At 63.1% G+C, this 55,217-nt stretch carries 55 protein-coding genes, 1 tRNA gene and 2 pseudogenes (2 of these 58 only partly in view); 20 read left to right on the top strand and 38 right to left on the bottom strand.

Translation table 11 applies throughout. From position 1 onward, the window contains the following. The 9 genes from KG698_RS08670 to KG698_RS08630 form a co-directional block, all read right to left on the bottom strand. On the bottom strand, positions 1–739 hold the 5' portion of the coding sequence (locus tag KG698_RS08670; protein ID WP_213685172.1) for an adenosine deaminase. 248 nt of this gene lie to the left of the window's left edge; 739 of the gene's 987 nt are visible here — the first part of the coding sequence; the start codon lies at positions 737–739; its stop codon lies beyond the left edge, outside the window. A gap of 1 nt (position 740) precedes the next feature. Further along, positions 741–899: a hypothetical protein gene (locus KG698_RS08665; protein WP_213685171.1), complete on the bottom strand. Its 159-nt coding sequence runs from the start codon at positions 897–899 to the stop codon at positions 741–743. Further along, positions 889–2,115: a phosphopentomutase gene (locus KG698_RS08660; RefSeq protein WP_213685170.1), complete on the bottom strand. Its 1,227-nt coding sequence runs from the start codon at positions 2,113–2,115 to the stop codon at positions 889–891. The genes KG698_RS08665 and KG698_RS08660 overlap by 11 nt, the downstream gene beginning before the upstream one ends. Further along, positions 2,115–3,422, bottom strand: coding sequence for a thymidine phosphorylase (locus KG698_RS08655; protein ID WP_213685328.1), 1,308 nt, complete (start codon positions 3,420–3,422; stop codon positions 2,115–2,117). Before KG698_RS08655 ends, KG698_RS08660 begins: the two co-directional genes overlap by 1 nt. Then, positions 3,422–3,946, bottom strand: a complete 525-nt coding sequence (locus KG698_RS08650) for a cytidine deaminase (protein WP_213685169.1) — start codon at positions 3,944–3,946, stop codon at positions 3,422–3,424. Before KG698_RS08650 ends, KG698_RS08655 begins: the two co-directional genes overlap by 1 nt. Then, the gene (locus tag KG698_RS08645; protein WP_213685168.1) at positions 3,909–5,471 is read right to left on the bottom strand and encodes a response regulator; all 1,563 of its coding nucleotides are present in this window, start codon (positions 5,469–5,471) and stop codon (positions 3,909–3,911) included. The genes KG698_RS08650 and KG698_RS08645 overlap by 38 nt, the downstream gene beginning before the upstream one ends. Positions 5,472–5,563: 92 nt before the next feature. Then, positions 5,564–7,459 (bottom strand): propionyl-CoA synthetase, encoded by a 1,896-nt coding sequence (locus tag KG698_RS08640; RefSeq protein WP_213685167.1) that lies wholly within the window; start codon positions 7,457–7,459, stop codon positions 5,564–5,566. Between the two features lie 100 nt (positions 7,460–7,559). After that, positions 7,560–9,839 (bottom strand): NADP-dependent malic enzyme, encoded by a 2,280-nt coding sequence (locus tag KG698_RS08635; protein WP_213685166.1) that lies wholly within the window; start codon positions 9,837–9,839, stop codon positions 7,560–7,562. An 80-nt stretch (positions 9,840–9,919) separates the two neighbouring features. Next, positions 9,920–10,687, bottom strand: coding sequence for an NAD kinase (locus KG698_RS08630; RefSeq protein ID WP_213685165.1), 768 nt, complete (start codon positions 10,685–10,687; stop codon positions 9,920–9,922). A gap of 188 nt (positions 10,688–10,875) precedes the next feature. Between KG698_RS08630 and glyA the strand changes: the two genes are divergently transcribed. Continuing rightward, on the top strand, positions 10,876–12,171 hold the full coding sequence (gene glyA, locus KG698_RS08625) for a serine hydroxymethyltransferase (protein WP_213685164.1): 1,296 nt from the start codon (positions 10,876–10,878) through the stop codon (positions 12,169–12,171). 138 nt (positions 12,172–12,309) lie between these two features. Then, entirely contained in the window at positions 12,310–13,353 is a 1,044-nt protein-coding gene (locus KG698_RS08620) for a fatty acid desaturase (protein WP_213685163.1), read from the top strand. A 105-nt stretch (positions 13,354–13,458) separates the two neighbouring features. Here KG698_RS08620 and KG698_RS08615 read toward each other — a convergent pair whose 3' ends face one another. Beyond that, a complete protein-coding gene (locus tag KG698_RS08615) occupies positions 13,459–14,103 on the bottom strand; it encodes a TetR/AcrR family transcriptional regulator (protein WP_213685162.1) in 645 nt (214 codons plus the stop codon). A 36-nt stretch (positions 14,104–14,139) separates the two neighbouring features. On the opposite strand from KG698_RS08615, the gene KG698_RS08610 reads away from it, so the two are divergent. The 7 genes from KG698_RS08610 (at position 14,140) to KG698_RS08580 (ending at position 20,347) form a co-directional block, all read left to right on the top strand. Further along, positions 14,140–14,418 (top strand): hypothetical protein, encoded by a 279-nt coding sequence (locus KG698_RS08610; RefSeq protein WP_213685161.1) that lies wholly within the window; start codon positions 14,140–14,142, stop codon positions 14,416–14,418. Positions 14,419–14,499: 81 nt separating this feature from the next. Beyond that, entirely contained in the window at positions 14,500–15,786 is a 1,287-nt protein-coding gene (locus KG698_RS08605) for a homoserine dehydrogenase (protein WP_213685160.1), read from the top strand. Positions 15,787–15,868: 82 nt separating this feature from the next. Beyond that, positions 15,869–16,834: a class II fructose-bisphosphatase gene (glpX, locus tag KG698_RS08600; RefSeq protein WP_213685159.1), complete on the top strand. Its 966-nt coding sequence runs from the start codon at positions 15,869–15,871 to the stop codon at positions 16,832–16,834. Positions 16,835–16,883: 49 nt separating this feature from the next. Further along, on the top strand, positions 16,884–18,626 hold the full coding sequence (gene recJ, locus KG698_RS08595; protein ID WP_213685158.1) for a single-stranded-DNA-specific exonuclease RecJ: 1,743 nt from the start codon (positions 16,884–16,886) through the stop codon (positions 18,624–18,626). An 86-nt stretch (positions 18,627–18,712) separates the two neighbouring features. After that, a tRNA-Glu gene (locus KG698_RS08590) sits at positions 18,713–18,787 on the top strand. A 204-nt stretch (positions 18,788–18,991) separates the two neighbouring features. After that, on the top strand, positions 18,992–19,411 hold the full coding sequence (locus KG698_RS08585) for a heme-binding protein (RefSeq protein WP_213685157.1): 420 nt from the start codon (positions 18,992–18,994) through the stop codon (positions 19,409–19,411). A gap of 156 nt (positions 19,412–19,567) precedes the next feature. Beyond that, positions 19,568–20,347: a gamma-glutamyl-gamma-aminobutyrate hydrolase family protein gene (locus KG698_RS08580; RefSeq protein WP_213685156.1), complete on the top strand. Its 780-nt coding sequence runs from the start codon at positions 19,568–19,570 to the stop codon at positions 20,345–20,347. A 12-nt stretch (positions 20,348–20,359) separates the two neighbouring features. On the opposite strand, the gene KG698_RS08575 is transcribed toward KG698_RS08580, so the two are convergent. From KG698_RS08575 to KG698_RS08560, 4 genes are all read right to left on the bottom strand, one after another. Further along, on the bottom strand, positions 20,360–20,542 hold the full coding sequence (locus KG698_RS08575) for a hypothetical protein (RefSeq protein ID WP_213685155.1): 183 nt from the start codon (positions 20,540–20,542) through the stop codon (positions 20,360–20,362). Between the two features lie 142 nt (positions 20,543–20,684). Continuing rightward, positions 20,685–22,283, bottom strand: a complete 1,599-nt coding sequence (locus KG698_RS08570; protein ID WP_213685154.1) for an ATP-dependent DNA ligase — start codon at positions 22,281–22,283, stop codon at positions 20,685–20,687. Next, on the bottom strand, positions 22,280–23,167 hold the full coding sequence (locus KG698_RS08565) for an alpha/beta hydrolase fold domain-containing protein (protein ID WP_213685153.1): 888 nt from the start codon (positions 23,165–23,167) through the stop codon (positions 22,280–22,282). Before KG698_RS08565 ends, KG698_RS08570 begins: the two co-directional genes overlap by 4 nt. Continuing rightward, complete coding sequence (locus KG698_RS08560; RefSeq protein WP_213685152.1) at positions 23,164–24,177, bottom strand: ligase-associated DNA damage response exonuclease; 1,014 nt, start codon at positions 24,175–24,177, stop codon at positions 23,164–23,166. Before KG698_RS08560 ends, KG698_RS08565 begins: the two co-directional genes overlap by 4 nt. 98 nt (positions 24,178–24,275) lie before the next feature. On the opposite strand from KG698_RS08560, the gene KG698_RS08555 reads away from it, so the two are divergent. Continuing rightward, positions 24,276–24,620: a hypothetical protein gene (locus KG698_RS08555; protein WP_213685151.1), complete on the top strand. Its 345-nt coding sequence runs from the start codon at positions 24,276–24,278 to the stop codon at positions 24,618–24,620. A gap of 36 nt (positions 24,621–24,656) precedes the next feature. On the opposite strand, the gene KG698_RS08550 is transcribed toward KG698_RS08555, so the two are convergent. Then, entirely contained in the window at positions 24,657–24,914 is a 258-nt protein-coding gene (locus tag KG698_RS08550) for a BolA/IbaG family iron-sulfur metabolism protein (RefSeq protein WP_213685150.1), read from the bottom strand. A gap of 76 nt (positions 24,915–24,990) precedes the next feature. On the opposite strand from KG698_RS08550, the gene KG698_RS08545 reads away from it, so the two are divergent. Both KG698_RS08545 and KG698_RS08540 read left to right on the top strand, forming a co-directional pair. Next, complete coding sequence (locus tag KG698_RS08545) at positions 24,991–25,620, top strand: DnaJ domain-containing protein (protein ID WP_213685149.1); 630 nt, start codon at positions 24,991–24,993, stop codon at positions 25,618–25,620. Between the two features lie 194 nt (positions 25,621–25,814). Beyond that, entirely contained in the window at positions 25,815–27,008 is a 1,194-nt protein-coding gene (locus KG698_RS08540) for an NAD(P)/FAD-dependent oxidoreductase (RefSeq protein WP_213685148.1), read from the top strand. A gap of 4 nt (positions 27,009–27,012) precedes the next feature. Here KG698_RS08540 and KG698_RS08535 read toward each other — a convergent pair whose 3' ends face one another. Then, positions 27,013–28,461 (bottom strand): TrkH family potassium uptake protein, encoded by a 1,449-nt coding sequence (locus tag KG698_RS08535; RefSeq protein ID WP_213685147.1) that lies wholly within the window; start codon positions 28,459–28,461, stop codon positions 27,013–27,015. 58 nt (positions 28,462–28,519) lie between these two features. Further along, a complete protein-coding gene (folE2, locus tag KG698_RS08530; RefSeq protein WP_213685146.1) occupies positions 28,520–29,611 on the bottom strand; it encodes a GTP cyclohydrolase FolE2 in 1,092 nt (363 codons plus the stop codon). A 334-nt stretch (positions 29,612–29,945) separates the two neighbouring features. On the opposite strand from folE2, the gene KG698_RS08525 reads away from it, so the two are divergent. Further along, positions 29,946–30,545 (top strand): peroxidase-related enzyme, encoded by a 600-nt coding sequence (locus tag KG698_RS08525; protein WP_213685145.1) that lies wholly within the window; start codon positions 29,946–29,948, stop codon positions 30,543–30,545. A 133-nt stretch (positions 30,546–30,678) separates the two neighbouring features. Continuing rightward, positions 30,679–31,167: a tetratricopeptide repeat protein gene (locus KG698_RS08520; protein WP_213685144.1), complete on the top strand. Its 489-nt coding sequence runs from the start codon at positions 30,679–30,681 to the stop codon at positions 31,165–31,167. 15 nt (positions 31,168–31,182) lie between these two features. Here KG698_RS08520 and KG698_RS08515 read toward each other — a convergent pair whose 3' ends face one another. The 6 genes from KG698_RS08515 to KG698_RS08490 form a co-directional block, all read right to left on the bottom strand. Then, complete coding sequence (locus KG698_RS08515) at positions 31,183–31,800, bottom strand: chloramphenicol acetyltransferase (protein WP_213685143.1); 618 nt, start codon at positions 31,798–31,800, stop codon at positions 31,183–31,185. An 83-nt stretch (positions 31,801–31,883) separates the two neighbouring features. After that, positions 31,884–33,239, bottom strand: coding sequence for a phosphonate ABC transporter, permease protein PhnE (gene phnE, locus KG698_RS08510; RefSeq protein ID WP_300983331.1), 1,356 nt, complete (start codon positions 33,237–33,239; stop codon positions 31,884–31,886). After that, a complete protein-coding gene (phnE, locus tag KG698_RS08505; protein WP_300983429.1) occupies positions 33,226–34,092 on the bottom strand; it encodes a phosphonate ABC transporter, permease protein PhnE in 867 nt (288 codons plus the stop codon). Before phnE (KG698_RS08505) ends, phnE (KG698_RS08510) begins: the two co-directional genes overlap by 14 nt. Positions 34,093–34,172: 80 nt before the next feature. Beyond that, positions 34,173–35,075 carry a phosphonate ABC transporter substrate-binding protein gene (phnD, locus tag KG698_RS08500; RefSeq protein WP_213685141.1) on the bottom strand — a complete coding sequence of 301 codons (903 nt, stop codon included), beginning with the start codon at positions 35,073–35,075 and terminating at the stop codon, positions 34,173–34,175. A 53-nt stretch (positions 35,076–35,128) separates the two neighbouring features. Further along, positions 35,129–35,956, bottom strand: a complete 828-nt coding sequence (gene phnC, locus KG698_RS08495) for a phosphonate ABC transporter ATP-binding protein (protein ID WP_213685140.1) — start codon at positions 35,954–35,956, stop codon at positions 35,129–35,131. Positions 35,957–36,155: 199 nt separating this feature from the next. Beyond that, positions 36,156–36,941, bottom strand: coding sequence for an ATP-binding cassette domain-containing protein (locus KG698_RS08490; RefSeq protein WP_213685139.1), 786 nt, complete (start codon positions 36,939–36,941; stop codon positions 36,156–36,158). 361 nt (positions 36,942–37,302) lie between these two features. On the opposite strand from KG698_RS08490, the gene KG698_RS08485 reads away from it, so the two are divergent. Next, on the top strand, positions 37,303–38,454 hold the full coding sequence (locus KG698_RS08485; protein ID WP_213685138.1) for an alpha-D-ribose 1-methylphosphonate 5-triphosphate diphosphatase: 1,152 nt from the start codon (positions 37,303–37,305) through the stop codon (positions 38,452–38,454). Beyond that, positions 38,454–39,287: a TIM barrel protein gene (locus KG698_RS08480; protein ID WP_213685137.1), complete on the top strand. Its 834-nt coding sequence runs from the start codon at positions 38,454–38,456 to the stop codon at positions 39,285–39,287. The genes KG698_RS08485 and KG698_RS08480 overlap by 1 nt, the downstream gene beginning before the upstream one ends. Positions 39,288–39,378: 91 nt before the next feature. Here the strand turns inward: KG698_RS08480 and KG698_RS08475 are convergent. Next, positions 39,379–40,523 (bottom strand): annotated as a pseudogene (locus KG698_RS08475) (alpha-D-ribose 1-methylphosphonate 5-triphosphate diphosphatase). 47 nt (positions 40,524–40,570) lie between these two features. Between KG698_RS08475 and KG698_RS08470 the strand changes: the two are divergent. Next, positions 40,571–41,257: a DUF1045 domain-containing protein gene (locus tag KG698_RS08470; protein ID WP_213685136.1), complete on the top strand. Its 687-nt coding sequence runs from the start codon at positions 40,571–40,573 to the stop codon at positions 41,255–41,257. Here the strand turns inward: KG698_RS08470 and phnN are convergent. The 7 genes and pseudogenes from phnN to phnG form a co-directional block, all read right to left on the bottom strand. Then, positions 41,239–41,784, bottom strand: coding sequence for a phosphonate metabolism protein/1,5-bisphosphokinase (PRPP-forming) PhnN (gene phnN, locus KG698_RS08465; RefSeq protein WP_213685135.1), 546 nt, complete (start codon positions 41,782–41,784; stop codon positions 41,239–41,241). The genes KG698_RS08470 and phnN overlap by 19 nt on opposite strands. Then, positions 41,781–42,462, bottom strand: a pseudogene (phnL, locus tag KG698_RS08455) (phosphonate C-P lyase system protein PhnL). The gene phnN and the pseudogene phnL overlap by 4 nt, the downstream one beginning before the upstream one ends. Positions 42,463–42,475: 13 nt before the next feature. Then, positions 42,476–43,246 (bottom strand): phosphonate C-P lyase system protein PhnK, encoded by a 771-nt coding sequence (gene phnK / locus KG698_RS08450; RefSeq protein ID WP_213685133.1) that lies wholly within the window; start codon positions 43,244–43,246, stop codon positions 42,476–42,478. Continuing rightward, positions 43,243–44,076, bottom strand: coding sequence for an alpha-D-ribose 1-methylphosphonate 5-phosphate C-P-lyase PhnJ (locus tag KG698_RS08445; RefSeq protein WP_213685132.1), 834 nt, complete (start codon positions 44,074–44,076; stop codon positions 43,243–43,245). Before KG698_RS08445 ends, phnK begins: the two co-directional genes overlap by 4 nt. Continuing rightward, positions 44,073–45,164 carry a carbon-phosphorus lyase complex subunit PhnI gene (locus KG698_RS08440; protein WP_213685131.1) on the bottom strand — a complete coding sequence of 364 codons (1,092 nt, stop codon included), beginning with the start codon at positions 45,162–45,164 and terminating at the stop codon, positions 44,073–44,075. Before KG698_RS08440 ends, KG698_RS08445 begins: the two co-directional genes overlap by 4 nt. A gap of 3 nt (positions 45,165–45,167) precedes the next feature. Continuing rightward, complete coding sequence (phnH, locus tag KG698_RS08435) at positions 45,168–45,734, bottom strand: phosphonate C-P lyase system protein PhnH (protein WP_213685130.1); 567 nt, start codon at positions 45,732–45,734, stop codon at positions 45,168–45,170. Further along, positions 45,731–46,192: a phosphonate C-P lyase system protein PhnG gene (gene phnG, locus KG698_RS08430; protein WP_213685129.1), complete on the bottom strand. Its 462-nt coding sequence runs from the start codon at positions 46,190–46,192 to the stop codon at positions 45,731–45,733. The genes phnH and phnG overlap by 4 nt, the downstream gene beginning before the upstream one ends. 98 nt (positions 46,193–46,290) lie before the next feature. Between phnG and phnF the strand changes: the two genes are divergently transcribed. Next, positions 46,291–47,007 carry a phosphonate metabolism transcriptional regulator PhnF gene (phnF, locus tag KG698_RS08425; RefSeq protein WP_213685128.1) on the top strand — a complete coding sequence of 239 codons (717 nt, stop codon included), beginning with the start codon at positions 46,291–46,293 and terminating at the stop codon, positions 47,005–47,007. Between the two features lie 74 nt (positions 47,008–47,081). Here phnF and pcaG read toward each other — a convergent pair whose 3' ends face one another. From pcaG to pobA, 4 genes are read right to left on the bottom strand one after another with little or no spacing between them, the layout of a single operon-like run. Then, positions 47,082–47,681 carry a protocatechuate 3,4-dioxygenase subunit alpha gene (pcaG, locus tag KG698_RS08420; protein WP_213685127.1) on the bottom strand — a complete coding sequence of 200 codons (600 nt, stop codon included), beginning with the start codon at positions 47,679–47,681 and terminating at the stop codon, positions 47,082–47,084. A 3-nt stretch (positions 47,682–47,684) separates the two neighbouring features. Beyond that, positions 47,685–48,413 carry a protocatechuate 3,4-dioxygenase subunit beta gene (pcaH, locus tag KG698_RS08415; RefSeq protein WP_213685126.1) on the bottom strand — a complete coding sequence of 243 codons (729 nt, stop codon included), beginning with the start codon at positions 48,411–48,413 and terminating at the stop codon, positions 47,685–47,687. After that, positions 48,410–48,790 carry a 4-carboxymuconolactone decarboxylase gene (gene pcaC, locus KG698_RS08410; protein WP_213685125.1) on the bottom strand — a complete coding sequence of 127 codons (381 nt, stop codon included), beginning with the start codon at positions 48,788–48,790 and terminating at the stop codon, positions 48,410–48,412. Before pcaC ends, pcaH begins: the two co-directional genes overlap by 4 nt. Positions 48,791–48,815: 25 nt before the next feature. Beyond that, positions 48,816–49,985: a 4-hydroxybenzoate 3-monooxygenase gene (gene pobA / locus KG698_RS08405; protein WP_213685124.1), complete on the bottom strand. Its 1,170-nt coding sequence runs from the start codon at positions 49,983–49,985 to the stop codon at positions 48,816–48,818. 90 nt (positions 49,986–50,075) lie between these two features. Between pobA and KG698_RS08400 the strand changes: the two genes are divergently transcribed. Next, positions 50,076–50,942, top strand: a complete 867-nt coding sequence (locus KG698_RS08400; RefSeq protein WP_213685123.1) for a helix-turn-helix domain-containing protein — start codon at positions 50,076–50,078, stop codon at positions 50,940–50,942. A 78-nt stretch (positions 50,943–51,020) separates the two neighbouring features. Further along, positions 51,021–52,403: an MmgE/PrpD family protein gene (locus KG698_RS08395; RefSeq protein ID WP_213685122.1), complete on the top strand. Its 1,383-nt coding sequence runs from the start codon at positions 51,021–51,023 to the stop codon at positions 52,401–52,403. 7 nt (positions 52,404–52,410) lie between these two features. Here the strand turns inward: KG698_RS08395 and KG698_RS08390 are convergent, their stop codons facing one another. The 3 genes from KG698_RS08390 to tcuB form a co-directional block, all read right to left on the bottom strand. Next, entirely contained in the window at positions 52,411–53,451 is a 1,041-nt protein-coding gene (locus tag KG698_RS08390) for an AbrB family transcriptional regulator (protein WP_300983320.1), read from the bottom strand. Positions 53,452–53,655: 204 nt separating this feature from the next. Continuing rightward, positions 53,656–54,615, bottom strand: coding sequence for a D-2-hydroxyacid dehydrogenase family protein (locus KG698_RS08385; RefSeq protein WP_213685121.1), 960 nt, complete (start codon positions 54,613–54,615; stop codon positions 53,656–53,658). Beyond that, positions 54,612–55,217, bottom strand: partial view of a tricarballylate utilization 4Fe-4S protein TcuB gene (gene tcuB, locus KG698_RS08380; RefSeq protein WP_213685120.1) — the 3' portion only. Its footprint extends 516 nt past the window's final position; the window shows 606 of its 1,122 coding nt (coding positions 517–1,122); the start codon falls outside the window, past its right edge; it ends in the stop codon at positions 54,612–54,614. Before tcuB ends, KG698_RS08385 begins: the two co-directional genes overlap by 4 nt.

Below are 55,217 nucleotides of genomic sequence, written 5' to 3'. Positions count from 1 at the left end.
CGCCCAAAACCACATTCGATCCGGGGCAGCATTCGAGCACGATCCCGTCCTCGGCCAAGCGGTCGACAAGCGCCAAATCTTCGATGGCCTGCACGCCATGGCCGATCCTTTCGGGGGCAAGCTGGTCAAGCGCGTCCCGCACCGAGGCCGCACCGCCCCATTCGCCCGCATGCACGGTAATGCGCAGCCCCGCCTCACGCGCGCAGTCAAAGGCCCATGTGTAATCGCTGGGCTTGCCGATCAACTCGTCGCCCGCCATGCCAAAGCCCACCAACCAATCGCCCGCCGTATCGGCGGCGCATTGCGCGATAGGGCGCGCGCGCTCTGGGCCGAAATGGCGGATGCAGGTGATGATGCCGCGCAACGTGATGCCATGCGCGCGGTCAACCGCCTCGGCGGCTTCGCGGATCGCCAATAGATACTCGCGCCATGCGCCAATATCGCCACCACCGCAGAAATCGGGGGAAAGAAAGGTCTCGCCATAGACCACGCCATTGGCTGCACTTTCCTCCAGCACGGCAGTGGTGAGCCGGGCGTAATCCTCGGGTGTCTGCAAGACGCTGGTCGCGGCCTCGTAGACCGACAGGAAATGCCAGAAATCGCGGTAGGCATAGCCGCCATCCGCACGGAAGATGCCCGAAAGATCGACGTTCTTTTCCCTTGCGATCCCCCGGATAAAGGCAGGCGGCGCACCCCCTTCGAGATGCAGGTGAAGCTCGACCTTGGGGATCTGTTTCATCTCACGCTCCGATCAGCCAGCCGATGGCGGCGATGACAAACCCAAAGAGGGCCGCGCCACGCCATGGCGTGCGCGGTCGCCCGATGAGGGGGCCGATGAAGCGCACGGCCAGCGTGACCACGACCAGCGTCATGACGAAATAGATCAGTTCAGAGGCCATTTTCCCTCGTCAAAAAGCTCTTGCCCGGCCCGTCCATAGCAATGCCCAGATGGTCGGCCAGCGATGCGCCCACATCGGCAAAGGCGCGGATACCGATCTGCCCGGTATAGGGGCCCTTGGCAAGCACCGGCACCCGCTCGCGGGTATGATCGGTGCCGGGCCATGTGGGATCATTGCCGTGATCGGCGGTCAGGATCATCAGGTCGTCGGGCCTGAGCGCGGCCAAGATCGGCCCCAGTTTTGCATCGAACCATTCCAGATGACGCGCATAGCCCGCGACATCGCGCCTATGGCCATAAAGGCTGTCAAACTCCACGAAATTGGCAAATGTCAGCGATCCATCCGCCGCCTTGGCCACATGGGCCGCCAGATGATCCATCAGCGCTGCATCGGGGCCGGTGACCGTATGATCCACGCTGCGCCCGGCAAAGATATCGCGGATCTTGCCGATGCTATAGGTTGCGCGCCCGGCCCCCTTCACCCTGTCCAAAAGCGTCGGCCCCGGCGGCGCGATGGCATAGTCATGGCGGTTGGCGGTGCGCGTATAGCGGCCCGGCGACCCGGTAAAGGGGCGTGCGATCACCCGGCCAATGCGGCGGGCATGCAGCATGGGGGCGAGTGTTTCACACAGGCCCAAAAGCCGGTCGAGGCCGAATGTCTCTTCATGGGCGGCGATCTGAAACACGCTATCGACCGAGGTGTAACAGATGGGCCAGCCCGTTTCTTGATGGGCGGCACCGAGCCGGTCGATGATTTCGGTCCCGCTGGCATGCTCATTGCCCAAGATACCATCGGTGCCCGCAAGACGCGTCACCTCGGCCACGATATCGGCGGGAAAACAGGGGGTGGTTTTCGGGAAATAGGCCCAGTCCCATGGCACGGGCAGCCCCGCCAATTCCCAATGGCCCGAGGGGGTATCCTTGCCCTTCGATATCTCCTCGGCCACGCCCCACAGGCCCAAGGGCGCGCTATCCAGCCCCGCGCCCCGCGCCCCCGAGGCGAGATGCAGCGCCGCGCCAAGGCCCAGCGCGTTCAAATGGGGCAAGTGCAACGGACCAGACCGGCCAATATCGGCGCTTCCCGCAGCACAGGCCGCCGCGATATGGCCCAGCGTATTGGCACCCGTATCGGGCAAATCGCCGTTGAAATACCCACCCGCATCGGGTGCGCCCCCGATCCCAAGGCTATCCATCACCACCAGAAAGGCGCGCGCCATCAGCCGATCCTTTCATGGATCAGCGGTGGCAGAACGGGCGCGCTCTCGGTGAGCAAAAAGGCGCGGCGCACATCGCCCGCAACGGCGCGCGCGGCGGCCTCGCTTGCGGCATGGATGCGCGCCAATGGTCGGGCGCTATCCACCCGCTCGCCCAGCCGCGCGATATCGCTCAGCCCGACGGCCAGATCCAGCTTATCATCATGCTTGAGCCGCCCGCCGCCCAAGCGCACCACCACCTCGCCCAAGGCGCGTGTATCGATCTGACCGATAAAGCCCGCCTCGCCGGGATGGACATCGACCATGACCCGCGCGGCAGGTAGCCGGTCGCGCCAACGGTCGGTGAAATCATGCGGGCCGCCCAAGGCTGCGACCATCTCGCCAAAGGTATCGGCTGCCTCGCCCGAGCTGAGCGCCGCAGCAATGCGCCCTTCGCCATCGGCGGCGTCAGCGGCCAGCCCACCGAGCGCCAGCACCTCGCCGCCCAAAGCCTGCGCGAGCTTGGCCAAGGGCGAGGATAAATCACCCGAGGTCAGCACCTCCATCACCGCAATCACCTCAAGCGCATTGCCCGCCGCGGGCACGGTGGGCTGGCTCATATCTGTGATCAGCGCCGTGGTCATGCAGCCCGCCCCTTGGGCTGTGTCAACCAGCGCTTGGGCCAGTGCCAATGCCTCCTCATAGGTGCCCATGAAAGCACCCGAGCCGAGTTTGACATCAAGCACCAATGCCTCGAGCCCAGCGGCGAGTTTCTTAGACAAGATCGAGGCGGTGATCAGGTCGATACTTTCCACCGTGCCCGTCACATCGCGCACCGCGTAAAGCCGCTTGTCGGCCGGTGCGAGATCGCTTGAAGCCCCCACGATGGCACAGCCGATATCGGCCACAAGTTCTTGGAGATCATCGACCGAGATTTGGGTGCGATACCCCGGTATCGCCTCGAGCTTATCAAGCGTGCCGCCCGTATGGCCAAGGCCGCGCCCCGAGATCATCGGCACAAACGCCCCGCAGGCAGCCAACGCCGGTGCCAAGATCAGCGAGACACAATCGCCCACGCCCCCCGTGGAATGTTTGTCGAGCACCGGCCCATCAAGGCGCCATGTCAACACGCGCCCCGATTCCCGCATCGCGGCTGTCAGTTGCACCCGCCCCTTTGGCCCCAGACCGCGCGCGCAGACCGCCATGGCAAAAGCGCCCGCCTGTGCATCGGTGACTTCACCCGTCGCCAAACCTTCGGCAAACCAGAAAATCTCGGCCTCGCGCAGCGTTTCGCCGTCGCGCAACCGGGCAAGGATCGTGCGCGCATCGATCACGGCGCGCCCTTGTCTGCATTGACCATGAAGCCCGGATCAAAGGCACCGGGCAAAAGCGCGGCAACCGTCATCTGCAAGCGCGCCCCCGCCGTGGTGGCCATCGTGACGACAACATCGCCCGCCGCGAACTCGGCCAGCTTTTGGCGACAGCCACCACAGGGCGGCACGGGGGCGGGGCAATCAGCGATCACCGCCACCTCGGCGATGCGCTTGTCACCGGCGGCGATCATCGCGGCAATCGCACCAGCCTCGGCGCAGGTGCCTTCGGGATAGGCGACATTCTCGACATTGCAGCCCAGATGCACCCGCCCCTCGACCGAGCGGATGGCCGCCCCCACCTTGAAGCCCGAATAGGGCGCATGGGCGTGTTCGCGCACGCGGGCGGCATCTTGGATCAGCGACATGGCATTGGCCCCTCTGCGGTGCGTAGTTATATCCAGTCTGGTGCGCGGCGCAGGTGAGCGCAAGGCCGTGCAGCAGCGCTCATATATTCTGGATCGGTGGCGGAATGGGCGCGGCATGGGCTGCGACAGTCGCGATCAACCCCTGTAGATCGGCCCGACACGGCGCATAAAGTGCGGCGAGATCATCCACCCGCCGCCGCTTGGCCGCGATATTGAGCACCTCGGCCAAACGGTAGAGGCGCTCGGCACCGACCGCACCCGACAGCGCGATCAAGATATGGGTCTGGCCACGGATCTCGGCCAGATCGGCGCTCGCGATCCCCCGGTCAAGGGCGGCCAGCACCGCGCCCAGATCCTCTTGCAAGCGTTCCAGCAATTCCGGCGCGCCCGTGGCACCCGCAACGGAGAGCAAGGCGGCAAAGCGGTCTTGATCCAACACCTTGCCAAAGCCCATCGTCCCCAGATCATCGCGCAACACATCCTCGGGCTCGGGCAGGCCGGTGGGGCGGCCGACATAGCGCAAGATCGCGCGCCCAAAATCGGCGACTGACGAGATTGGCTTGCCGATGATCCCATCGGCCCCTGCGGCATAGATCGCCTCGCGATTGTCGCGCAGCACGTATGCCGTCAGCGCGACCATCGACATCGCGGCCACCGCACCGCGGCGCGCGCGCACGCTTTGCATCACCTCAAGCCCCGACAGGCGCGGCATTTCGATATCAATCAAGGCGATATCGAACACCGCGCGCTCCAGCGCGTCGAGCGCTGCAAGCCCATCGGCCACGCAGGTGACATCGGCCCGCATCCGCCCAAGGATTTGGCGCAAGATGGTTTGGTTGGTCAGGTTATCGTCGGCCACCAGAATACGCAGCCCGTCCAGATCGGGGATCGTATCACCGTCACGGCGCATTTGGGGCGTCGCGATGACCGTTGCGGGCAAGATCAGACAGGCCTCGCCGCCGCCATCGGGATGGTTTGCCAGCGTCAGCTGCCCGCCAATCTCGGCCGACAACCCCGCCGCGATGCGCAGGCCCAACCCTGCACCCGCATGCGGGCCATGCGGCCCAATATCGCCCCCGTCACGCATCAATGCAAGGATGTGTGGCGCAAACCCCGGGCCGTGGTCGCGGATCGTGATCTGCACCGCCTGATCGGGCAAGCTGGTCAAGCAAAGCGTGACCGGCGCACCGGGCGCGTGCAGCAAAGCATTGGCGATCAGATTGCCGATGATCCGGTCAAGCATCAACTGCGACACTGATAGGCCATCGGGGAGATCGCCCAAGCACGCAATTACAAAATCACCGCCCGCCGCGCGCGCCCTGCCTGACCAGCGCCCCTCAAGCGCGCTCAGCCATTCGTCAAGCGAAAGCCGCTGTTCCTCGTTCTGGAACAAGCGATCACCCACGGCGGCCAAAAGCGCGCCATCGACAAGCCCCGCCAAGGTATCAGCCGCCGCCTGCACCCGATCAATCTGAAGCCGCTCTTCGGGTGGCAACCTGTGGCGATCAAGCAGGCGCAGCCCCCCGATCACATCGGACATGGCCGAACGAATGTCATGGCTGAAGAGCTGCAAGGTATCGGTGCGCTTATCGCTTTGCGACGCGCTCGCCCCTTGCCCAGAGGCCATCAAACGCTCGGCCATGACACCACACCTTCTGCACACTCGGCATGCAGCCTATCAGCCCACCCAACCGCGGCCAAGTGCTGCGGTGGATGGGCTGTGATCACATGCCATTAGCCCTTGGCGGGATAACCCAAACCGGCAAGTGCGGCGCGGATTTCGTCCAAGATCGCGGGATCGTCGATTGTTGCGGGCATTTTGAACGCCTCGCCATCGGCGATCTTGACCATGGTGGCGCGCAAGATCTTGCCCGAGCGCGTCTTGGGCAGGCGGTCGACGACCACGGCGAGCTTGAAGGCCGCCACAGGGCCGATGCGGTCGCGCACCAGCTTGACGCAATCCTTGACCACTTGATCGGATGTCGTCTTGGCCCCTTTGTTCAGACACAAAAAGCCCATCGGCAATTGCCCTTTGAGGCTGTCGGCAACCCCGATCACAGCACATTCGGCCACATCGGGGTGGGAGGCTAGAACCTCCTCCATCGCGCCGGTGGACAAGCGGTGGCCCGCCACATTGATCACGTCGTCGGTGCGCGCCATGATGTAGAGATAGCCATCGGCATCGATCATCCCCGCATCGCCCGTCTCGTAATAGCCGGGGAAATGGCCGAGATAAGATTTGCGGAAGCGCTCTTCGGCCTGCCACAGATTGGGCAGCGTGCCGGGGGGCAGCGGCAGCTTGATCGCGATGGCACCCAGCGTGTCGGGGCCGACGGGATGGCCCGCCTCGTCAAGGATCTGCACATCATAGCCGGGCATCGCGACCGAGGGGCTGCCGATTTTGACGGGGAGCTTTTCGACCCCCAGCGGGTTGCCCGCAATCGCCCAGCCGGTTTCAGTCTGCCACCAATGGTCGATGACCGGCACACCAAGTTTGTCTTGCGCCCAGATAATCGTATCGGGATCGGCGCGTTCACCGGCCAGAAACAGCGACTCAAGGCTTGAGAGGTCGTAATCGCCCACCAATTCACCTAAAGGATCGTCGCGCTTGATCGCGCGGAATGCGGTGGGCGCAGTAAACAGCGACTTGACCTTGTGATCTTGGATCACCCGCCAAAAGGTGCCAGCATCCGGCGTGCCGACGGGCTTGCCCTCGAACACGATGGTGGTGCAACCGAATGACAGCGGCGCGTAGCAGATATAGCTATGCCCCACGACCCAACCCACGTCAGAGGCAGCCCAAAACACCTCGCCGGGGTTCATGTCGTAGAGGTTGCGCATCGACCAGTTGAGCGCGACCATGTGCCCGCCGGTGTGGCGGATCACACCCTTGGGCTGGCCCGTCGTGCCGGAGGTGTAAAGGATATAGGCCGGGTGGTTGCCCGCGACCGGCACGCATTCGGCGGGGGTGACGCCATATTGAAAGGCATGCCAATCAAGATCGCGGCCATCTTCCAGCTTGGCCACTTCTTGTTCACGCTGGAAGATGACGCAGAAATCGGGGCGATGTGTGGCAATCTCAAGCGCGCCGTCGAGCAACGGCTTGTAATGCACCACGCGCCCCGGTTCCAACCCGCAGCTTGCCGCGATGATGCATTTGGGGGTGCAGTCGTCGATCCGCACGGCCAACTCATTGGCGGCAAAGCCACCAAAGACGACCGAATGGATCGCGCCCAGCCGCGCACAAGCCAGCATCGCCTCAAGCGCTTCGGGGACCATGGGCATGTAGATGATGACGCGGTCGCCCTTTTCCACGCCTTTGGCGCGCAAAGCACCGGCAAGACTGGCGACGCGGGTCTGCAGCTCGGCATAGGTGATCTTGTGGGTGGTGCCGGTCAGCGGGCTGTCATGGATGATGGCCAGGCGGTCGCCATGACCTGCGGCCACATGCCGGTCGACCGCGTTCCAACAGCCGTTCAGCGTGCCATCGGCGAACCATTCGTAAAGCGGCGCATGATCGGCAAAGAGCGCCTTGGAGGGGTGGTTAAACCAATCAATGCCATCGGCGGCCTCCATCCAGAAACCATCGGGGTCGCGCTTGGCGCGTTCATAGATATCGGCATACCGCATGGGTTGTCCCTCCTTCGCTTTGCGCAACTTTGTATCGTTACGCGCGCGGTGGGCGCAATTCGGTGACTTTGCCGCATGGGGGCGCTAACGGGCGCACCCCTTAACCATAGGTGCTGACCGGCGTGCCTGCGAGCGCCGAGATGTTCAAAAGTCCGCGCGCGGTGATCGATGGTGTCACGATATGGGCGCGGTTGCCCATGCCCATCAGGATCGGCCCAACCTCAAGCCCGCCTGCGCGCGCCTTGAGCATGTTGCGCGCAGCACCCGCCGCATCGGTCGAGGCAAAGACCAGCGCATTGGCCGCCCCCTCCATCCGTCCGCCGGGCAAAAGCCGTTCGCGCAGCTCAGGGTCGAGGGCCGTATCGATATGCATCTCGCCCTCATAGACGAAATCCGTGCCCGCACGATCAAGAATGTCGAGGGCCGCGCGCATACGCCGGCCGCTGTCGCTGTCGAGATTGCCAAACTGGCTGCCCGAACACAGCGCCACCTTGGGCTCGATCCCAAAGCGGCGGATATGGCGGGCGCAGCCGCGCACGGTTTCGGCAATCTGTTCAGGCGTCGGTTCGGGATGTACCTGCGTATCGGCAATAAACAGCGGCCCCTCGTCCGAGATCATCAGGCTGAGCGCGCCGACCGGATGCAGCCCATCGGTGGCCAAAACCTCGGTGATATATTTCAGGTGCCACAAATACTGGCCAAAGGTGCCGCAGATCAGGCTATCGGCCTCGCCGCGCTGGACCATGACCGCGCCGATGGCGGTGGAGTTAGTACGCATGATCGCACGCGCCAGATCGGGCGTGACCCCGCGCCTTGCCATTAGGCCGTGATATGTCTGCCAATAATCGCGGTAGCGCGGATCGTTCTCGGGGTTAACTAGGTCGAAATCGCGGCCCGCACGCAGCGTCAGCCCGGCCCGTTCGATCCGGCTATCGATCACCTCGGGGCGACCGATCAGGATGGGCTTGTCGGTGGTTTCCTCGACCATGGCTTGGGCGGCGCGCAAGACGCGCTCATCCTCGCCCTCGGCAAAGACGATACGCCGCTCGGCGGTGCGGGCGGCATCAAAGACCGGGCGCATGATCATGGCCGATTTGAACACCGACTGGTTCAACCGCTCGCGGTAGGCCTCGATATCATCAAGGGGCCGCGTCGCCACGCCCGATGCCATGGCAGCCTCAGCCACGGCACTCGCCACCACCGCGATCAGGCGGCGATCAAAGGGCTTGGGGATCAGGTAGTCAGGCCCAAAAGTCAGCTGTTCACCCGCATAGGCGGCGGCGGCTTCGGCGCTGGTTGTGGCGCGCGCAAGCGCCGCGATCCCTTCGATACAAGCGATTTTCATCGCATCGTTGATCTCGGTCGCGCCGACATCGAGCGCGCCACGGAAGATAAAGGGGAAACACAGCACGTTGTTGACTTGGTTGGGAAAATCGCTGCGTCCCGTGGCGATGATCGCATCGGGGGCAACGGCGCGCACCTGATCGGGCAAGATCTCGGGCGTGGGATTGGCGAGTGCAAAAATGATCGGGCGCGGCGCCATGCGCGCCACCATCTCGGGCGTCAGCACACCGGGGCCGGACAGCCCAAGGAACAGATCGGCCCCATCCACCACATCGGCGAGCGTGCGCGCATCGGTTTTCTGCGCATAGGCCGCTTTTTGCGGGTTCATATCGACTTCGCGGCCCGCATAGACCAGCCCGTTGATGTCGCAAAGCCAGATATTCTCGCGCTTCACGCCCAGTTTCAGCAGCATGTTGAGGCATGCAATCCCTGCTGCGCCGCCCCCGGTCGAGACGATCTTGATATCTTCGAACCGCTTGCCCGTGACGCGCAGCGCATTGGTTGCCGCCGCACCCACCACGATGGCCGTGCCATGCTGATCATCGTGGAAAACGGGAATGTTCATCCGCTCCCGACAGATTTGTTCAACGATAAAACAATCGGGCGCCTTGATGTCTTCAAGGTTGATCGCGCCAAAGGTCGGCTCGAGCGCGCAGACGATATCGGCAAGCTTATGCGGATCGGATTCGTTGAGTTCGATATCGAAGCAATCGATATTGGCAAAGGTCTTGAACAAGACCGCCTTGCCCTCCATCACAGGTTTGGAGGCAAGCGCGCCGATATTGCCAAGCCCCAGCACAGCGGTGCCATTGGTGACGACGGCCACCAAGTTGCCACGCGTCGTATAGCGCGCCGCCGTGCTTGGATCGGCCTTTATTTCAAGGCAAGCTTCGGCCACGCCGGGCGAATAGGCGCGCGCGAGATCGCGGCCATTGGCCAAGGGCTTGGTGGCGCGCACCTCAAGTTTACCGGGCTTGGGGAATTCGTGATAAAACAGTGCCGCATTGCGCAGCGCATCCTGTTTGTCGTCACTCATCTCGACCTCCCCGGCGAATATGGTTTAACGTTAAACATTTTTTGGCAGACCTGCGAAGGCGACGCAACGCCGCTCTGATATCAGGTGAATTGTTCGCGCAGCAAGCGCTCATCCAGCCCGTGCCCGGGATCAAACAAGATGCGATGAGCGATATCTGGCTCAGAGCGTATCTCGACCGAGACAACATTGGCCACCGACCGGCTATCGGCATCGGCCATCACCGGGCGCTTGTCAGGATCGATCACATCGAACCGCACCACGGCGCTTTTGGGCAGTAGCGCCCCCCGCCAACGGCGCGGGCGAAAGGCCGCAACAGCGGTCAGCGCCAAAACATCGGCCCCGATGGGCAAGATCGGCCCATGCGCCGAGTAGTTATAGGCGGTCGATCCGGCGGGCGTGCACAAAAGTGCGCCATCGCAGACCAGCTCTTCCATCCGCAGCCGCCCATCGACCAGAATTCGCAGCTTGGCGGCTTGCGGACCAGCGCGCAGCAAGCTGACCTCATTGATCGCCAAAGCCTCGACCACCTTGCCTTCGGTGGTGGTGGCGCGCATGTGCAGCGGGTTGACCACCGCCGCCTCGGCCCGCTCCAGCCGCCCGGTCAGATCATCCTCGGCGTAAGCATTCATCAAGAAACCAACGGTGCCACGGTTCATGCCATAGACCGATAGGCCCAACGCTTGGGTCGCATGCATGGTTTGCAACATGAACCCATCGCCCCCCAATGCGACGATCACATCGGCATCTTCCGGCGCATAGCTTCCGTAGCGCGCCTCAAGCGCTTGCTTGGCGTCTTGCGAAAGCGCGGTGTCAGAGGCAAGAAAAGCGATCTTGCGGGCCGCTGGCATGTCAGGCTCTCCTCTCGGGTCGTGCTGCACCCTTGCGCGTGTGGGCTGGAAACTCAATCCATCTTCGGCTGACCACTTGCCGCTTTCAGTGGCGATGGTGACGCTTTGTACCCTTTCAGATCGGCTTTGCTTGCCGTAAATGGCGCGCTAAGTCACATCACACACTGATCCTTAAGGGAGACGCTGCCATGAACGCCCCCCACCGCGACGCAGGTTTTTTCACCGAAACACTCGAAAGCCGCGACCCCGAGATTTTCGGCGCGATCCGCCAAGAGCTGGGCCGCCAGCGCCATGAGATCGAGCTGATCGCCTCGGAAAACATCGTCTCTGCCGCCGTGATGGAAGCGCAGGGATCGGTGATGACCAATAAATACGCCGAAGGCTATCCGGGTCGGCGCTATTATGGCGGCTGCCAATTCGTCGATATTGCCGAAGAACTGGCGATTGCACGCGCCAAAGAGCTGTTTGGCGTGGGCTTTGCCAACGTCCAGCCCAATTCCGGCAGCCAAGCGAACCAAGGTGTATTCACCGCGCTGTTGCAGCCCGGCGATACGATCTTGGGCATGTCGCTTGATGCGGGTGGCCACCTGACCCACGGGGCCAAGCCCAACCAGTCGGGCAAATGGTTCAACGCGATCCAATATGGCGTGCGCCAGCAAGATTTGACAGTTGATTACGACCAGATCGCGGAATTGGCCGCGACACATCAGCCCAAGATGCTGATCGCGGGCGGCTCGGCCATTCCGCGCATCATCGATTTTGGCCGCATGCGCGAGATTGCCGATAGCGTCGGCGCTTACCTGCTGGTCGATATGGCGCATTTCGCGGGGCTTGTCGCCTCGGGCCATTACCCATCGCCCTTCCCGCATGCGCATGTCGCGACGACCACAACCCACAAGACCCTGCGCGGTCCGCGTGGCGGCATGATCCTGACGGGTGACGAAGGGATCGCGAAAAAGATCAACTCCGCGATCTTCCCCGGCATCCAAGGTGGGCCTTTGATGCATGTGATCGCAGCCAAGGCCGTGGCCTTTGGCGAGGCGCTGCGCCCCGAATTCAAGGACTACCAGACGCAAGTGATCCGCAACGCCCAAGCGCTGGCCGATCAGTTGATGAAGGGTGGCCTCGATATCGTCACCGGCGGCACCGACACCCATCTGATGCTGGTCGATCTGCGCCCCAAGGGCGTCAAGGGTAACGCCACCGAACAGGCCTTGGGCCGCGCCCATATCACCTGCAACAAGAACGGCATCCCCTTCGACACCGAAAAGCCCACCATCACCAGCGGTATCCGTCTGGGCAGCCCCGCGGGCACCACGCGCGGCTTTGGTGAGCCGGAATTCCGCCAGATCGGCGACTGGATCACCCGTGTCGTCGATGGTTTGGCGGCCAATGGCGAAGAGGGCAATGGCGCAGTCGAAGACACCGTGCGCGCCGAGGTCGAGGCGCTGTGCCAGCGTTTCCCGATCTATCCCAAGCTTTGAAAGACAAGTTTCGTCGTTTTCGTATGAAATGATCTTGAACGGCCCGCAGACGCGCCATAAATCAGGCATGTCTGCGGGCCGTTTTTCGTTTTGGCCCTCAGCACCAGCGTTGATAGATCATTTTTCGAGCGAAACACGATGCAAACCGCGCCGTCCCTTCGACCCGAGATCACACCCGAGTTCCGCGCCGAAGCGCTGCGCGAGATCCGCGCCTTCACCCGCGATTGGACCGCGCGTGATGACCGCTTGGCCGCGCTCAGTTATGGTGCGACCTTTATTTTGTACTTCGCCACATTCTGGCTTGCTGTGCAGCTTTGGCCCAATCCTTGGCTGATCGTGCCGCTTATCATCGTCAATGCTTTTCTGGGCGTGCGGCTTTACGTGCTGCAACATGATTGCGGCCATGGATCGCTGTTCTCGACAAAGCGACGCAATGACCTCGCCGGGCATGGCCTGTCGATCTTCACGCTCACCCCCTACCGGGTGATGCAATCCAATCATAACGACCACCATTCCCATCTGGGCAATCTCGACGAACGCGACACGACCGAGATCTTCACCATGACACTGCGCGAATGGAAGGCTGCAAGCCATTGGCGCAGGCTTTGGTATAGGCTCTATCGGCACCCGCTGATCTTGATCCCCTTGGGTGGCATCTTCACCTATGTGCTGGCTTATCGCTGGCCCAAGAACGCGGGCCGCGTCGACCCCAAGGGCGTTTTTTTGCACAATCTGGGTCTGTCGCTCTGGATCGGTATGATCTGGATGTTTGCGGGCGTGCCGGGTTTGATGATCTATGCGGCCACCGTTTTTGCCGCCGCCTGCATCGGGGTGTTTCTCGTCTATCTGCAACATAATTTCGAAGACACATGGTGGGATCGCAAACCGGATTTGAACCCGGCGCGCGCGGCACTTCAGGGATCATCGGCGCTGGATCTGGGCTGGTGGTTCGATCTGGCCGTGGCCAATATCACCTATCACGACATCCATCATTTCAATGCAAATATCCCCAGCTACAGGCTACGGGCCTGCCACCGCGCGCTGCGCGCGAAATACGCGGTGCCGACCATTGGCTGGGCCGAGGCCTTGCGGTCTTTCGCCTTGAAACTATGGGATGAAGACCAAGGCCGGTTGGTGGCTTTTCCGACTAAGGCGACGCGTGTTGCGGCACTCACCGCCTAGTGGGGGCGCTGCCCCCGCCGCGCCTTTGGCGCGACTCCCCCGGGATATTTATGAAACAGAGAAGTAACGACCGGTTAAGGTTAACGGCTCGGGCTTCTTCGTTTCTTAAATATCCCCGCCGGAGGCATGCCCAACCTTTGCAACAGGCGCCGACTTTGGCTGGGGCACAGGCGCGGCCACGGCTCTGCGCGCCATATCCCAATAGCGCGCCTCGATTGTCGCGCGGTCAAGGCGTCCGCCTTCGCGATACCATGTCGTGATCCCGGTCAGCATCGCGATCAGCGCCATCGTGGCCAGCCGCGTATCGGCCACATCGAACAGCCCCGCATCCGCACCGCGCGACAAGATCGCCTCAAGCCGCGCCTCATAATCCCGCCGCAGCCGCGAGATCACGGCGAAATTGGCGGGTTCAAGATTGCGCAGTTCCATATAGGCGATGAAAACCAGATCGGGCCGGTCGAGATGGTAGCGGATATGATGGCGCACAAAGCTTTCAAGCTGCGCATCGGCTGCGGCCTCGGGCGGCTGCCAATCGGCCAACAAATCCTCCAGATGATCGCGCATCAATGCGAACAACAACGCCTGTTTATCGGGGGTATAGAGGTAGAGCGCGCCGGCTTGCACGCCGATCTCGGCCGCGATCTGGCGCATGGAGACCGCGGCATAGCCATGTCGGGCGAAAAGCCGCAGGGCTGCTTCGCGCAGGCGGGGGCCGGTGATCCCGGCATGACTTCCTTGGGTGCGTGCCATGGGCCAAGATTATCTGAACGGGCGTTCAATTCAACCATGCTGGACAGCGGGTGGCCCGGCGGGCTAGCTGTCGGCATGGCTTGCCTTTCGCGTCGACATTTTCGCCTTTTTGCTTTCGCTGGCCTGATGGGCTTGGCCGGTTGCAGCGCGTCGCCTGAGGCCCGCGATGGCCCAAGGCTGTTGCCGCTTGGCCCAATCACAGCGCAGGCTGATGCGCTCTCGGCGCGCGATGCGGCGACGGAGGGGCAAGAGCTGATCCAGCGGGCCGAAGCGCTGCGCGCGCGTGCAGCCGCATTACGCGACTTGCCGCTTTAGGCGGGCTTGCGTTGCAGCCGGGCTTTGAAGCGTCTAACACTCTGGCGAAACGACACAGCGCACGCCCCGGAGGATCACCCGATGTCTGACCCTATTCGCCTCGGTATCGCTGGGCTTGGCACTGTGGGTGTCGGCGTGGTCAAGATCGTGCAACGCCAAGCGGCCTTGCTGACAGCGCGCTGTGGGCGACCCATTGAGATCGTGGCCGTCTCGGCGCGTAGCAAGGACAAGGATCGCGGCGTGAACCTTACGCGCTACGCATGGGAGGATGACCCCGTCGCCCTTGCGCGCCGCCCCGATATCGATGTGTTCGTGGAAGTCATGGGCGGCGCAGAAGGGCCCGCCAAACATGCGACCGAGGCCGCCATCGCAAGCGGCAAAGATGTGGTGACCGCCAACAAGGCGCTTCTGGCAATCCATGGCCAAGCGCTGGCCGAAGCGGCCGAAGCGGCCGGACGCGTCCTGCGCTTCGAGGCAGCCGTCGCAGGCGGTATTCCGGTGATCAAAGCCTTGACCGAGGGCTTGGCCGGCAACGCCATCAGCCGCGTGATGGGGGTGATGAATGGCACCTGCAACTATATCCTGACGCGGATGGACAGTGCGGGGCTGAGCTATGAGGCGGCTTTCGCCGAGGCCGATGGTTTGGGCTATCTGGAGGCCGATCCCGAGCTTGATGTCGGTGGTATCGACGCGGCCCATAAGCTGACGCTCTTGGCCGCGATCGCCTTTGGTGCGCGGGTGAATTTCGACGCCATTGCGTTGGAAGGAATCGGGTCGATTACCATCGAGGATATCCGCCGCGCGGGCGATATGGGCTATAAGATCAAGCTCTTGGGCGTGGCACAGCGCACCGGGCGCGGGCTTGAGGCGCGGATGTCGCCTTGCCTTGTGCCGGCCACCTCGCCTTTGGGCCAGCTTGAGGGCGGCACCAATATGGTGGTGATCGAGGGCGATAGCGTGGGCCAGATCGTGCTGCGCGGTGCGGGTGCAGGCGAAGGGCCAACGGCCTCGGCGGTCATGTCCGATATCTGCGATATCGCGCGCGGCATTCGCATCCCGACATTCGGCCAGCCCGCCAAGACGCTTGACCCTGCCCCACCTGCCACGGCCACCAGCCCGTCGCGCTATTACCTGCGGTTGGAACTTGCCGATAAACCCGGTGCGCTGGCCAAGGTGGCGACCGTGCTGGGCGAGGCCGGGATCTCGATCGACCGGATGCGGCAATATGATCATCCGGGCGAGAATGCACCGGTTCTGATCGTGACCCATAAAAGCGCGCGCGCCGATCTTGCGACTGCGATGGCGGCACTTCCAGGTACCAAGGTCGTCGTGGGCGCACCCGTTGCCTTGCGGATCGAGGATGTCTAGGCGCCGTTAGCGCCCCCATGCTGGACGCGCGTGCAACCGCCCGTTAGACCACACCCAACCGCCCCAGCCCGAGGTCACGCCAATGTCGCAAGCAACCGATTTCAACGACCGTATGTTGTCTCTGGGCTTGGCCCGGGTGTCGGAGGCGGCGGCGCTTGCCTCGGCTCGGCTGATCGGGCGCGGTGATGAAAAAGCCGCCGATCAAGCCGCCGTCAACGCGATGCGCGAACAACTCAACAAGCTCGACATCAAGGGCGTCGTCGTCATCGGCGAGGGGGAACGCGACGAGGCGCCGATGCTCTATATCGGCGAAGAGGTCGGCAGCGGCCAAGGCCCCGAGGTCGATATCGCGCTCGACCCGCTCGAGGGCACGACGCTGACCGCCAAGGATATGCCCAACGCACTGACCGTGATCGCCATGGGCCCACGCGGCTCGATGCTGCATGCGCCCGATGTCTATATGGAGAAGCTCGCCATCGGGCCGGGGTTTCGCGCTGGTGTCGTGACGCTTGATATGTCGCCCTCTGAGCGCGTCAGCGCGCTGGCCGCCGCCAAGGGTTGTTCGACGACCGATATCACCGTTTGCGTGTTAGAGCGCCCCCGCCATCAGGCGATGATCGATGAGCTGCGCAGCACGGGCTGTGCGATCCGGCTGATCACCGATGGCGATGTAGCGGGCGTGATCCATTGCGCCGAGCCAGAGGTGACCGGGATCGACATGTATATGGGCCAAGGCGGTGCGCCCGAAGGGGTTTTGGCGGCTGCCGCACTCAAATGCATGGGCGGGCAGATTTATGGCAAGCTTCTGTTTCGCAATGATGATGAAAAAGCCCGCGCCAAGAAGGCCGGGATCACCAATCTCGACCGGGTCTATACCCGCGATGATATGGTGACCAAGGATGTAATCTTTGCGGCAACGGGTGTCACCGATGGCTCGATTCTGGCGGGCATCAAGCGCGAGCCGGGCTTTTTGACCGCCGAGACGATCCTCATGCGCTCCAAGACCGGGTCGGTACGGCGGATGACCTATCGCAACCCGGTGAAATGAGCCACGGATTGGATGGATTGCAGGCCTATCGCCTGTTAATCCAACGATCATGACAGGTTTTTTGGATGTAGAGCAGTCGCTCACTGGGCGGCGCTGGGTCGGCCCCGAGGCCGAGACATTGCGGCTGGCCGAAGCCTTGATGCAGCGCGCCGATGTGCCACCGGGGTTGGCCCATATCCTTGCGCGCCGTGGTGTCGCGCCTGAGGGGGTGGCGGGCTTTCTTGCGCCTGCACTACGCGATCTGATGCCTGACCCACATAGCCTGCGCGATATGGGGCGGGCGGTCGAGCGGGTGTTTATGGCACTTCAGCGGCGCGAAAGAATCGCGATTTTCGCCGATTATGATGTTGATGGCGGCGCCTCTGCCGCGCTGCTGATCGATTGGCTGCGTGCCTTGGGCCATGCCTCCACGCTTTATATCCCCGACCGCATTGACGAGGGCTATGGCCCCAACGATGCCGCGATGGCCACGCTGGCCAAGGATCACGGGCTGATCATCTGTGTGGATTGCGGAACGCTGTCGCATGGGCCGATTGCCGCCGCCAAGGGGGCGGATGTGATCGTGCTTGATCACCACCTTGCCGCAAGCGATCTGCCCGATTGCGTAGCGGTGGTGAACCCCAACCGCCAAGATGAGGATGGCAGCTTGGGCCATCTGTGCGCAGCCGGGGTGGTGTTCTTGACGCTGGTGGCGCTCAACGCGCGGCTGCGCGAAAGCGGAAAACAGCCCCCCGATCTGATTGCCGCCCTCGATCTCGTGGCGCTGGCGACCGTGGCCGATGTGGCACCCTTGATCGGGGTCAACCGCGCCTTTGTGCGCCAAGGGCTCAAGGTCATGGCGCGGCGTGCGCGCCCCGGCCTTGTGGCGCTAGCCGATGTGGCACGCCTCGACCGGCCGCCGACAAGCTATCATTTGGGCTATGTGCTGGGGCCGCGTGTCAATGCGGGCGGGCGCATCGGCGCGGCCGACCTTGGCGCGCGGCTGTTGGCCACGACCGACCCGGCCGAGGCGGTGGCAATCGCCCAGCGGCTTGACACGCTCAACACCGACCGCCGCGAGATCGAGGGGCAGGTGCGCGAGGCAGCCCTTGCACAGGCCGAGGCGCGCGGGCTTGAGGCGCCGCTGGTTTGGGCCGCCGATGATGGCTGGCACCCCGGCGTGGTGGGCATCGTCGCCGCGCGCTTGAAAGAGGCGACGAACCGCCCCGCCGTTGTGATCGGCTTTGATGGTGATCAGGGCAAGGGATCGGGCCGCTCGGTCAGCGGCGTGGATCTGGGTGCTTCGATCCAGCGGTTGGCCGCCGAAGGGCTGATCGAGAAAGGCGGCGGGCACCGCATGGCCGCAGGCCTCACCCTGACGCGCGCGCAGTTGGAACCGGCCATGGCCCGGCTGGCCGTGCTGCTCGACAAACAGGGATCGGGCGCGCGTGGCATCGCCGATCTGCGCCTTGACGGGGTTTTGATGCCCGCGGCCTGCCGGGTCGAACTGATCGAACAGCTGGAAGAGGCTGGCCCCTTTGGGGCCGCCGCCCCTGCCCCGCGCTTCGCGCTGCCGGGCTTGCGCATCCGCTACACCAAGCCGGTCGGCCAAGGGCATCTGAAGCTGACCTTGTCGGATGGCGCCACTACGATCGAGGCGATTTGTTTTGATGCGGCCAGCAACGGGCTGGCAGCGGCACTGACCGATCATGCCGGTCGCGCGCTCCATGCCGCAGGCCGGATCGAGGTCAACCACTGGAACGGCCGCCAAAGCGTGCAGCTGCGCCTTGAGGATGCCGCATGGGCGGAATGAGACCGCCACGAACTTTCGCACCGGACAACGAAAAATCCGCTTGAACCCCGCCGCGCCATTTCCTAGAAGCGCGACACGCTACCTGTGGCCCGTTCGTCTATCGGTTAGGACGTCAGGTTTTCAACCTGAAAAGAGGGGTTCGACTCCCCTACGGGCTGCCACTTCCATCTCCCCATATATTTAGTCGTCTAGGTTACACTGATCGACTACGCCGATGCAGAACGGGCTGATATGTTGGGGCACGCGCGTCGTTCCGGTCGGACGATTTGATACAGTATCCACGCCCTAGAAGTGCTGCCCCGAAGGCATTATGACACCCAAACGCGGCGCTTGGGTCGCGCGAACCAATTCGAAAGGGTGCGAGGATGATTTCACTCGATCAGGCACGCAAGATCATCGCGGTGGCGCGCGCAAAGGGCCGCGAACTGGCGCTCAAGCCCTTGTCGGTTTGTGTGCTGGATGCAGGCGGGCATGTTCTGGCCTTTGAGCGCGAAGATGGCGCAAGTCCCGGCCGCTACGAGATCGCATATGCCAAAGCTTATGGCGCGGTCATGCTGGGCATGCCCGGCTCTGCGCAGTTGGCCCGCGCCGAGGCGCAGGCATTCTTTATGGCCGCCGTAAACGGTGCCTTTGGCGGCAAGGTCGTGCCGGTTCCGGGCGGCGTGTTGGTGATGCAAGATGGCGCGGTGATCGGTGCCGTGGGTGTTACGGGCGACACATCCGACAATGACGCAACCGTCGCCGTGGCAGGGATCGCGGCGGCAGGTTTCTCTGCGCTGGCCTAAGCCTATCGCATCTCGGCTGGGCCTGCCCTCGCGATGATCGCAAACACATGCCTCATTTTCGGGCAATTGCGCGGAAATGGGGCCATGCGCCGTCATCAAATCGTTGCGTTCGCCATGAATGGCGCTACTTCTGGTGCCAAAGAAGGGGGAGCGCGCATGGCCCGGCCCGTCATCGGCATTATCGGCAATCATCACCTGATCAATGATCAGTATGCGACCCATGCGGGCGGAACGATGACCTCGCAGGCCGTGGCCGAAGTCTCGGGCGGCCTGCCCCTGGTCATCCCCGCCGATCCGCGTTTCGTGTGCATCGACGCCTTGATGGCGGTCTGTCACGGTTTTGTCTTCACCGGCGGACGGCCCAATGTGCATCCCGAGGAATATGGCGAGCAAGAGACCGCCGCGCATGGGGCCTTTGACCGGGCGCGTGATGCGGTGGCATTGCCCTTGATCCGGGCTTGCGTGGCGGTTGGCCAGCCGATTTTGGGCGTGTGCCGCGGCTTTCAGGAACTCAATGTCGCGATGGGCGGCTCACTCTACCCCGAGATCCGCGACCTGCCGGGGCGGATGAACCACCGCATGCCGCCCGATGGCACGTTGGAAGAGAAATTCGCGCTCCGCCACCCGGTGCGCTTTACCGAAAACGGCCCGTTTCATAAGCTTTTCGGCGCGACCGAGGTGATGACCAATACGCTGCATGGCCAAGGCATTAAGCAAGCGGGCAAACAGATCGTGATCGACGGCTACGCCCCCGATGGCACGCCCGAGGCGATCTATGTCGCCGGTGCGCCGGGTTTCACGATGTCAGTGCAATGGCACCCCGAATATCGCGCGGCGCAAGATCCGGTGTCGCGCCCGCTCTTCGCCGCCTTCGGTGCCGCAGCACAGGCTTGGGCCGAGGGCCGCCGCCCGATGCCGGTGGCCGAGGTCGCCTAAGGGGCGGCGCAGTTAGCCTTGATAGGCACTGCGCATTTCACGGATCTGGGCGCGGATACTTTCCCATGTCTGGGCCTCGGCCGCATTGCCTGCCGCACGCGCGCTGGCGGCTTTCTGGGCGGCTTCGGCCTCGGCCTTACTGCCATGCGCGTCATAAAGGCTACGGGCGTATTGTACGCGGTCTTTGTGGTCCATCTTCGCTCCTCCCATCGTGGGGCGGCGGCCTTGGATCGGGCCGCGCCCTGCGCCAAGACTAGCACAAAGGGCTATGCCCGATGCGCGGCCAAAGCCACAGGCGCGTTCTTGGGCGAGACATCGCCGATGACGCAGCGCGGGCTTAGCCGAACTGGGCCAGCATCGCCTTGAGATCATCAAGGCTTGCCGCCTCGGCCACGGGCTTATCGCGCCGCCAGCGCAGCATGCGCGGAAAGCGCAACGCCACGCCCGATTTATGGCGTGGGCTGGCTTGGATCCCCTCAAAGGCGATCTCAAAGACCAGTTCGGGGCGCACCGCGCGCACCGGGCCAAAACGGTCGGTGGTATGGGCGCGCACCCAGCCCGTGATCTCGCGAAACTCGGCATCGCTTAGCCCGGAATAGGCTTTGGTGAATGGCACGAATGCCGCACCATCGCGCACGGCAAAGGTGAAATCGGTGTAAAGCGTCGCGCGCCGCCCCGATCCTGCCTGCGCATAGATCATCACCGCGTCGATGGTCAGCGGGTCAAGCTTCCATTTCCAAATATCGCCGCGCCGCCGCCCCGCGTGATAGGGCGCGCCAAGTCGCTTGAGCATCAAGCCCTCGGCACCGCGATCACGCGCCTTGGCCCGCATCGCGGCAAGCCCTGCCCAATCATCCGCCACAATCGCAGGCGACAGGCGCAGCGGCACGGTTTCGGGCAGATCGCGCAAAAATTCCGCCAAAAGCGCACGCCGCGTATCAAAGGGGCGCGCACGCAGATCATCGCCCTGCCATTCGAGCAGATCATAGGCCATGATCAGCGCGGGCGCGTCAGCCAAGAGCCGCTTTGGCACTGTCTTGCGCCCAATGCGCGGTTGCAGCTTGGAAAAGCCCAAGGGGCGGCCCATCGCATGATCCCATGCCAGCACCTCGCCATCGATCACCGTGCCATCGGGCAAGGCCGCAGCGATTGCCGCCGCTTCGGGAAAGCGGTCGGTCATCAACTCTTCGCCGCGCGACCACAGGTAATGATCCCCGCCCCGCTTGATCAACTGGCCCCGGATACCATCCCATTTATCCTCGGCCAGCCAATTGGCGCGGTCGCCCAGTTCCGCGGGCGCAAGATCAAGCTGATGGGCCAACGCGAAGGGATAGGGCCGCGAGAGCGATGCCGCCGGATCATGCCCCATGATCAGCCCCGCCCAATTGGTATTGTCCGGTGACCAATCCCCCATCAGCCGGTGGGTCAATTCCGCCTGATCGACCCCCGTCGCCTCGGCCAAGGCGCGCGTCATCAGCTTTTGGCTGACCCCCATGCGCCAGCCCCCGGTGATCAGCTTGTTGAACACGAAACGCTCGACCGGGGGCAGCCCATCCCATGCGCGCAAGACGAAGGCACGCCGCGCCGCGTCATCGGCCCCATCCAGCGCGCGCAGATCGGCAATCCAACCGCTCAGCGATGTTTCGATCCGGCCCTGCGGCGCGGGCAAGATCAGCGCGATCGTTTCGGACAGATCGCCCACCACGGGGTAACAGGTCTCGAACAACCACGGCGCGATGCCTGCCGCCTCAGCCGCCCAAAGGCGCAGCTTGGTGGTGGTGATGCTGCGCCGTGGCCTGCGCCCTGACAAAAGCGCCACGGTCCAAATCCGATCATCTTCGGGGGCAGTGCGGAAGTAATCCGCCAGTTCAGCAACCTTGAGGCTGATGCGCGTGGTTTGATCCAGCGCCGTAACCAGCGCGGCGAAATCCTTCATCGCGCGATCCGCTCTGCAAGAAAGGCACCCAAAGTGGCCAAGGCACGCTCAGCGGCGGGCGCGCGCCCTGCGTGGATATGCCAGACATGCGGCAGACCCGGCCACAAATCGAGATGCGCATCGGCCATGCGTGCGGCAAGGGCGGCTGCGTCATGGGCCAAGACCTCCTCCGCCCCGGCTTGAATCATCACCGGCGGCAGACCCGCAAGATCACCCAGCAAGGGCGAGATCATGGGATCGCTTGCATCGCACCCAGCCAGATAGGCGCGTGCGATCCGGCGCGCCCATTGCGGCGGGATCAGCAACTCCCCCGGCGCAGCGGCAAACCGCGCGGCGATATCGCCCGACAGATCGGCCACCGGCGCGATCAGCCCCAGGGCGCGCGGCACGACGCCGCCGGTATCGCGCAGATGTTGTGCAAGAAGCAGCGCCAGATTGCCCCCCGCGCTGTCACCGGCCAAGCCCACCGGCGCGCGCCCCGTGGCGACCAAGCGCCCATGCGCCGCGATGACATCATCACGCGCGGCAGGGCATGGATGGGCCGGCGCCAAGCGGTAGCGCGGCAAAACCGCGACCATGCCCGCCGCGCGCGCCAGATGGGCGGCAAGGGCGGCATGGGTGCGCGGACTACCGATGGTAAAGCCACCCCCGTGGATATACATCAAGATCGGCGCATCAGCGGCAAGCCCCTTGGGGTGCAACCAAAGCGCGCCGTCCCTGTCCCAAGTCATCGCCACATCGCGCGGCATGCGGCTTCCCATCCGCGACGACAGCGCGAAGAGGGCGCGCAACAGCGCTTGCGATCCGATCACGGCTAGCACTGGCCTGTCCACCCAATAGGCCATGGCGCGCCAAAACCTGTCTTGCCATGCAAGGGCGCTCATGCCGCCACCCCCGCGCCATCACCGGCATCGAGGCTTTCACCATCAAAGGCGGTCTGCACGATCCCGGCCTGATAGCCGCGCTCCCCCAGCCAGCGGGCGAAAGGCGCGGTATAGCCATGGGTGACGAAGACACGCTCGGCCCCCGTGGCAGCGATGGCCGCGTTCAACCCGGCCCAATCGGCATGATCCGAGATCACGAAACCACGATCCGCGCCGCGCCTGCGCCGCACACCGCGTAGCTGCATCCACCCCGATGCAATCCCGGTCGAGACAGGCCCAAACCGTCGCATCCATGCTGATCCAAGCGCTGCGGGCGGGGCCACCACCATCGCCCCGCGATAGGGCTTCAGGTCCATCCCCGGCGCAACCGCCACCGTCGTGGGAAGTGCGATCCCCTGCGCGCGCAAGACATCATTGGTTGCCGTGATCGCCCCATGGGTCAAGATCGGCCCAATCGCGGGATCAAGCATGCGCAACACCCGCTGCGCTTTGCCCAGCGCATAGGCACCGATCACCGCCGTCTGCCCTTTGGCGCGGGTCTGCGCCCACCAGCCATTGATCTGCGCGGCCAGATCGGCGGCATCGGGCCAGTGGTAAATGGGCAGGCCAAAGGTACATTCGCTGATAAAGCAATGGCATGGCACCGGCTCGAAAGCCTCGCTCAACCCATCATCGACAGTCTTGTAATCGCCCGAGACGACCCAAACCTCGCCACCCACGGCGACCCTGATCTGCGCCGAGCCCGGCACATGGCCCGCCGGGTGAAAGCTGATCTCGGCATCCCCGATGCGCAGCACCTCGCCGTAGTGCGCGGTCTGCAACGCGATCTCGCCCAAGCGGTGGCGCAGCACCGGTGCCGCGCTTTGTGTCGCGAGATACCGCCCATGCCCCGCGCGCGCATGATCAGAATGCCCATGCGTGATCAAGGCGCGCGCAACCGGCCGCCAAGGATCGATATAGACATCCGCCGCAGGGCAGTAGATACCCGCTTCTCTGAATTCCAACACCATGGCGCAGAGGGTAGGCCATTCGCAGCAAGCTGCAAGCGCGCCCCTTGCCTGCCCCCGCACACAGCGGCTAAATGCCCACCGACCCGAAGGGAGGCACAATGCAACGTTACGAGTACAAGCTGGTTGTGGCCCCACACCGCGCGACAAGGCACAAAGGGCTGAAAGGTGCCGATCTCTTTGCCGCCACGCTGCAAGACATTCTCAACACGCTCGGCCAAGACGGCTGGGAGTATCAGCGCGCCGAAACCCTCCCCGAAGAGGTGCGCACGGGTCTGACCGCGCGCACAACCGCCATGCGCCACCTGCTGGTCTTCCGCCGCGCCATGCCCGACATCACTGTTCAGACGCAGGCCACCACAACAGCCGCCACAGCCCCCGAGGGTCAGGCAAGCCTTGCCAATCTGTTCTTGGATCGCGATGAGGGGGGCGATCCGCGGATCTAGCGCATCCGTCACGATCATGACGGATACACCAAGCGCTCACGCGTCGATGCTCAGCGCAAGCGCGTGAATTTCAGCCATCAACGCCGGGCCGATCGCGGCGTGAACGGCCCTGTGGCGCGCGATCCGCCCCATATCGGCGAAGTGCGTGCTGGCGATGACGACACGAAAATGGCTCTCGCCACCGTCTTGATACCCCGCATGGCCGCGATGCGCCTCGCTTTCATCGACCACCTCCAGCACATGTGGCTGGAACGCCGCCTCTAGCTTGGTTCTGATTTTCTCGCTTCGCGTCACGATTTATGCCTCCTGCCTCTTCACCTTGCCGCCCGAAACACTAGACTTGCCTCTCCGAGTCGATAAGGGAAGCCAAATGCCCGTCAAAGACCCGTTTAATTTCGACCTGCGCGTATCCACCGACAAAAAGAAACGCCGCTCTGGTCGGCGTGGCATGTCGGGTGCCTTTGAAACCTCGCAGCGCGTCTGCGAGGCCGAAGGCTGTGAAGACGCAGGCCAGTATCGCGCGCCCAAAAGCCCCGATAACCTCGAGGAGTACAAGTGGTTTTGCCGCGAACATGTGCGCGAGTACAACCTCAAATGGAACTTCTTCGACGGCACGACCGAGGCCGAGATGGAAGCCCAGCTTGACCGCGACCGCGTCTGGGATCGGCCGACCAAACCCTTCAAGCGCAGCGTGGAAGAACGCGCTTGGGCGCGGCTTGGTGTCGATGACGCCCATCAGGTGCTTGGCGGCAACGCCACTCGCAACCCCGGACGCGCTGGTGGGGCTGGGCGCAAATTGCCGCCCACCGAGCGCAAAGCGCTCGAGATCCTCGACGCCAAGGATCACTGGACCAAGACCGAGATCCGCAAAAGCTACAAGGCGCTGATCAAGGTCTTGCACCCCGATATGAACGGCGGCGACCGCTCTGATGAAGACCGCCTGCAAGAGGTTGTCTGGGCTTGGGACCAGATCAAGGAAAGCCGCAACTTCCCCGATTAATCCTCACCCAAACCTTTCTTCGTTTCTGAAATATCCCCGCCGGAGGCACCCGCCCGCGCAAAGGGCGCGTGCATCGCCAAAGCCACGATGACCCACCACGCAGCCCCCGCGCCGCTGGCGCGCCCCCACCCAGAGCCGCGCCTGCGGCGCAACCCCAGCACCGCGCCTGCGGCGCGAGCCCCGGACCCGATCGCATGACCGACAAGACCGTCACCACCCTCATCCTCGGCGCGGGCGCTGCCGGGATGATGTGTGCCGCCCATGCCGGGCCTGATGTCTTGGTCATCGACCATGCCAAGGCACCGGGCGAGAAAATCCGCATCTCTGGCGGTGGGCGGTGCAATTTCACCAATCTTCACACTGCGCCCGAGAATTTCTTGTCGGAAAACCCGCATTTCTGCAAATCGGCGCTGGCACGCTACACGCAATGGGATTTTCTCGACCTCGTCGCCCGCCACGGCATCGCATGGCACGAAAAGACGCTGGGCCAGCTGTTTTGCGACCACTCGGCCAAGGACATCATCGCCATGCTACGCGCTGAAATGGCCGGGGCCGCACTCTGGCTTGAGACAAGCGTGCGGGCGGTCAGCCATGATGGCACGGGCTTTCGCGTCACGCTCGACCGGGCAGGCGCAGAGATCACGCTCACAGCGCAAAACCTCGTTTTGGCTACAGGCGGCAAATCCATCCCCAAGATGGGGGCCACGGGGCTTGCCTATCAGATCGCCGCGCAATTCGGCCATCGCATCACAGACACCCGTCCCGCGCTTGTGCCCCTCACCTTCGACGCGGCGCAAAAGACCGTCTTTGCAGAGCTTGCAGGCACATCCGTCGCGGCGCGCATCGCCTGCCAAGGCACAGCTTTCGACGAGGCGATGTTGTTCACCCATCGCGGACTGTCGGGGCCAGCGGTGCTGCAAATCTCATCCTATTGGCGCGAGGGCGAAAGCCTCTCGGTCACGCTCTGCCCTGAGAGCGATATCTTCACCCATTTGCGCGCGCGGCGCACAGAGGCTGGGGCCAAAAGCTTGGCCAGCATTCTGGCCGAACTGCTGCCCAAGCGCTTGGCCCAGCATGTCGTCAGCGATTGGGGGGTGGTGGGCAATATCGGCGATCAGCCCGACGCAAAGCTGCGCGATCTGGCCGACCGGCTAGCGGGCTGGGTTCTCACCCCTACCTCGTCCGAGGGGTATCGCACCGCCGAGGTCACACTGGGCGGGGTCGCCACCGAAGAGATTAGCTCCAAGACCATGCAATCGCAGCGACAGCTGGGCCTGTTCATTATCGGCGAGGCGCTCGATGTCACGGGTTGGCTTGGTGGCTATAATTTCCAATGGGCCTGGTCATCGGCCGTGGCCGCCGGGCGTGCCATCGCGGCCAAGGGCTAAGCACTCAATCCCGCCAGAACCGCGCGCTGAACAAGACGAACACCGCCATCAGCTCCAACCGCCCCAAGATCATGGCGGCGATCATGATCCATTTCGCGGCCAGCGGAAACGCCTCCATTGAGCCCGAGGACATGACCTCTGGCCCGTAGGCAGGGCCGATATTGGCCACCGATGTCCAAGCAGAGGTGATCGCGGTCTGGGTCGTAAGTCCCGTCAGCGACAGCAAAACCGCCGTCACGCCAAGGGTCAGGAAGAACAGCACCGTGAAGGCCATGACGGAATCGATCACATCGCGGTCAATCGGCCGCCCATCAAGGCGCGGCGCCGTCACGATCGAAGGACGCAGAAGGCGGCGAAACTCGGCCCAGAGCGCCTCTTTCAACACGAGATAGCGAAACACCTTGACCGAACACCCCGTCGAGGCGGTGCATCCCCCGATCAGGCCGAAGATGAACAAGATGGCGAAAGAAAAACCACCCCATGTCGTGACATCCGTGCTGGTAAACCCCGTCCCCGTCGTATGTGAGACAAGGTTGAACATGGTTTCGCGCAAATTCGAGCCAAAGGCTTCGTCCAAGACAAGCATCCGCCACATGACGATTGCCGCGCTTCCATAGGCCATCCAGCGCAAAAAGGCGCGCACCTGCACATCACGAAACAAGGCCCATGGATCACCATTGGCCAGTTGAATAAACCGTACGAATGGCACGGCGGCCAAGATCATGAACACCACAGCTGCGTATTCAGCCGGTCCCGCGAAGGCGGCAAAGCTTTGATCGGTCGTGGAAAACCCGCCCGTCGAGACAGTCGTCAGCGCATGCACGATGGCCGCGAAACCATCCATACCCAAGAGCGCATAGACCGCCGCACAACTCAGCGTGAGCACGATATAGGCAATCACCAGACCGCGCGAAATATCGATGGCCCGCGGCAAGACCTTGCCAAGTGTATCGAACCCCTCGGCGCGGAAAAACTGCATCCCGCCCACCCGCATGACGGGCAAAAAGATCAGCGCGACGATCACGATCCCCAGACCGCCCAGCCATTGCAAGATACCGCGCCACAGATTGACCCCGCGCGGCAGATCATCCAGCCCGGAAAACACCGTGGAGCCCGTGGTAGTCACGCCCGAGACCGCCTCGAAATACGCGTCGGTCAGCGCGACATCGGGCGCGCCCAAGACAAATGGCATGGCCCCGAACAGGGGCAAGACAACCCATGTTGCGGTGGTCAGAAAAAACGCCTGCCGCACGGTCATCTGGCCGAAATCGAAATTGGCCGTGGCAAGCGACACGCTGGCGCCCAAGGCGATGCAAAGGGTCGCCGACACGGCAAAGGCCTGCCAATTGGGATTGGCATCGACCAGATCGAGCATCATGGGAAACAGCATCGCCAATCCCAACACGATGGTCAGGAGGCCCAGAATATAGCCAACGGGTCTGAGATCTCGCATGCGCGGAGCGTTGGACGCCGCGCGCGCCGCTGTCAAGCAATGGCGCGCACGGGCGGGCTTAGCCGCGGTGAATAAGGCTTGCGAACAGATGCGGATCGAGGCTGGCTGCCGCGAAAGTCTCGCCCTCGGTCAGCACGCTGACCGCGTCATGGCTATGCAGGCTTTCTTGGTGGCTGGCGATCACGCGGAAATCGGCCACACGCGCATCGGCATGAAGCTGCTCGGCGAACAACCGCGCCGCATCCTCGACGAAAATCGGGTTGGCGGCATTGAGTTCGGCGAAAGCCTGTTCATCCTCGCGCTTGACCATCACCTGTGTCTCTGTCGGCACGGCGGCGCGCGCCATTTCGATCAGATCCTCGAACCACAAGCAGCCCGCAGCCTCGGACAATGCGACCGAGATCCGCGCGACCGAACGCTGCGAATGCGGCGTGGCCAACTGGCCCCGCGTCGCACGCGCATGTTCCGACAATTCCAGCGAACAGGGGCAGGTCGAGGAATAGACATAGTCCAGATGCACGAGTTTCTGGCGCAGGCCATTCCGCTCGACCAATTCCAGCGCGATATCGTAATATTGATAGCCCGACAGGCCCGAACGCAGGCTTTTCACCTTGGCTGGGAAGGACAGGCGCATCTGGATGCGGGCATCGAAGCTTTCGAGGTCTGATTTGTAATCATCCAGTGCCGCCTCGATCACCTCGAAGCTGAAGGTCTTTTCGGCATGGGCATAAAACGAGCGCATGATGCGGCTCATGTTGATGCCTTTTTTATCAGCCTCAAGGCTGACGGTGCCGGTCACGCTTGTCTCGAGCGTCAGATCGCCATTGTCGCGCGTGTGGTAAGGAATCGGCAGGCGGAAATTGGAAATGCCGACATGCTGGATCTGCCGGTTGGCACCTTTGATCAGCGAGGAAGGACCGTTTTGCAGATCGGGCAAGCTGGCCTTATAGGCAGCATCGACCTTGAAATCGTCGGGATAGACGCGCAGGAATTGCGGATAGCCACCACCGAGCATGCGGGCTAGTGTAGGGTCAAGCGCCGCAATCTCTTCGGGGCTGGCGCTTTCGGCCCATGCCTTCAGACGGGCCAATGCTTGCGCAGCCTCATCACGGCTTGGTACGTCGGATATGGTGCTGACATGGATGTTCATGACGGTCGTTCCCCTTGCAGCCGGTCACGCATGCGCAACATAGGTCAACGGCGCCGTCTTCCCAATCCCGCATTGCAAAAGAATTACGCACCGCCCCCTGATCCGGATCACAATGCGCACCCGCAACGGATTGGTTCGCGCCACCGCCCCCAAAGTTTGAGGGTTCTGTCTGCCCCACCCGCGCGCAGACCGCGCGGATGGAGAGGTGCGAGGGGGCTGTCTGCCCCCTCGCGCTCCCCCGAGGATATTTATGAAACGAAGAAGCGAAAGCCATAGGCGGGGTTGCGCGCCACAGAGCGCAAGGCCAGTCTGTCAGCGACATCAGGAGGATTAGATGCCCCAGCCCGATCATATTGCGATCTATGATTTGCCCGATCCCGCCGATCTGGACGAGGATATGCGCCGCTATTTCGCGGTTTGCGAAGAAAAGCTGGGGATGGTGCCGAACGTGCTCCGCACTTATGCGCGCCACCAAGACAAGCTGCGGAATTTCATCCAGTATTACAACACGCTGATGTTGGCCCCCTCGGGGCTAAGCAAGCTTGAGCGTGAGATGGTCGCGGTGGTGGTGTCTTCGGCCAATCGCTGCTTTTACTGCCTTGTCGCCCATGGCCAAGCGGTGCGCGCGCTGTCGGGCGATCCACAACTGGGCGAGATGTTGGTGATGAATTACCGCGTCGCACCCTTATCGGCGCGCCAGCGCGCGATGCTGGATTTTGCATGGGCGCTGACCACCACACCGTGGGAGGTGGACGCGCCCCATCGCGCCGCACTGGTCGCGGCAGGGTTGAGCGAGGGCGAGATTTTCGATCTGGCCGATGTGATCGGCTTTTTCAACATGTCCAACCGCTTTGCCATCGCCTCGGACATGATGCCCAATGCCCAATACCATGGGATGGCTCGGGAAAGTTCGACCTCGTCGGTGCTGGATTAACCAAGTGTTAACCATTGCCCGTAACTCTTTGTCGGAAAGGGGTTTGCCGACAAGCGCAGAGAATCGCATGGCGTGATGGCGATGCGGCTCGGCGATGGGTTGGCCCTTCTACGCGTGGGGTAAGGGTGCAATTATGGTGCGGCATTCGGCATTTGATGAGCGCGGCGGTCGCGCCGAGCAACATGATGCGCCACAGGCCCAGCCGCAAACGGCCGCGGTGCTGCAACTGGTGATGCGCGCCCATCTGGCGCGGGGTGCACTGGAACATGCGCGCGCGGCAGCCGATCTTTGCGCGCCACATGCCGGTCAGCCCAGCGGCCTTGCCCTGTTGGTCGAGGCGGCGTTGGACATGGGGCATGTACAATTGGCCCGCCTTGCCTTGACCCAGGGCGAGACCGAGACCCCGCCGGGAGAGGCCGCGCTGATGCGGGCGCGCATCGCGCAGGCCCAAGGCGATCTGGACGCCGCGCGCGCGATTTTGGTGGCCGCCATCGAGGCTGTGCCCGACCATGCCGCCGCGCGCCGCGCACTGGCTGAGGTGATGGTGGCCACTGGTACCGCCGCCGATGCCCGCACAGTTCTGGCGCATCTGGGCGTGCCACCGGGGACCGCCGCCGAGTGAGCGGCGTGATAGAGACTAAGGGCGGTATGTCGCGATGAAGGCGTCGATCGGCATGGCGCGGAAATCATCAAGGCCCGCGCGGAGCTGGGCGTGATCCCAATCCCACCACGCAATCGCCAAGAGCGCCTCTTGCTGCGCCTCGGTAAAGCGCGCGCGGATCGGCGTCGCGGGCACACCCGCCACGATCATGAAGGGGGCGACATCCTTGGTCACCACCGCCCCCGATGCGACGATGGCGCCGATGCCGACCGTCACCTCGGGCTTGATGATCGCGCCATGGCCGATCCAGCAATCCGCCCCCAGCGTGGTGCGGCGGCTGGCGCGATGGGCAAAGAATTCCGCGTCATCCTCGGCATCGTCCCAGTAATAGCTGGAGCGGTAGAGGAAATGATGCTGCGCGGGCTGATGCATTGGGTGATCGGTCGGCCCGATCCGCGTCATCGCGGCGATATTGGCGAATTTGCCGACGCTGGTGTTGGCGATATCGGCCAGCCGCGCGCAATAGGCGTAATCGCCAAAATGCGAATTAGTGACATGCGCGCCTTGGCCCACCTCGCAATAGGCGCCGAAGGTGGAATTGACGATCTCAGCGCCGGGATGGATCAACGGGGCCGTGGCGGACAGTTTGGGCACGGGCGGGCTTTCTGAAGATTGATTTATGTTGAACGAGCGCGCGGTCGATGCCGCGCGACCCTGTCAGCCGTATGATGGCCGTATCACTCGCCCTTGATCAACTTGCGGCGCAACCAACCCGAGAGCACATCCATCGCGATGACCAAGAGCACGATCAAGATAATGTAATAGGTCACCTTTTCCCAATCCTGCGTGGTCTGGATCGCTTGGGTCAGCAACAAGCCAATGCCGCCACCCACGATAGCCCCCACGATGGTGGCCGAGCGGGTGTTGGATTCAAACAAGTAGAGCACTTGGCTCAGCAAGATCGGCATGACCTGCGGCAAGACGCCAAAGCGGCTGCGCTGCATCGCATTGGCCCCGGTCGAGGCCAAACCCTCGATCTGGCGGTTATCCACATTCTCAAGCGCTTCTGAAAACAGCTTACCAAAAGCCCCCGTGTCCGTGATCAAGATCGCCAAAGCGCCGGTCAGCGGGCCGGGGCCAAAAGCGCGCGACAAGATGATCGTAAAGATCAACGCATCTACGCCGCGCACGAAATCGAACACCCGCCGCATCGCAAAGCGCATCACACGCGACGGGGCAAAATTCGATGCCGCGACAAAGGCAAGCGGCAGCGCGATCAGCGCGGCACCAAAGGTGCCAAGAAAGGCCATAAGGACGGTCTCGGTCAGCGCCCAGAACACATCACCATGCCGCCAGATACCATTGTACCAGACATTTGACACCATTAGCGACAGGTTGCTTTGGGCTGCGTCAAGACGCGGGCCCGACACAACCGAGGCCAGAACCTCAGATACGCTCATGCCCGAGAATGGGCTTTCAAGGTCGAAAAAGAACATCTCCCAACCGAAGAAATACCGCATGGTTTCGGTCCGCGCGCGGGTGACGGTCAGCCGCCCAGCCTCGGTCGTGATCGAAACACGGTTGGAGGCGGCGTTGATGAACTCCGGGATTTGATCTTGCGGCAGTTGCAGATCGACGCCGTTGGCGGTGTCGATCACGATCGGGCCGAACGCGGGGTGATGATAGGTGATCACCGCGCCCTCATAGGTGACGCGGTGGCCGTCGCGCAGGATGATCTCGGCATTCTGCCCCTCAAGCGTCACCCATTCGGGCATCTGCTCATCGCGATAGGTCGCGCGACGCGAGCCTTCGATCGCGACGCTGATCGCGCCGGATCGGTTGTCGCGCGTCACATGGGTCTTGTGGGTAACTGAGTCCGACACAAGGATCGCGGCATTATCCATCCGCGCGCGATCAGCCAGACCCATGATGTCGAAGGCGAAAAAGACATAGACCAAATAAGCCAGCAAGGCACCGACCAAGGCAAAGCCCTTGATCCGTTTTGATCCGATGCGCGAGAGCTCGGTTTGGCGCAGCGCCGACAGGGGGGTGGGCGTATCGTTTGCCGAAAGCTCCATGTCACTGTCCCCCATGCGTGAGTTTGTGGCGCACCGCGCTTGAGATTTGATCGACCACGACGATGGTCACAAAGAGCACTATAAAAATCGCGGCCGCCTCGTCGAAACGGCCCTGGCCAAAGGTCATGGCGTTACGCAGCTCATAGCCGATCCCGCCCGCACCAACGAAGCCAAGGATCGCCGAGGCGCGGATATTCACCTCGAGCCGCATCAACCCATAGCTCAGATAGTTCGGCAAAACCTGCGGGAATACGCCAAGCCAGATGCGCAAGCTCCAATTGGCACCGACCGAGGCCAAACCCTCGACCGGGCGCAGATCGACATTCTCATTCACCTCGGAAAACAGCTTGCCCATCGCGCCCGCCGTATGCAGCGCAATCGCCACCATCGCAGGCACGGGGCCACCGCCCATGACGAAGATCAAGACAAGCGCAATCACCACCTCGGGGATCGCGCGCAAAATGTCGGTAATGCGGCGAAAAACCGGGATCAAAGCCGGCCAAAGCGCCAAGCCGCGTGTCCCCAAGACCGCGAACAAGGTGCCAAAGCCGCAGCCGATCAGCGTGGCCACCGCCGCGATATTGATCGTTTCAATCAATGCGGGAAGCGCGCCCATGATATGGCCGGGCAGGTTCGCAGCCTTTTCGATGGCTTCAGAAATCACATCTGCGGGAAAGTCGAAGATCTGGTTCAGACCCTCCCAGAAACCACCTGCATTGCGGCTGTCGGCCGTGTCGAAACCGGCGACCATCAACACAATGAAGACCAAGATCAATACGCCTGTGTAAAGCTGGCGCTGTCGCGTCATCCGCAAATAGTCGTGGCGGATCGCGTCAAGGCCGGTGAGGTCATGGGCAGGGCGCGTCATATCGGTCATGTCAGGGGTCCTGATAACATGGGACAGGCCCGCGCAACCAATGGCGCGGGCCTGCCAATGATCCGAAAGGATCAGTTCATCTTTGCGAGGCGAACGGCGATGATCGACTCATACGCCTCGTGGGTCACCGGGAAGAAACCAGCGGTTTCACCAGCGGCAACGCTGTAGGCGCATTCTGCGTCGGTTACGTGCAGGTTTGCCAAAACTTCGTAAACCTTGTCCTTGGCATCCTGCGGCAGGCTTTGACGCAGAACGATCGGGCCTTCGGGGATCGACTTGGAGCGCCAGATCTCGACCATCTCGTTCATGTCAACGAGGCCAGCATCTGCAGCTTTGCGCAGCGCGCCCGAGTTGTAGCCATCTTCCCAGTTGCCCTGGCCATCGGCCCAGGTCACGCCGGCATCCACATCGCCGTTGTAAACTGCGATGATGGTCTGCTCGTGGCCACCGACGAAGCGCACTTCGCCAAAGTAGTCACCCGATTCCATCGTCGCGTTCACCTGAGCGGGGATTTCCACCGAAGGGATCAGATAGCCCGAGGTCGAGTTCGGATCGCCAAACGCGAAAACCTTGCCCTTCATGTCGTCCAGCGAGGTCACGCCGCTGTCTGCGCGTGCGAAACCGATGGAATAATAGCCAAAGGTGCCATCGAGATTGGTCTTCACGAGGATCGGCTCAACCGCGTCGGGGTTGCTGACGTAGACTGCGGCATAGGCAGATGCGCCCAGCCAAGCGAAATCCAACGAACCACCAACGAGGCCCTGGATCACGCCGTTATAGTCAGCAGGGGTGAAGAGGCGGGTGGGCACACCCAGCGCTTCTTCGACGTAAGCGCGGAAGCATTCGTTCGACGCCAGACGGTCCTGCGCGTTCTCACCGCCGAGGATACCGATGTTGAATTCGGTGATCTCTTGGGCGGCAACAGGGCTTGCGATCGCCGTGGTCAAGGCAAGCAGGGTGACAAGTTTCTTCATCGGATCTCTCCATTAGGTTTTGCCCCATTGCGGGGCACGGTCGGAACTCAGGATCAGGCTAGGCTGGCCGCCTCACGCAGCGCGGCAACGGCCGCACTGTCATCGGGGCGGTTTATGGACGTCGAGGTGGCAGCCTCGTTAAAGCTGTCATCAGCGCCATAAATCTCGCGCGCCACATCGGTGGTCAGTTGCGCAGGCGTGCCATCGAAAACCATGCGCCCGTCGCGCATGCCGATCACGCGGTCGCAATATTGGCGCGCCGTATCGAGGGTATGGAGGTTGGCGATCACCATCCGCCCGTCTTCGACATTGATGCGCTTGAGCGTGTCCATCACGATCTGCGCATTCATCGGGTCAAGGCTGGCGATGGGCTCATCGGCCAGAATGATTTGAGGGTCTTGCATCAGCGCGCGGGCGATGGCCACGCGCTGCTGCTGACCGCCCGAAAGCGCCTCGGCCCGCTTGGGGGCCTGTTCGGCGATGCCCAGACGGTCGAGAATGTCGAGCGCGCGCAAGATGTCTTCGCGGCTCCAAACATTGAACATGGTGCGCAAGGTGGACCGACGGTTCAAAACGCCATGCATGACGTTGGAAGCCACATCCAAACGCGGCACCAAGTTGAACTGCTGAAAAATCATCGCGCAATGGCTTTGCCAGCCGCGCGCCTCGGCCCCCTTGAGCGCAAGGATATCGCGCCCGTCGACCAAGATGCGGCCCGACGTTGCATCGGTGAGGCGGTTCATCATGCGCAAAAAGGTCGATTTACCTGCACCCGAACGGCCAATAATACCCACAAACTGCGGGCCATCGACGGAAAATGACAGATTGTCGACCGCACGCTTTTGGCCAAAGACCCGTGTAACGTTCTCAACTTGCAGCATGCGACCCCCAGCCGTTGTTGCGCGGCTTCTGGCAGTCACAGGTGACGCGAAAGTGACAGATTGATTAATGTTTTGTGACAGATCATGCCGGGAGGGGCCAAGGGCGTCGCCAATCCGGTCAGTTCAAACAGCATAAATCCAAGCGGCAACGCTTGTTTGAAACGGCGAAAATGCCTTGTTTTCACACAATGATCGGCGCTTAAGCGGCGTTGACCATCGCCAGCGCCGACGCATCATCGAACGTCACACCGGCATCGCGGCCGAAAATGTCACAAAGCTGCGCGCGGCCAAGCTGATCGGGCGTGCCATCAAAGACAACGCGCCCGTCGCGCATCCCGATTATGCGATCACAGCTTGCCTTGGCCATCTGAGGATCGGCCAAGGCGCAGATCACCGTAACACCATCTTGGCGGTTGATCGCGCGCAGGGCGGCCATGACATCGGCGGCCTGCGTTTGGTCAAGCTGGGCCACCGGATCATCGGCCAAAAGAACTTTGGGCTTTTGCGCCAAGGCCCGCGCGATGGCCACGCGCTTTTGGCCAGCTTGCGACAAAACCGCGACCCGCTGGCGCGCGGCATGGGCCATGCCAACACGGTCCAAAGACTGTAGCGCAAGGGCGCGCTCGCGCGGGGTGAAAATCCGCGCCTTGGTGCGCCAATGGGGCATGCCCGCCAATAGCCCCGAAAGCACATTGGTCGTGGCGTTGAGCTGGCCCACAAGATTGAACTGTGCGGCCATCATCGCGCAATCGGCGCGCCATTGCCGCAGATCGCGACCATTGAGTTGGGCCACATCAACATCTGCATGCAAGATGCGCCCCTCGGTCGGGTCGATCAACCGGCTGACCAGCCGCAGCAAGGTGGACTTGCCAGACCCTGACGGCCCGATGATGCCCACCATCTGACCCTTGGGGATATCCATGCTGATCGCACTGACGGCCGTATTGCGTCCAAAGCGGCGGCCAAGCTTTTCGATTCTCAACATGGACGGCGCTCCCCTATTTGGCGGTGGTTCTCAAGGCCACCACCTAGCTCACTCACTTCGACACATGCGTCGCGGCGCAGCCGCGGTTTTTGTTTCTTTGTGGCGTTTTTGTAAGGCTACCATGACGCATACATGAAGAATTGATGACAAAGCCTGTTGGATCGGGCATGCGGTGACGGCGACGATCCGCGCATTTGCCCTGCACAGAAGGGAATAAATCGGCCCCTCTCGAGCAGCGGCGGCGCGCGCGCATTCACTGCTCTGGCTGATGGTACCGCGCGGTGTCACAAAACGATCATTGCGCCGATATCAATCTGTTACAGATACACCCTCCACAGAGCGGCGAAGATAGGAGTTCATGATGCTCGATACCAACCCCGCCCCAAGCCTTACCCTCAGTGATGCGCGCATCGTTACCCCGCGCGGTATTGTCGAGGGCGCGCTGCGGATCGAAGATGGGTTGATCGCGGGCATCGGTCCGGCCCGCGCAGGCACGGAGCTTGGCGGTGCCTTCTTGATCCCCGGCATCGTCGATCTGCACACCGACCATGTCGAGCGTCACACCCACCCAAGGGTTGGTGTGATCTGGCCCCTTCTGGCCGCCCTCATGGCCCATGACGCGGTGGTCATCTCGGGCGGGACCACGACCGTCTTTGATAGCCTCTCGGTCGGTGCCTCGATGAAACGGCCCGAGCGCCGCGAGATCCTCGAGCCGCTGGTCGCCGCCTTGGCCGAGGGGCAGGCCGCGGGCGTGTTCCGCGCCGACCACCTGCTGCATCTGCGCTGCGAGATTTCCGATCCAGAGACAATGGCGCTGCTCGATGCGACCATCGCCCATCCGCTGACCCGGCTTGTTTCGGTCATGGATCACACGCCGGGCGACCGTCAAAGCCCCGATGTGGCGAAATGGTTCGACCATATGATCCACGAGATGGAGGTGGACGCGACCACGGGTCGGGTGATGATGGATGATCTGCTCGACCGCTCGCGCAGCATGGGCCAAACCGTGCGCGCCCATGTCGTGGCCAAAAGCCGCGCCGCCTCGCTTCCCGTGATGAGCCATGATGACCGCAGCGCAGATCAAGCCGATCAAGCCGCGGCCGAGGGGATGGCGATCTCGGAGTTTCCGACGACGCTGGTGGCAGCACAACGTGCGCGCGAGAAAGGCATGTCCATCGTCATGGGCGCGCCCAACTATCTGCGCGGCGGCTCGCAATCGGGCAATATCGCGGTGGCCGAGTTGCTGTCTCACGGGCTGGTCGATGCGCTGGCCTCTGACTATGTGCCGCGCTCGCTTCTCGATGCCGCCTTTCGTCTCGCCGCTGATCCCGACATGCCCCACGATCTGCCCGCCGCCATCGCCCTTGTCAGCGATGCGCCCGCCCGCATGGCAGGGCTGAGTGATCGCGGCCGGATCGCCGAGGGTTTGCGCGCCGATCTCGTCGCGGTCCGCGTCGTCGCAGGCCAACCCGTCGTCCAAGCCGTATGGCGCCAAGGCAAACAGGTGTATTGATGCAACCCATTCAAATCGGCGCGGCCTTGATGGTCGCCGACCTTCCCCGCTACCGCGATTGGCTGATCGCGGGCCAGCGCGATCTGGAAATTCAGGATTTCTTGCTGCCCGGCGTGCTAACCGGCGATTGGCAGGGCCGCGTCGCTGCGGCCAAGGCTGAGCTTGATGGCTTTTCCGGGCGTTTGGGCATCCATGGCCCGTTTATTGATCTTGTCCTCGACATGGAAGATGTCGAGATCGCCCCCATCGTCGCGCGCCGGTTCGAGACCGGCGTGGCCGCCGCCGCCGCCCTTGGCGCTGTGCAGATGGTGGTCCATTCCCCCTTCACCACATGGGATTGGTTCAATTTCGGAAACAATCCCCGCGTTGGCAACACAGCGTCGGATTTCGAAGCCAAGATCGCGCGTGTGGCGGCCCTACTTGCCCCCGCCATCACCCGCGCCGAGGCCGAGGGCGTCACATTGGTGATCGAGAATATCGAGGATATCGACCCCGCCCAGCGCCGCTTGCTTGCCCAGCATCTCGGCTCGGACGCGGTGCGGCTTTCCATCGATACGGGCCATGCCCATTACGCCCATCACGCCACCGGCGCGCCGCCGGTCGATTACTTCATCCATGACGCGGGCGCGATGTTGTCGCATATCCATCTGCAAGATGCCGATGGCTTTGCCGACCGCCATTGGCCACCCGGTCGCGGCACGATCAATTGGCACGCGGTTTTTGCCGCGATCGCCGCGCTGCCCCAACGCCCGCATCTGGTGTTGGAGTTGCGCGATAGCGCCGACATCCCCGCCGCCATGGCATGGTTGGAGCGTGAAGGCCTTGCTTGCTAAGCAGGGCCCGCGCCGTCATCTTTCCATAAATACGCAAATCCGCTTTGGCCAATGCGCGCGATGCGGCGCGCTTGGTGCGCGCATGCCCGGCTCAGGCCACCCGCGCGCCTTCCGACCAGACCCCGCGCAAGGCAGGCACGCCTTCGGTCAGCTTGAAGCGGATCACATCGGCGCGCATCCCTTCGGCCAGACGCCCGCGATCAACCAGACCCGCCGCATGGGCGGGGGCCGCCGTCACCGTCGCCATGGCGCGCGCCAGATCGCCCCAAATCTCGCCCAGCATCACCGCCCCATAAAGCAAGGCCGAGGGGACGTAATCGGACGACAAGATATCCAACAAACCCGCTTGGGCCAGATCAGCCGCCGCCACATTGCCCGAATGCGACCCGCCCCGCACCAGATTGGGCGCGCCCATCATCACCGCGATCTGATGCTGACGACAGGCCCGCGCGGCATCTGCGGTTGTGGGAAACTCTGCCAGCGCGATGCCATGCGCGGCCGAGCGCACAACATGATCAACCAGCGTGTCATCATGGCTGGCCAAAACAGCGCCCATGCGCTGTGCGGCGGCCACGGCTGCTGCCTCATGGGGGCGCGCACCCGCTCACCCAAGGCTTGGCGCGCGGTGACATGGGCGTTGAACACCGCCTCCGACAGGCCATGCTTGCCCATCATATAGGTGCGATACTGCCCGATATCGGCGAATTGGCGCTGGCCGGGCGTATGATCCATCAAGCTCATGATGCCCACCCGGTCCTCGGGGCCGAATTGCTCCAACTCCGCAATCAGGGTTTCCGAACAAATCTCGGCGCGCAGATGGATATGATGGCTGATCTTCAGCGCACCTGCCGCCCGCATTACCAAAAGCGCATCGGCCAGATCGCGCGCATAGCGCGACCAGCCGACCCCGCCCTCCCCCTCGATCGAGCCGACACGGATCGCATCATAGACCGTGGTAATGCCACAAGCGGCCAGCTCGGCGTCATGGGCCGCAATGGCGGGCTTCAACGGCCAATGTGCCGAGGGGCGCGGCCGCAGATGCCGCTCCAGATTGTCGGTGTGCAATTCAACGAGCCCCGGCGCGACGATATCGCCACTGCAATCAACAGCCCCCGCAGGCACCAAAGTGCCGCCCGCGATCTCGACAATCTCACCGCCGGTGATCGTCATCCGCCCCAGCATCTCACCCTCGGGCAAGATCAACCGGGCATTGGCAAGGGTCAGCGTCTCGGGCATCAGGGCAGTGTCTTTGGGCATAGGTGCCTCGTAAAGGACGGGAAAAGATGAACGGATTTGCACGCTACGCGCTTTACATGGTGCCCGAGGGGGAATTCTACCGCAAAGGCGCCGATTGGCTGGGCTGGGACAGCGTACTTGGGCAAGCTGCCACGCAACCCGCGCTTGACGGCCTGCCGCAAGATGCGCGCGCCATCACGGCCACGCCGCGCAAATACGGGCTGCATGCCACGATCAAGCCGCCATTCCGTCTGGCACCGGGCTGCGACGCGACGGGTCTCGACAAGGCCGCGCGCGATGTCTGTGCCGCTTTGGCCCCGGTCACACTGCCCGCGCTCAACATCGCGCGCTTGGGCAGCTTCATCGCCGCCGTACCGGCCCAGCCAAGCCCCGATCTGCAACATCTTGCCGCCGAAACGGTCGCGGCCTTCGAGCCGTTTCGTGCAGCCCTGACCGAGGCAGAGCTGGCCCGCCGCCGCAAATCGCGCCTCACCCCCCGGCAAGAGGCGCTTTTGACCCAATGGGGCTATCCTTATGTGATGGAGGAATTCCGCTTTCACATCACGCTGAGCGGCGCGCTGCCCCAGCCCGAGGCCGAAAGGACACGCGAGATTTTGGCCGCGCATTTCGCCCCCGTGCTGCCAGAACCCGTCATCATCGACAGCCTGTGCCTGATGGGCGAGGATCAAGAGGGTCTGTTCCACCTGATCCATCGCTACAGGCTTTCAGGATAGAGAGCCGCCAAGGCTGCGCGCACGGCATGGTCGAGCGCTGCGGAATTGTCGATCTCGACCAGCGGCAAATCTTGCGGGAAATCGGGGGCGGATCGGGCCAGCCTGCGGGCAATCTCGGCCCGTCCTTCGCGCCCGCGCGCGGCTAGGCGTTGGGCGAGTACCTCGGGCGTCGCCGTCACATGCAGCACGGTGAGCGTGCCAAATACCTGCGCCGCGCGCACCAACATGCCGCGCGACAGGTTCGCAAGCGCATCTTGCCCCCGATGCAACACATCTTGCGTGCTGCGCGGAATGCCGTAGCTCAGCCCATGGGCCTGCCAATGCAGCGCGAAATCACCGCCCGCCGCGCGCGCAGCAAAGAGTGCGGGGCTCACCGCCTCGTAATCCTCGCCACCGGCATCAGGCGCGCGCGTGATCACGCGCCGCACCCGCACCAGATCAGGCCGCGCCGCACAAAGCCCCGCCATCACGCTGTCCTTGCCCACACCGGATGGGCCGACCACGGCGATGAAGCGCCCCTTGGTCATGTCAGCCTCGGGGTGAATGCGGTCACATCGATCTCGCGGTCGGCGACACGCGCGCGCGCCTCCAGATCGTGGAAGATGCCGACGATGGCAGCGCCGCCCGCCTTGGCCTCTTCGATCAGCGACAACACGGTTTCGCGGTTGGTGGCATCAAGGCTGGCGGTCGGCTCATCGAGCAAAAGCGCGGGATAGGTATGGGCAAAGCCGCGCGCGATGTTGACGCGCTGCTGCTCACCGCCCGAGAATGTGGTGGGCGAAAGCGCCCAAAGCCGCTCGGGGATGCGCAGCCGCGTGAGCAGATCGCGCGCGCGTGCCATGCGCCTCATCCTCGGGGCGGCCCAGCGCCAGAAGCGGCTCGGCCACCACCTCGAGCGTCGGCACACGCGGCACCACGCGCAGGAATTGGCTGACATAGCCCAAGGTCTCGCGCCTGAGCGCCAAGATCTCGCGCGGCTCGGCTTGCGTGATATCAAGCCCACCGATCCGCACGCTGCCCCCTTGGGCCAGGTAGTTGCCATAAAGGATGCGCATGACGGTGGATTTGCCCGCCCCGCTTTCGCCGATCAAGGCCACGCATTCGCCGGGCGCGACCGCGAATGAGGCGCCGGCCAGAACCGGGATCGCCACGCCGCCCTGATTGTGCAGCACGAAATTCTTCGCAAGGTTTTCAACATGGATCATGGGGATCATCGCATCACACCTGCAAGACAGAGCTGACAAGAAGCTGGGTATAGGGGGCTTGCGGATCATCGAGCACCTGATCGGTCAGCCCCGTCTCGATGACATGGCCATCCTTCATCACCATCAGCCGATCCGCCAAAAGCCGCACCACCGCCAAATCATGCGTGACCACGATGGCCGACAGCCCCATCCGCCGCACCAGCCCCCGGATCAGATCCAGAAGCCGCGCCTGCACGCTGACATCAAGACCGCCGGTCGGCTCATCCATGAACACCAGACGCGGACCCGTGACCAGATTGCGCGCGATCTGCAACCGCTGCTGCATGCCGCCCGAAAAGGCGCTGGGGCGGTCGTCGATGCGCGCCGCGCTGATCTCGACCCGGCCCAGCCAATCGGTGGCTTTCTCGCGGATCGCACCATAGTGATGCGCACCCACCGCCATCAGCCGCTCACCCACATTGCCGCCTGCCGAAATCCGCATGCGCAAGCCATCGCGCGGGTTTTGATGGACAAAGGCCCAATCAGTGCGCCCGAGCATCCGCCGCTCGGGTTCTGACATGGTCAGAACATCGCGCGGACCATCGCTGCGCGTGTCGAAAATCACCTGTCCCGCATCAGGGGCGAGATGACCGGCCAGACAATTGAGCAAGGTCGATTTGCCCGATCCGCTTTCGCCCACGATCCCCAAAACCTCGCCGGGATAAAGCTGGAAAGACACATCCGCACAGCCGATCCGGCCGCCATAGCGCTTGGTCAGCCCTTGCACGTTCAAAAGCGGTGTCATGCGTCACGTCCTTCACGCCGCCCGGCGCAGTAATCGGTGTCGGAGCACACAAACATCCGGCTGCCCGCATCATCGGTGATCACCTCGTCGAGATAGCTGTCCTCAGCCCCGCAAAGCGCGCAAGGATGGGCGGGCTTTGACGGATCAAACGGGTAATCGTCGAAATCGAGGCTCACGACCTTCGTATAGGGCGGCACCGCATAAATGCGCTGTTCGCGCCCTGCACCGAAAAGCTGCAAGGCCGCCGATTCCAGTTTGGGATTGTCGAATTTCGGGATGGGCGATGGGTCCATCACATAGCGCCCCTCAACCTTGACCGGATAGGCATAGGCCGTCGCGATCTCGCCATGGCGGGCGATATCTTCGTAGAGCTTCACATGCATCAGCCCGTAATCTTCCAGCGCATGCATCTTGCGCGTCTCAACCTCGGAGGGTTCCAAGAACCGCAACGGCTCGGGGATCGGGACTTGGTAGACCAAGATCTGATCCTCGGTCAGCGTTTGTTCGGGGATACGGTGGCGGGTCTGGATGATCGTGGCCTCACCGGTCTTTTCGGTGACGGCGACGCCCGCTGTCTTTTCAAAGAACTTGCGGATCGACACCGCATTGGTGGTGTCGTCCGCCCCTTGGTCGATCACCTTGAGCGTATCTTCGGGCGTCAGACAGGCGGCCGTCACCTGCACCCCGCCCGTGCCCCAGCCATAGGGCATCGGCATCTCGCGCGAGGCGAAGGGCACCTGATAGCCCGGCACGGCCACACCCTTCAGGATCGCGCGGCGGATCATCCGCTTGGTCTGTTCGTCAAGATAGGCGAAGTTATAGGCATTCATTCTGCCGCCTCCCGCGCTTGGCCGCCCAGCGCCTCGGCCCTCAGCCGCCGGATCAACTCCAATTCCGATTGGAAATCGACGTAATGAGGCAGCTTGATATGCTCGAGAAAGCCCGTCGCCTGCACATTATCCGCATGGTAAAGGACAAATTCCTGATCTTGGGCGGGCGCGCCGACATTATCCTCGCCCAACTCCTCCCAGCGCAGAGAACGATCAACCAAGGCCATCGAGATCGCCTTGCGCTCGGATTGACCAAAAACCAAACCATAGCCACGGGTAAACTGCGGCGGCTCGGTTTTCGAGCCCATGAATTGGTTCACCGTCTCGCATTCGGTCAGCACCACCTCGCCCAGCTCAATGGCAAAGCCAAGCTCCGGGATCTCCATCTCGACAGCAACGGTTCCGATGCGCAATTCGCCCACAAAGGGATGGGTGCGCCCATAACCGCGCTGCGTGGAATAGGCCATCGACAGCACGAACCCCTCGTCGCCGCGCGTCAATGCCTGAAGGCGCAGGGGCCGGTCAGCGGGAAAATCCAAAGGCTCGCGCGTCAAGTCGCGGGGGGTGGCTGGCCCATCCGCCTCGGGCTGGATCAGATCCTCGCGCGCCAAGAAATCGGTGACATGGGGCAGCGCGCCATCAGGGGCCGCCACCTGCGGCGCTGGTGCTGGGTCCAGCCCCTCGGCGGCCAAGGCGAAATCAAGCAAGCGGTGCGTATAGTCAAAGGTTGGCCCAAGAATTTGCCCACCCGGCAAATCCTTGAAGGTCGCAGAAATCCGCCGATCACAAACCATCTGCGCGGTCTCGACGGGGTTTGAAGCGCCAAAGCGCGGCAGCGTCGTGCGATAGGCGCGGATCAAAAACACCGCCTCGATCAGATCGCCGCGCGCCTGCTTGATGGCAAGTGCTGCCAGATCGGGGTCGTAAAGCGAGCCCTCGGCCATCACACGCGCTACAGACAGCGCCAGTTGCTCGCGGATCTGCGCGATGCTGAGTTCAGCCACGCCCGTATCACCGCGCCGCTCTTCGGCCAGCCACGCATGGGCATTATCGATAGCCCGCTCACCGCCTTTGACCGCGACATACATGGCCTAACCCTCCACATGCGTGCTGCGCGGCAGACCGGCCAGCCGGTCGCCACAGGTGAAATAGCAATCAAAGCCCAAGGGAAAGCGGCGGCGGTTGTCCTGAAACGCCGCGATCTCGGGCAAGGACAGCGCGGCGCGGTCCTTGATCCCCGGCCCGCGCAGGACAGCACCCTTGGCCTCCAGCGCGTCCATCTCGACGATCAAGGTGGCGGCGCGGTCGGGATAGGCGGATGTGCCGATGGCGAAGCGATCCACGGGGCAAAGTGCGCCCCATGTGCCCAGCGCGAACATCGCGGCCTCGGGCGCCACCACGGGCGCGCCAGTGTGAAAGGCGATCCAAGCCCGCAGGCCCGCATCATCATGGGATGGCGCAAGATAGATCGGCGTGGTGGTGTCGCACAGCGTCAGGATCAGCGCGCCAGCGGCCACTGAGCAGGGTGCCGGTGGGCGCGCCATATCCAGCGTTTCGATCTGGCCGGGACGCGCCATCGCCTGCAAAGCCGCGCGAAACGCATGGGCCGCATCATGGGAAAGATTGGCAAAACCGCCCTCGAGCTGCACAGCATTCATGCGTTATCCCCCCGGACCATGGTGAAAAACGCGACCTTGGTGGCGGCCGCGCGGGTGGCACGCGCTTGCTTGTGTGCTGCGGCCTCGGCGCGCAAGGGGGCCAAGATCGCAGCCTCGATCGCGGCCACTTGCCCGTCCTCGCAGAGCGCATCGATCAGGGCGGCTGTGCGCGCGGCATCCGCATCGCGCCCCTGCACATGGCCATGACCCACCGCACCCGAGGCCAGCCGCACCGCGCAGCGTGTCACGGTCATCTCGCCGAGGTTAAAGGGCGCGCCCGTGGCCCCGGCCCGCCCGCGCAGCATCACTGTGCCGATCTCAGGCGCACGCAAGAGTGCATGGGTGGGCTGCTCGGGCGCATAAGCGGCAAAGAGCGCGCACAGCCGTGCGGCTGGCGCCTTGGCCAAAGTCGAAAGCCGCGCTTGGCGGGCGATGATCGCAGGGTCGGTGACAGACATCTTGGCAAGTTGTCCATTTATTTATACAACTATACAAATTTAATCGCACAGGCCCCGATGCGTGGCAAGGGGCCAAGATATGAAGATTTGGTGACAGCATGGGACGATCCCCCCTTTGGACCGCGATCCGCGATCAAATTGCCGCCGATATCGCGCGCGGCCATTACGCCCCCGGCGATAGGCTCCCGACCGAGGCGCAGCTATCAGAGCGCTTTGGCGTCAATCGCCACACGCTACGCCGCGCGTTGGCGGATCTGGCGACATCGGGCATGGTACATGCGCGCCGCGGCGCGGGCGTTTTCGTGCGCCACAGGCCCACCGCCTATCCGCTGGGCCGCCGGGTGCGGTTTCACCAAAACCTGATGGCCGCAGGCCGGGTGCCGGACAGGCGTATCTTGCTCTTGGAAACACGCAGCGCCGACGCGCGTGAGGCGGCAGCGCTCGCCCTTGCCCCCGGCGCATCGGTACATGTTTTCGAGGGGCTTAGCCTTGCCGATGGCGCGCCCATCGCGCTGTTTCATTCGGTCTTTCCGGCCGCGCGCTTTCCGGGGCTCATGGAGCATCTGCGCGCTAACCCTTCGGTCACGGCAGCCTTGGCCGCCGAAGGCCTGCCCGATTACACCCGCGCCCAGACCGAGATCACGGCCAAGACAGCCACCGCCACCTTGGCCGCGCAGCTACAGATCCAGCCCGGTGCGGCTGTGTTGCGCACGGTGGCGATCAATATCGACAGCGGGGGTGCGCCCATCGAATATGGGCGCACTTGGTTCGCAGGCGAGCGCGTGGCACTCACGCTTGGGGCGGAGGAGGGGTAATTCACCCCCTCACCTTTCCCAAAATACGCATATCCCGCCCTCGCGAGGCGCGGGAAAGGCCGGGCAGTGCTCCGTCAGATATCGAGAAACACCGTCTCGCCCGGCCCTTGCAGGCGGATATCGAAACGATATTGCCCCGCCGCGATGCGCTTGGCGATCAGCGTATCAACCCTTGGGCGCTGTTCAATGCGCGCCAAAAGCGGATCAGCGCTGTTATCCTCATCCTCGAAATAGATGCGGCTGTGCAGGCCGATATTGATGCCGCGCGCCACGATCCAGACCGAGATATGCGGCGCCATCATGCGCCCGTCATGGCCCATGACCGCACCGGGTTTGACCGTGCGCAAGGTGAATTCGCCGCTGTCCTTGTCGGCGGCAAAGCGGCAAAAGCCATTGACCGCCGGATCGGCACCGGGCTGGCCCGGATAGCGGCCCGCGCCATCGGCCTGCCAGCTTTCAAACATCGCATCGCGCATCGCCCAGCCCGTGCCGTCATAGATCGAACCGGTGATGGTGATGACCTCACCCTTTGCGCCATCGGCAATGGGCGACAGGCCCAAATCCTCGGGGTAGACACCGGGCAGGCCCGCGAAGGTCGGGATGCAACCGATATGGACATAAGGCCCGCCCGTCTGGCTGGCCGTCTCTGTCAGGGTTCCAAGCTTTTGCACCATGGCTCACATCCCCTCGGGCTTGTTTTCGAACATGGTCTGCCGCCGCCCGCGCAGCACGATGTCAAAGCGGTAAGCCAGATAATCCATCGGACGGCTTGCGCCCATGTCGAGCGGTGCCACCAGTTGGTCAAGCTGCCCGCGATCCTTGACGGTCGCCGCAATCGGGCAGCGCGCGATTAGCGGGTCACCCTCGAAATAGGCCTGCGTGATCAAGCGCTGGCCAAAGCTATGACCAAAGACCGAGACATGGATATGCATGGGCCGCCAGTCATTGCCGCGATTGGGCCAGGGATAGGCACCGGGGCGGATGGTCAGGAACTCGTAATAGCCATTCTCATCGGTCAGCGTGCGCCCGCAGCCGCCGAAATTGGGGTCAAGCGGCGCGAAATAGGTATCTTTCACATGGCGGTAGCGGCCACCGGCATTGGCCTGCCAGACCTCGACAAGGGTATGGGGTACGGGGCGGGCGTTTTCATCGAGCACGCGGCCATGCAGGCGGATGCGTTCGCCAATCGCGGGGGCGGCCCCCTTGGAGAAGTTCAAGATCAGGTTGTTGTCGAGCGCCCCGATCAGCCCGTGGCCAAAGCGGGGGCCGGTTTCCTCCGACGGGGTGGATTCCAGCGACAAAAGCGGCAGGTTGGGGCTGCGCGTCAGCGATGTCTTGTATTCGGGGTCGTAAGGCACAGGGTGCATATCGCGCCTGCGCGGGATCAAGCGGCCGGTATCGGTCATTTCTCGCCCTCCATCTCGGCAAAGATCTTTTTGGCGATGCGGATCGCGCTATTGGCACGCGGCACGCCCGCATAGATCGCGACATGCTGGAACACTTCCATCACATCACTGTGGCTCGCGCCTGTGCGCACGGTTGCGCGCAAGTGCAGCGCCAATTCCTCTTCGTTGCCCAAGCCCGCCAATAGCGCCAGCGTCAGCATCGAGCGTTCGCGGCGCGTCAGCGCGTCCGAGGCCCAAACCGTGCCCCAAGCGGATTCGGTGATCAGCGTTTGAAAGGCGGCATCAAGCGGCGTCTTGGCGGCCTCGGCGCGGTCGACATGGGCGTCACCCAGAACGGCGCGGCGTACCTGCATGCCTTTGGCGTGGCGGTCGGTCATGGCATCTCCTCCCCTTGGTCCGGCCCTAGTATGGCAGACCGATATAATTCTCGGCCAGATCGCGCCGCGCGGTTTCCGATTGCGACAGGTGCAACAACGTCGCCTTGCGCATCTGTGCCGCGAAACTATCCTCACCCTCGAAATGATGCAGCATGGTGGTCATTGACCAAGAGAACCGCATCGCTTTCCAGATCCGCGCCAAGGCACGCGCGGCATAGCCATCGATGCCCGCCGTATCGCCCTTTTTCAGCGCCGCAATCAATGCCTCTTGCAGGTAGAAGACATCCGACACCGCAAGGTTCAGACCCTTGGCCCCCGTGGGCGGCACGATATGGGCGGCATCACCGACCAAGAACAAGCGACCCCAGCGCAAAGGCTCACTGACGAAAGAGCGCAGAGGCGCGATGGATTTCTCGATCGACGGGCCGGTCACAAGCGTTTTCGACACATCGCCGGGAAGACAGGAGGTCAGCCGCTCCCAAAAGCGGTCATCGGACCATTCCTCGACCTTGTCGGTCAGCGGCACCTGCACGTAATAGCGGCTGAGCATTTCGTTGCGCATGGAGGCCAGCGCAAAGCCATTGGCGGAATTGGCGTAGATCAATTCCTCATGCGCGGGCGGCGTGCGCGACAGGATGCCAAGCCAACCAAAGGGATAGACGCGCTCAAACTCCGTCCGCTTGTCTTGCGGGATGGTCTTGCGGCTGACGCCGTGAAACCCGTCGCAACCCGCGACATAGGCGCAATCAACCCGCTTTTGCACGCCGTCATGGGTGAAGGTGACGAAAGGCGCGTCACGATCAGCATCGCAGATCACCACATCGGCCACATCATGCAAGATCGTGGCACCCATCGCATCTTGGGCGGCATAAAGATCGGCTGTCACCTCGGTCTGGCCATAGACCATCACCGTCTTGCCGGTCAGTTCCTTGAAATCGATCCGCACCATCAGATCGTCATCGGAAAAGATGCAGCCCTCATGCGGGTGGCCTTCGCGCGCCATGCGCGCGCCCACGCCTGCCTCTTGCAGCATGCGCACGGTGCCCTGTTCCAAGACGCCCGCGCGGATGCGGGCCAGCACATGGGCACGGCTGGTGCGTTCCAGCACCACCGTGGCCACGCCCGCCGTGTTCAAAAGCTGCGACAGCAACAGGCCAGATGGCCCGCCGCCGATAATGACGACATCGGTCTTCACAACGCTTTCCTCCCCGCGCTGGGTTCAAGATAGGGGCGCGCGCAGCAAAGACGAATGGACGGTGCCAACATCGGCTGGTAGAAATCGAACATGACCGCGCCAAGCCATATCCCCGTCTTCGCCCTTTATGGGCAAACCACTCCCTTTCCCGATATCGTTTATATCGAGCGCTTGGCCGACCGCGCGGCAAGCGGTGGCTGGCGGATCGACGCCCATCGCCACGGGCAATTGTCACAGGTCATCATCATCGACCAAGGTGGCGCGAGGGCCCGGATTGATGGGGATGAGTGCCGGTTGGCGGCGGGGGATTTCCTGTTCATCCCCGCACATGCGGTGCATGGCTATGATTTCAGCCCCGGCACGGCGGGGCATGTGATCTCGCTGCCATCGGCGCTTTTGGTCAGCGACGCGGCGCAATCGCCGGGGGTCAAAGCGGCCCTCGCGCGCCCCTTGCGCGGGCAAGCCGACGCGACCTTACAACGGCTTGTTGCGCTTTTACTCGAGGCTTTCGCCGCCACGGGTCGATTTCGAACACAGCTGGTGCTGCCACTGGCGCAGGCGCTTTTGGTGGCGCTGGCCGAGAACACATCGGCGCGCGCGCCGGGTGCCGCCCCACACCGCGACGGGCGGCTGATGCGGCTGGACGCGCTGATCACAGCACAGATGGCGCAAGGCTGGGGCGTGGCCGACTATGCCCGCGCGCTTCAAATCAGCACCGCCCATCTCGGGCGCCTTTGCCGCGCGGCCAGCGGCATGGGGGCCAAAGCCTATATCGAGCAAGCCGTGATGGATGAGGCAAGCCGCCTTTTGGCGTTCACCCGCCTGCCCATGTCGCAGATCGGCTATCGCTTGGGCTTTGACGACCCGTCGCATTTCTCCAAGCGCTTTCGGGCCGCGCGCGGGCTTGCCCCTTCGGCCTATCGTCGCCAGCTTGAGGGGCGGATGCTGCTCGGCTGATGGCGGGCCGCGATGCGCTGTTGACCTCCTGATGGCGCTGGCCCAGTTTGCGCGGAAAACAACAGCCGCGCGGACCCCATGACAAGAACCCCGACCATCGCCGAAGCGCTTGGCGCGCGCATCCATGCCTTTGGGCCAAGCCATCTGACACCCAAGGCGCGTCTGCGCGCACGGATCTTGATGCTTGATACCGTGGCCGTGACCTTGGCGGGCGCAGGCATGGACTGTGTCGAGATGCTTTGCGCCGTGCCGGGCATCGCTGACGCGCCGGGGCCTTGCACGCTGATCGGGCGAGGGGCCCGTGTTGCGATGCTTGATGCGGCCTTGGTCAATGGCACCGCCGCCCATGCGCTGGATTATGACGATTTCTCAAGCGTCTTTGGCGGGCATCAATCCGCGCCAATCCTGCCCGCCCTCTTCGCGCTGGCGGAGGCCGAGGGGTATAGCGGCGCGGCGGTGACGACCGCCTATGCCGTAGGCGTCGAGACCGAGATCCGCATCGCGCGCGCGGTGCATTTCCACCATTACGACAAGGGCTGGCACCCAACCGCGACGCTTGGCACCTTTGGGGCGGCGGCGGCTTGCGCGCATCTGATGGGGTTAAGTGCAGCTCAGATCGCCACCGCGCTGGCCTTGGCCGTGTCGCAATCCGCAGGCGTGAAGGCCAATTTCGGCACGATGACCAAGCCCTTCCATGTGGGCCAATGCGCACGCGCGGGGCTATTGGCGGCGCTTTTGGCGCGGCAGGGCTTTACCGCGAACCATGCTGCCTTCGAGCATCCCCAAGGCTTTCTCGAGGTGTTCAACGGCGCGGGCAACTATGACGCAACGCGCATCTTTGCCAATTGGGCCGCGCCCTTGGAGTTGGAGGATGACGGCATCGCCATCAAACCCTACCCCTGCTGCGGCAGCGCCCATGCCGCGATCCGCGCGGCACTGGAATTGCGGGCGCAGACGGGGCTTGATCCGGCCAAGATCGCCAAGATCACGGTGTTGGTGCATCCCCGCCGCCTGCCCCATACCGATAACCCTTGGCCAAAGACGGAATTGCAGGCCAAGTTTAGTGTCCAATACCTCGTCGCGCGCGCGTTGCTGGACGGGGCGATCAAGCTGACCCATTTCAGCGAAGCGGCGATTGCACAGGAGGCTGTGCAGGCGCTTCTCGGACGGAGTGAGGCCCGCCCCCATCCCGAGATGGGCGATCATAGCGTCAGCCAATGGGCGGCCGAGGTGATCGTCGAGATGCAGACAGGCGCGCGTCTTGCGCACCGCATCGACGATTTGATGGCGGATGGCGGTGCAGTGCCCCCGACAACCGCCGATATGCGCGACAAGTTCATGGATTGCGCCGCGGCGGTGGGCCCTGCAGATTGGGCATCCGCGCTTTTCACGGCGTTGGATGCGCTTGACACCGCCCCGGCACTTGGCCCGGTTGTCGCCATGATGGCGCGCCCGGCTTAAGCGCCATTTAAGCAAACCATCGCGCCAGAACGGGCGTCAAGCCCATCACCAGCACCAAGCGCAGCACATGGTGAAAGATCACGAAAGTGATATCCGCCCCTGTCAGGATCGCGAGCATCACCATCTCGGGCTGGCCGCCGGGTGCAAAGGCCAAGATCCCGTGCAAGAGATCATTGATCCCCATCAGATAGATGATCTCGCCAAAGAGCACGGTCAGCAGGGCCAGCATCAAGGCATAGCCCGCACTGGCCGACACCACGCGGCGCAGTTCATCGCGGGTGACGCCCACGTAATGCGCGCCCACGCTCATGCCGATGACGAATTGCGCCAAGATCAGCGCCTCGGTCGGTGGGCGGTTCTCGATCAGGCCCAAAAGGCTGGCCGCCGCCGACAAGATCATCGGCCCAAGGATCGTGGCCCCAAAAAGCCCGATCCGCTTGGCCCCGATATAGCCGAAATAGGCGCAGCCGGTGAGGATGGCGATATCCATCAGCGGGATATCCGTGAACGGCACACCGGGTGCGGCGCTCAGGTTCACATCGACGTAAAAGCTGATGAGAAATGGCAAAAGCGACACCAGCGTCAGGATGCGGGTCGCATGCACTAGCGAGAGCGCGCGGACATCGCCGCCCTTTTCGCTGCCCAAAAGGATCATCTCGGCAAAGCCGCCGGGCACGGTGGCGAAATAGGCGGTGGGTTTGTCAAAGCCTGCCACACGGCGGAAAAACGGGTAGCCGATCAGCAGGGAAATGGCCAAAAACACTGGCACAAGGCTGGCGCTGGCCAAGGTCTGTGGCAATTGCTCCATCAGCGAGGGCGAGACGGATGAGCCCGCCGCCACCCCAAGGATTGTGCGCACAGCATTGAGCCAATTGGTCGGCACACCCTTGAGTTGCGCGCCCATCAATGCGGTGATCAGACACGCGGCCAGCGGCCCAAGCAAGAAGGGCAGCGGCATGGAAAGCCACCAAAACACGACCGTGCCAACCAGACCGATCAGCGCGGTCCAAAGCCGCCTCATCCAAAGCGCGCGTTGCGTGTCGATCATGGGGTCTCCGATCCTCTGGCCAGTGGCAAAGCCGGAGCCCTTGCGGGCTTCACGCGATCCATTTTGTTGATTGTCAACAATTCTCAGCGCTCCGCAAGGCCGCGTTGCACGCGACCGTGCCGATGTCACAGGCAAAGCCGCGATGCATCGATCTTGCCAGCGGCGGTGTCACATGGCCTTGGTGCTGTGCCATGTGGCCACTCCTTAAGCGCCGATTACCCGAAGCGGCGCGCCCTCGGTGAATGCGCGCACATCTTCCGCCGTTTCGCGGTACATCCGCTCATAGGTGGCAAGTGCGCCATAACCCACATGCGGGCTAAGGATCAGGCGGCCCGATGCGATCAGGTCCGCATCACGCCATGGGCTGTCCTTGGGCAGCGGTTCTTCTTCAAACACATCGATGGCCGCATTGGCGATCTGGCCTGCGCGCAGTGCCGCCAAGAGCGCATCGCGGTCGATGATTGGCCCGCGCGAGGTGTTGACGATGCCTGCGTCGGGCTTCATCCGCGCCAGTTCCGCCGCGCCGATCAGGCCGGTTGTGCGCTCGGACAAGACCAGATGGATGGAGGCGACATCGGCCATCTCCAACAGCGCGCCAAGGCTATCAGCGCGGCTTACCCCCACCTCTGCGCAGCGCGCATCGGTGAGATTCTGGCTCCATGCGACCATCTTGACGCCGAAAGGCCGCGCCAAGGCCGCGACATCGGCCCCCAGCCGCCCCAGCCCGATCAGGCCAAGCGTCAGCCCATCAAGATCGCGGCCCGCCGGGGCCTGCCAGCCGCCACGCGCCATGCTGTTGAGATTGCCGACCAGATTGCGGCTCGCCACCAAGATCAGCGTCATCGCAAGCTGTGCGGTGGCCGCCGCCCTGCTTGCCGTACCGCAGACGGTTATGCCGCGCTGCTTGGCCGCGTCCATGTCGATTGACAGGTTGCGCATGCCTGTCGTCACGATCAGCCGCAGATTGGGCAGCGCATTGATCAGATCGGCGGGCATCGGCGTGCGCTCGCGCATGACGCAGAGCACATCGAAAGGGCTGAGCGTTGCGACCAAATCCCTTTGCGGGATCGGGTCGCGAAACACCGTCACATCACCGCCCAAATCGCCCCAATCGGCAAAGCGGTCGCTGTAGCCAAGATAATCGTCCAGAACCGCGATTTTCATGCCATCACCCTTGTTTTTAGCCCGGTCCGCTTGGCCATGGCCAGCCGCACAAGAGCTGCGAAGCGATAAAGCCCGTGCACGAACTTGCCATAGGGCATGGTCAGAAACAGCGCAAAGACCACCCCCAGATGCAGCGCCAACAATAGCCCCATCGCAGGCGTGCCGCCCAAGATATGCAGGCCCAGCCCCGTGACCGCCGTCAGATGCAGCATCAAGATAAAGGCCATCGCCATACCCCGCGTCTCGGGCGCGACCAGATCGGGCAGGCGGCGCTTTTTGGCGGCCATCAACCCACCGGTGCCCGCGGCCAGCATGAAGCCGCCAACCGTGCCCAACATCTGCGGCAGATCCCACCACGCATAGGGCGCCACGCGGCCAAAGCCGTAGTGATAGATCGTGCCGACCGATGTGGCCGCAAAGCACAGAAGAAAGCCGTAGAACGTCAAATGATGATAAAGCCGCCGCTTGTCCTCGGGCTTGTCATCCTCGTTGAAACAGCCCGCACCCCCACCATCAAGATAGCGCAAAGACCCCGCATCCTTGACCGCCTGCCAGAGCGAGGCGGGGGCGGCACCTTCGACCATGCGCACCGCATTGGCATC

This window comes from Roseicyclus sp., assembly GCF_018402035.1.
GTDB lineage: Bacteria > Pseudomonadota > Alphaproteobacteria > Rhodobacterales > Rhodobacteraceae > Roseicyclus.
Note: the sequence above shows the minus strand (reverse complement) of the source record. Positions and strands in the feature narration are given on the sequence as shown.

Excerpts from the sequence above, each read along its gene's own strand:
- KG698_RS08665 (WP_213685171.1), bottom strand. The coding sequence starts at position 899 with ATGGCCTCTGAACTGATCTATTTCGTCATGACGCTGGTCGTGGTCACG.
- KG698_RS08660 (WP_213685170.1), bottom strand. The coding sequence starts at position 2,115 with ATGGCGCGCGCCTTTCTGGTGGTGATGGATAGCCTTGGGATCGGGGGC.
- KG698_RS08650 (WP_213685169.1), bottom strand. The coding sequence starts at position 3,946 with ATGCCGCGCCCATTCCGCCACCGATCCAGAATATATGAGCGCTGCTGC.
- KG698_RS08645 (WP_213685168.1), bottom strand. The coding sequence starts at position 5,471 with ATGGCCGAGCGTTTGATGGCCTCTGGGCAAGGGGCGAGCGCGTCGCAA.
- KG698_RS08640 (WP_213685167.1), bottom strand. The coding sequence starts at position 7,459 with ATGCGGTATGCCGATATCTATGAACGCGCCAAGCGCGACCCCGATGGT.
- KG698_RS08635 (WP_213685166.1), bottom strand. The coding sequence starts at position 9,839 with ATGAGTGACGACAAACAGGATGCGCTGCGCAATGCGGCACTGTTTTAT.
- KG698_RS08630 (WP_213685165.1), bottom strand. The coding sequence starts at position 10,687 with ATGCCAGCGGCCCGCAAGATCGCTTTTCTTGCCTCTGACACCGCGCTT.
- glyA (WP_213685164.1), top strand. The coding sequence starts at position 10,876 with ATGAACGCCCCCCACCGCGACGCAGGTTTTTTCACCGAAACACTCGAA.
- KG698_RS08620 (WP_213685163.1), top strand. The coding sequence starts at position 12,310 with ATGCAAACCGCGCCGTCCCTTCGACCCGAGATCACACCCGAGTTCCGC.
- KG698_RS08615 (WP_213685162.1), bottom strand. The coding sequence starts at position 14,103 with ATGGCACGCACCCAAGGAAGTCATGCCGGGATCACCGGCCCCCGCCTG.
- KG698_RS08610 (WP_213685161.1), top strand. The coding sequence starts at position 14,140 with ATGCTGGACAGCGGGTGGCCCGGCGGGCTAGCTGTCGGCATGGCTTGC.
- KG698_RS08605 (WP_213685160.1), top strand. The coding sequence starts at position 14,500 with ATGTCTGACCCTATTCGCCTCGGTATCGCTGGGCTTGGCACTGTGGGT.
- glpX (WP_213685159.1), top strand. The coding sequence starts at position 15,869 with ATGTCGCAAGCAACCGATTTCAACGACCGTATGTTGTCTCTGGGCTTG.
- recJ (WP_213685158.1), top strand. The coding sequence starts at position 16,884 with ATGACAGGTTTTTTGGATGTAGAGCAGTCGCTCACTGGGCGGCGCTGG.
- KG698_RS08585 (WP_213685157.1), top strand. The coding sequence starts at position 18,992 with ATGATTTCACTCGATCAGGCACGCAAGATCATCGCGGTGGCGCGCGCA.
- KG698_RS08580 (WP_213685156.1), top strand. The coding sequence starts at position 19,568 with ATGGCCCGGCCCGTCATCGGCATTATCGGCAATCATCACCTGATCAAT.
- KG698_RS08575 (WP_213685155.1), bottom strand. The coding sequence starts at position 20,542 with ATGGACCACAAAGACCGCGTACAATACGCCCGTAGCCTTTATGACGCG.
- KG698_RS08570 (WP_213685154.1), bottom strand. The coding sequence starts at position 22,283 with ATGAAGGATTTCGCCGCGCTGGTTACGGCGCTGGATCAAACCACGCGC.
- KG698_RS08565 (WP_213685153.1), bottom strand. The coding sequence starts at position 23,167 with ATGAGCGCCCTTGCATGGCAAGACAGGTTTTGGCGCGCCATGGCCTAT.
- KG698_RS08560 (WP_213685152.1), bottom strand. The coding sequence starts at position 24,177 with ATGGTGTTGGAATTCAGAGAAGCGGGTATCTACTGCCCTGCGGCGGAT.
- KG698_RS08555 (WP_213685151.1), top strand. The coding sequence starts at position 24,276 with ATGCAACGTTACGAGTACAAGCTGGTTGTGGCCCCACACCGCGCGACA.
- KG698_RS08545 (WP_213685149.1), top strand. The coding sequence starts at position 24,991 with ATGCCCGTCAAAGACCCGTTTAATTTCGACCTGCGCGTATCCACCGAC.
- KG698_RS08540 (WP_213685148.1), top strand. The coding sequence starts at position 25,815 with ATGACCGACAAGACCGTCACCACCCTCATCCTCGGCGCGGGCGCTGCC.
- KG698_RS08535 (WP_213685147.1), bottom strand. The coding sequence starts at position 28,461 with ATGCGAGATCTCAGACCCGTTGGCTATATTCTGGGCCTCCTGACCATC.
- folE2 (WP_213685146.1), bottom strand. The coding sequence starts at position 29,611 with ATGAACATCCATGTCAGCACCATATCCGACGTACCAAGCCGTGATGAG.
- KG698_RS08525 (WP_213685145.1), top strand. The coding sequence starts at position 29,946 with ATGCCCCAGCCCGATCATATTGCGATCTATGATTTGCCCGATCCCGCC.
- KG698_RS08520 (WP_213685144.1), top strand. The coding sequence starts at position 30,679 with ATGGTGCGGCATTCGGCATTTGATGAGCGCGGCGGTCGCGCCGAGCAA.
- phnE (WP_300983331.1), bottom strand. The coding sequence starts at position 33,239 with ATGGGGGACAGTGACATGGAGCTTTCGGCAAACGATACGCCCACCCCC.
- phnE (WP_300983429.1), bottom strand. The coding sequence starts at position 34,092 with ATGACGCGCCCTGCCCATGACCTCACCGGCCTTGACGCGATCCGCCAC.
- phnD (WP_213685141.1), bottom strand. The coding sequence starts at position 35,075 with ATGAAGAAACTTGTCACCCTGCTTGCCTTGACCACGGCGATCGCAAGC.
- phnC (WP_213685140.1), bottom strand. The coding sequence starts at position 35,956 with ATGCTGCAAGTTGAGAACGTTACACGGGTCTTTGGCCAAAAGCGTGCG.
- KG698_RS08490 (WP_213685139.1), bottom strand. The coding sequence starts at position 36,941 with ATGTTGAGAATCGAAAAGCTTGGCCGCCGCTTTGGACGCAATACGGCC.
- KG698_RS08485 (WP_213685138.1), top strand. The coding sequence starts at position 37,303 with ATGCTCGATACCAACCCCGCCCCAAGCCTTACCCTCAGTGATGCGCGC.
- KG698_RS08480 (WP_213685137.1), top strand. The coding sequence starts at position 38,454 with ATGCAACCCATTCAAATCGGCGCGGCCTTGATGGTCGCCGACCTTCCC.
- KG698_RS08470 (WP_213685136.1), top strand. The coding sequence starts at position 40,571 with ATGAACGGATTTGCACGCTACGCGCTTTACATGGTGCCCGAGGGGGAA.
- phnN (WP_213685135.1), bottom strand. The coding sequence starts at position 41,784 with ATGACCAAGGGGCGCTTCATCGCCGTGGTCGGCCCATCCGGTGTGGGC.
- phnK (WP_213685133.1), bottom strand. The coding sequence starts at position 43,246 with ATGACACCGCTTTTGAACGTGCAAGGGCTGACCAAGCGCTATGGCGGC.
- KG698_RS08445 (WP_213685132.1), bottom strand. The coding sequence starts at position 44,076 with ATGAATGCCTATAACTTCGCCTATCTTGACGAACAGACCAAGCGGATG.
- KG698_RS08440 (WP_213685131.1), bottom strand. The coding sequence starts at position 45,164 with ATGTATGTCGCGGTCAAAGGCGGTGAGCGGGCTATCGATAATGCCCAT.
- phnH (WP_213685130.1), bottom strand. The coding sequence starts at position 45,734 with ATGAATGCTGTGCAGCTCGAGGGCGGTTTTGCCAATCTTTCCCATGAT.
- phnG (WP_213685129.1), bottom strand. The coding sequence starts at position 46,192 with ATGTCTGTCACCGACCCTGCGATCATCGCCCGCCAAGCGCGGCTTTCG.
- phnF (WP_213685128.1), top strand. The coding sequence starts at position 46,291 with ATGGGACGATCCCCCCTTTGGACCGCGATCCGCGATCAAATTGCCGCC.
- pcaG (WP_213685127.1), bottom strand. The coding sequence starts at position 47,681 with ATGGTGCAAAAGCTTGGAACCCTGACAGAGACGGCCAGCCAGACGGGC.
- pcaH (WP_213685126.1), bottom strand. The coding sequence starts at position 48,413 with ATGACCGATACCGGCCGCTTGATCCCGCGCAGGCGCGATATGCACCCT.
- pcaC (WP_213685125.1), bottom strand. The coding sequence starts at position 48,790 with ATGACCGACCGCCACGCCAAAGGCATGCAGGTACGCCGCGCCGTTCTG.
- KG698_RS08400 (WP_213685123.1), top strand. The coding sequence starts at position 50,076 with ATGACCGCGCCAAGCCATATCCCCGTCTTCGCCCTTTATGGGCAAACC.
- KG698_RS08395 (WP_213685122.1), top strand. The coding sequence starts at position 51,021 with ATGACAAGAACCCCGACCATCGCCGAAGCGCTTGGCGCGCGCATCCAT.
- KG698_RS08390 (WP_300983320.1), bottom strand. The coding sequence starts at position 53,451 with ATGATCGACACGCAACGCGCGCTTTGGATGAGGCGGCTTTGGACCGCG.
- KG698_RS08385 (WP_213685121.1), bottom strand. The coding sequence starts at position 54,615 with ATGAAAATCGCGGTTCTGGACGATTATCTTGGCTACAGCGACCGCTTT.